This window comes from Enterococcus sp. 4E1_DIV0656 (assembly GCF_002140695.1).
In the GTDB taxonomy this organism is placed as follows: Bacteria; Bacillota; Bacilli; order Lactobacillales; family Enterococcaceae; genus Enterococcus_D; species Enterococcus_D entomosocium.
The window spans coordinates 2,070,218-2,127,888 of the sequence record NZ_NGLF01000001.1; the positions used below are offsets into that span (position 1 = coordinate 2,070,218).

52 protein-coding genes, 11 tRNA genes, 1 pseudogene and 1 riboswitch (1 of these 65 cut by a window edge) are annotated in these 57,671 nt (G+C 42.4%); of the genes and pseudogenes, 54 read left to right on the top strand and 10 right to left on the bottom strand.

Going from position 1 to position 57,671, the window contains the following annotated elements; all coding sequences use genetic code 11:
- Positions 1–19: 19 nt before the first annotated feature.
- From A5882_RS09705 to A5882_RS09760, 12 genes and pseudogenes are all read left to right on the top strand, one after another.
- Positions 20–108 (top strand) — tRNA-Ser (locus tag A5882_RS09705).
- 11 nt (positions 109–119) lie between these two features.
- A tRNA-Glu gene (locus A5882_RS09710) sits at positions 120–191 on the top strand.
- Positions 192–214: 23 nt separating this feature from the next.
- A tRNA-Val gene (locus A5882_RS09715) sits at positions 215–287 on the top strand.
- A gap of 4 nt (positions 288–291) precedes the next feature.
- A tRNA-Asp gene (locus tag A5882_RS09720) sits at positions 292–365 on the top strand.
- A 36-nt stretch (positions 366–401) separates the two neighbouring features.
- Positions 402–477, top strand: a tRNA-Phe gene (locus tag A5882_RS09725).
- 1 nt (position 478) lies between these two features.
- Positions 479–559: transfer RNA gene (locus A5882_RS09730), tRNA-Tyr, on the top strand.
- Positions 560–564: 5 nt separating this feature from the next.
- Positions 565–638 (top strand) — tRNA-Trp (locus A5882_RS09735).
- Positions 639–664: 26 nt separating this feature from the next.
- A tRNA-His gene (locus A5882_RS09740) sits at positions 665–737 on the top strand.
- Between the two features lie 10 nt (positions 738–747).
- A tRNA-Gln gene (locus tag A5882_RS09745) sits at positions 748–819 on the top strand.
- Positions 820–860: 41 nt separating this feature from the next.
- Positions 861–931: transfer RNA gene (locus A5882_RS09750), tRNA-Cys, on the top strand.
- Positions 932–958: 27 nt separating this feature from the next.
- Positions 959–1,043, top strand: a tRNA-Leu gene (locus A5882_RS09755).
- Positions 1,044–1,279: 236 nt separating this feature from the next.
- A pseudogene (locus A5882_RS09760) lies at positions 1,280–1,700 on the top strand (HIT family protein).
- Positions 1,701–1,763: 63 nt separating this feature from the next.
- Here A5882_RS09760 and A5882_RS09765 read toward each other — a convergent pair.
- A complete protein-coding gene (locus tag A5882_RS09765; protein WP_086372694.1) occupies positions 1,764–3,761 on the bottom strand; it encodes a beta-galactosidase in 1,998 nt (665 codons plus the stop codon).
- A gap of 431 nt (positions 3,762–4,192) precedes the next feature.
- On the opposite strand from A5882_RS09765, the gene arcA reads away from it, so the two are divergent.
- The 10 genes from arcA (at position 4,193) to A5882_RS09815 (ending at position 14,324) form a co-directional block, all read left to right on the top strand.
- Entirely contained in the window at positions 4,193–5,410 is a 1,218-nt protein-coding gene (gene arcA / locus A5882_RS09770) for an arginine deiminase (protein WP_008380978.1), read from the top strand.
- A 384-nt stretch (positions 5,411–5,794) separates the two neighbouring features.
- Positions 5,795–6,106: a hypothetical protein gene (locus A5882_RS09775; RefSeq protein WP_008380980.1), complete on the top strand. Its 312-nt coding sequence runs from the start codon at positions 5,795–5,797 to the stop codon at positions 6,104–6,106.
- Positions 6,107–8,098, top strand: coding sequence for a V-type ATP synthase subunit I (locus tag A5882_RS09780; RefSeq protein ID WP_086299642.1), 1,992 nt, complete (start codon positions 6,107–6,109; stop codon positions 8,096–8,098). It abuts the gene before it with no gap.
- The gene (locus A5882_RS09785; protein ID WP_005237160.1) at positions 8,082–8,555 is read left to right on the top strand and encodes a V-type ATP synthase subunit K; all 474 of its coding nucleotides are present in this window, start codon (positions 8,082–8,084) and stop codon (positions 8,553–8,555) included. Before A5882_RS09780 ends, A5882_RS09785 begins: the two co-directional genes overlap by 17 nt.
- 16 nt (positions 8,556–8,571) lie before the next feature.
- Positions 8,572–9,162 carry a V-type ATP synthase subunit E gene (locus tag A5882_RS09790; RefSeq protein ID WP_061053898.1) on the top strand — a complete coding sequence of 197 codons (591 nt, stop codon included), beginning with the start codon at positions 8,572–8,574 and terminating at the stop codon, positions 9,160–9,162.
- 14 nt (positions 9,163–9,176) lie between these two features.
- The gene (locus A5882_RS09795; RefSeq protein WP_005237156.1) at positions 9,177–10,178 is read left to right on the top strand and encodes a V-type ATP synthase subunit C; all 1,002 of its coding nucleotides are present in this window, start codon (positions 9,177–9,179) and stop codon (positions 10,176–10,178) included.
- A complete protein-coding gene (locus A5882_RS09800) occupies positions 10,171–10,485 on the top strand; it encodes a V-type ATP synthase subunit F (RefSeq protein ID WP_005229240.1) in 315 nt (104 codons plus the stop codon). The genes A5882_RS09795 and A5882_RS09800 overlap by 8 nt, the downstream gene beginning before the upstream one ends.
- Positions 10,486–10,516: 31 nt before the next feature.
- On the top strand, positions 10,517–12,292 hold the full coding sequence (locus A5882_RS09805) for a V-type ATP synthase subunit A (RefSeq protein ID WP_008380990.1): 1,776 nt from the start codon (positions 10,517–10,519) through the stop codon (positions 12,290–12,292).
- Positions 12,292–13,680: a V-type ATP synthase subunit B gene (locus A5882_RS09810; protein WP_005237151.1), complete on the top strand. Its 1,389-nt coding sequence runs from the start codon at positions 12,292–12,294 to the stop codon at positions 13,678–13,680. The genes A5882_RS09805 and A5882_RS09810 overlap by 1 nt, the downstream gene beginning before the upstream one ends.
- On the top strand, positions 13,680–14,324 hold the full coding sequence (locus A5882_RS09815; protein WP_005229243.1) for a V-type ATP synthase subunit D: 645 nt from the start codon (positions 13,680–13,682) through the stop codon (positions 14,322–14,324). The genes A5882_RS09810 and A5882_RS09815 overlap by 1 nt, the downstream gene beginning before the upstream one ends.
- A 75-nt stretch (positions 14,325–14,399) precedes the next feature.
- On the opposite strand, the gene A5882_RS09820 is transcribed toward A5882_RS09815, so the two are convergent.
- The 4 genes from A5882_RS09820 to A5882_RS09835 all read right to left on the bottom strand — a co-directional run bounded on the left by A5882_RS09820 (position 14,400) and on the right by A5882_RS09835 (position 18,794).
- Positions 14,400–15,206 carry an ABC transporter ATP-binding protein gene (locus tag A5882_RS09820; RefSeq protein WP_086372695.1) on the bottom strand — a complete coding sequence of 269 codons (807 nt, stop codon included), beginning with the start codon at positions 15,204–15,206 and terminating at the stop codon, positions 14,400–14,402.
- Positions 15,206–16,126 (bottom strand): ABC transporter permease, encoded by a 921-nt coding sequence (locus A5882_RS09825; RefSeq protein WP_005237148.1) that lies wholly within the window; start codon positions 16,124–16,126, stop codon positions 15,206–15,208. The genes A5882_RS09820 and A5882_RS09825 overlap by 1 nt, the downstream gene beginning before the upstream one ends.
- A 29-nt stretch (positions 16,127–16,155) precedes the next feature.
- On the bottom strand, positions 16,156–17,133 hold the full coding sequence (locus tag A5882_RS09830) for an ABC transporter substrate-binding protein (protein WP_086372696.1): 978 nt from the start codon (positions 17,131–17,133) through the stop codon (positions 16,156–16,158).
- Positions 17,134–17,633: 500 nt separating this feature from the next.
- Positions 17,634–18,794 carry a hydroxymethylglutaryl-CoA synthase gene (locus A5882_RS09835; RefSeq protein ID WP_086372697.1) on the bottom strand — a complete coding sequence of 387 codons (1,161 nt, stop codon included), beginning with the start codon at positions 18,792–18,794 and terminating at the stop codon, positions 17,634–17,636.
- Between the two features lie 192 nt (positions 18,795–18,986).
- On the opposite strand from A5882_RS09835, the gene A5882_RS09840 reads away from it, so the two are divergent.
- The 8 genes from A5882_RS09840 to A5882_RS09875 all read left to right on the top strand — a co-directional run bounded on the left by A5882_RS09840 (position 18,987) and on the right by A5882_RS09875 (position 28,274).
- On the top strand, positions 18,987–21,461 hold the full coding sequence (locus A5882_RS09840; RefSeq protein ID WP_086372698.1) for a hydroxymethylglutaryl-CoA reductase, degradative: 2,475 nt from the start codon (positions 18,987–18,989) through the stop codon (positions 21,459–21,461).
- Positions 21,462–21,759: 298 nt separating this feature from the next.
- Positions 21,760–23,808 (top strand): BglG family transcription antiterminator, encoded by a 2,049-nt coding sequence (locus tag A5882_RS09845; RefSeq protein ID WP_176462017.1) that lies wholly within the window; start codon positions 21,760–21,762, stop codon positions 23,806–23,808.
- A 10-nt stretch (positions 23,809–23,818) separates the two neighbouring features.
- Positions 23,819–24,436, top strand: coding sequence for a bifunctional 4-hydroxy-2-oxoglutarate aldolase/2-dehydro-3-deoxy-phosphogluconate aldolase (locus tag A5882_RS09850; protein ID WP_086299640.1), 618 nt, complete (start codon positions 23,819–23,821; stop codon positions 24,434–24,436).
- 12 nt (positions 24,437–24,448) lie between these two features.
- Entirely contained in the window at positions 24,449–24,907 is a 459-nt protein-coding gene (locus tag A5882_RS09855; protein ID WP_005229265.1) for a PTS sugar transporter subunit IIA, read from the top strand.
- A 19-nt stretch (positions 24,908–24,926) separates the two neighbouring features.
- Positions 24,927–25,205: a PTS sugar transporter subunit IIB gene (locus A5882_RS09860; protein ID WP_005229267.1), complete on the top strand. Its 279-nt coding sequence runs from the start codon at positions 24,927–24,929 to the stop codon at positions 25,203–25,205.
- Positions 25,206–25,226: 21 nt separating this feature from the next.
- Complete coding sequence (locus A5882_RS09865) at positions 25,227–26,582, top strand: PTS galactitol transporter subunit IIC (RefSeq protein ID WP_086299639.1); 1,356 nt, start codon at positions 25,227–25,229, stop codon at positions 26,580–26,582.
- Positions 26,583–26,612: 30 nt separating this feature from the next.
- Complete coding sequence (gene dgoD, locus A5882_RS09870) at positions 26,613–27,761, top strand: galactonate dehydratase (protein ID WP_086299638.1); 1,149 nt, start codon at positions 26,613–26,615, stop codon at positions 27,759–27,761.
- A gap of 33 nt (positions 27,762–27,794) precedes the next feature.
- Positions 27,795–28,274, top strand: a complete 480-nt coding sequence (locus tag A5882_RS09875) for a hypothetical protein (RefSeq protein ID WP_242693816.1) — start codon at positions 27,795–27,797, stop codon at positions 28,272–28,274.
- A gap of 166 nt (positions 28,275–28,440) precedes the next feature.
- On the opposite strand, the gene A5882_RS09880 is transcribed toward A5882_RS09875, so the two are convergent.
- From A5882_RS09880 to A5882_RS09890, 3 genes are all read right to left on the bottom strand, one after another.
- Positions 28,441–29,145, bottom strand: a complete 705-nt coding sequence (locus A5882_RS09880; RefSeq protein WP_086299636.1) for a hypothetical protein — start codon at positions 29,143–29,145, stop codon at positions 28,441–28,443.
- A 114-nt stretch (positions 29,146–29,259) separates the two neighbouring features.
- Positions 29,260–29,541 (bottom strand): hypothetical protein, encoded by a 282-nt coding sequence (locus A5882_RS09885; RefSeq protein WP_005237130.1) that lies wholly within the window; start codon positions 29,539–29,541, stop codon positions 29,260–29,262.
- Between the two features lie 25 nt (positions 29,542–29,566).
- Positions 29,567–30,406 carry an aldo/keto reductase gene (locus tag A5882_RS09890; RefSeq protein ID WP_042890321.1) on the bottom strand — a complete coding sequence of 280 codons (840 nt, stop codon included), beginning with the start codon at positions 30,404–30,406 and terminating at the stop codon, positions 29,567–29,569.
- A gap of 168 nt (positions 30,407–30,574) precedes the next feature.
- Between A5882_RS09890 and A5882_RS09895 the strand changes: the two genes are divergently transcribed.
- Complete coding sequence (locus tag A5882_RS09895) at positions 30,575–31,579, top strand: nucleoid-associated protein (protein ID WP_005237126.1); 1,005 nt, start codon at positions 30,575–30,577, stop codon at positions 31,577–31,579.
- A 128-nt stretch (positions 31,580–31,707) separates the two neighbouring features.
- On the opposite strand, the gene A5882_RS09900 is transcribed toward A5882_RS09895, so the two are convergent.
- On the bottom strand, positions 31,708–32,067 hold the full coding sequence (locus A5882_RS09900; RefSeq protein ID WP_034872187.1) for a YxeA family protein: 360 nt from the start codon (positions 32,065–32,067) through the stop codon (positions 31,708–31,710).
- A 244-nt stretch (positions 32,068–32,311) separates the two neighbouring features.
- Between A5882_RS09900 and tuf the strand changes: the two genes are divergently transcribed.
- From tuf to A5882_RS09970, 14 genes are all read left to right on the top strand, one after another.
- Positions 32,312–33,499 (top strand): elongation factor Tu, encoded by a 1,188-nt coding sequence (gene tuf, locus A5882_RS09905; RefSeq protein ID WP_005237121.1) that lies wholly within the window; start codon positions 32,312–32,314, stop codon positions 33,497–33,499.
- 215 nt (positions 33,500–33,714) lie between these two features.
- The gene (locus A5882_RS09910; RefSeq protein WP_016613074.1) at positions 33,715–34,344 is read left to right on the top strand and encodes a lysozyme family protein; all 630 of its coding nucleotides are present in this window, start codon (positions 33,715–33,717) and stop codon (positions 34,342–34,344) included.
- Between the two features lie 157 nt (positions 34,345–34,501).
- Positions 34,502–36,337 (top strand): DNA primase, encoded by a 1,836-nt coding sequence (dnaG, locus tag A5882_RS09915; RefSeq protein ID WP_008381016.1) that lies wholly within the window; start codon positions 34,502–34,504, stop codon positions 36,335–36,337.
- 23 nt (positions 36,338–36,360) lie between these two features.
- On the top strand, positions 36,361–37,467 hold the full coding sequence (gene rpoD / locus A5882_RS09920; RefSeq protein ID WP_005229298.1) for an RNA polymerase sigma factor RpoD: 1,107 nt from the start codon (positions 36,361–36,363) through the stop codon (positions 37,465–37,467).
- 309 nt (positions 37,468–37,776) lie between these two features.
- Complete coding sequence (locus A5882_RS09925; RefSeq protein WP_086372700.1) at positions 37,777–39,666, top strand: cell division site-positioning protein MapZ family protein; 1,890 nt, start codon at positions 37,777–37,779, stop codon at positions 39,664–39,666.
- Between the two features lie 118 nt (positions 39,667–39,784).
- The gene (locus tag A5882_RS09930; RefSeq protein WP_016613076.1) at positions 39,785–40,492 is read left to right on the top strand and encodes an AzlC family ABC transporter permease; all 708 of its coding nucleotides are present in this window, start codon (positions 39,785–39,787) and stop codon (positions 40,490–40,492) included.
- The gene (locus A5882_RS09935) at positions 40,485–40,802 is read left to right on the top strand and encodes an AzlD domain-containing protein (RefSeq protein WP_008381024.1); all 318 of its coding nucleotides are present in this window, start codon (positions 40,485–40,487) and stop codon (positions 40,800–40,802) included. Before A5882_RS09930 ends, A5882_RS09935 begins: the two co-directional genes overlap by 8 nt.
- A 34-nt stretch (positions 40,803–40,836) precedes the next feature.
- Positions 40,837–41,700: a S1 RNA-binding domain-containing protein gene (locus A5882_RS09940; protein WP_008381026.1), complete on the top strand. Its 864-nt coding sequence runs from the start codon at positions 40,837–40,839 to the stop codon at positions 41,698–41,700.
- A gap of 109 nt (positions 41,701–41,809) precedes the next feature.
- Positions 41,810–42,262 carry a Fur family transcriptional regulator gene (locus A5882_RS09945; protein ID WP_005237105.1) on the top strand — a complete coding sequence of 151 codons (453 nt, stop codon included), beginning with the start codon at positions 41,810–41,812 and terminating at the stop codon, positions 42,260–42,262.
- 232 nt (positions 42,263–42,494) lie between these two features.
- Positions 42,495–43,385: a site-specific tyrosine recombinase XerD gene (gene xerD / locus A5882_RS09950; protein WP_086372701.1), complete on the top strand. Its 891-nt coding sequence runs from the start codon at positions 42,495–42,497 to the stop codon at positions 43,383–43,385.
- 14 nt (positions 43,386–43,399) lie between these two features.
- Positions 43,400–44,149, top strand: a complete 750-nt coding sequence (locus A5882_RS09955) for a segregation/condensation protein A (protein ID WP_008381030.1) — start codon at positions 43,400–43,402, stop codon at positions 44,147–44,149.
- Positions 44,142–44,726: an SMC-Scp complex subunit ScpB gene (gene scpB, locus A5882_RS09960; RefSeq protein WP_016613078.1), complete on the top strand. Its 585-nt coding sequence runs from the start codon at positions 44,142–44,144 to the stop codon at positions 44,724–44,726. The genes A5882_RS09955 and scpB overlap by 8 nt, the downstream gene beginning before the upstream one ends.
- A gap of 2 nt (positions 44,727–44,728) precedes the next feature.
- A complete protein-coding gene (locus A5882_RS09965) occupies positions 44,729–45,445 on the top strand; it encodes a pseudouridine synthase (protein ID WP_034872188.1) in 717 nt (238 codons plus the stop codon).
- Positions 45,446–45,524: 79 nt separating this feature from the next.
- Positions 45,525–45,649: riboswitch (FMN riboswitch) on the top strand.
- A 150-nt stretch (positions 45,650–45,799) separates the two neighbouring features.
- On the top strand, positions 45,800–46,393 hold the full coding sequence (locus tag A5882_RS09970) for an ECF transporter S component (protein ID WP_016613081.1): 594 nt from the start codon (positions 45,800–45,802) through the stop codon (positions 46,391–46,393).
- A gap of 57 nt (positions 46,394–46,450) precedes the next feature.
- Here A5882_RS09970 and A5882_RS09975 read toward each other — a convergent pair whose 3' ends face one another.
- On the bottom strand, positions 46,451–46,666 hold the full coding sequence (locus tag A5882_RS09975; RefSeq protein ID WP_005237096.1) for a ferredoxin: 216 nt from the start codon (positions 46,664–46,666) through the stop codon (positions 46,451–46,453).
- A 26-nt stretch (positions 46,667–46,692) separates the two neighbouring features.
- On the opposite strand from A5882_RS09975, the gene A5882_RS09980 reads away from it, so the two are divergent.
- The 9 genes from A5882_RS09980 to ilvB all read left to right on the top strand — a co-directional run.
- Positions 46,693–47,688, top strand: coding sequence for a helix-turn-helix domain-containing protein (locus A5882_RS09980; RefSeq protein ID WP_005237094.1), 996 nt, complete (start codon positions 46,693–46,695; stop codon positions 47,686–47,688).
- The gene (locus tag A5882_RS09985) at positions 47,682–49,064 is read left to right on the top strand and encodes an ATP-dependent DNA helicase RecQ (RefSeq protein WP_016613083.1); all 1,383 of its coding nucleotides are present in this window, start codon (positions 47,682–47,684) and stop codon (positions 49,062–49,064) included. The genes A5882_RS09980 and A5882_RS09985 overlap by 7 nt, the downstream gene beginning before the upstream one ends.
- Before the next feature lie 72 nt (positions 49,065–49,136).
- Entirely contained in the window at positions 49,137–49,763 is a 627-nt protein-coding gene (locus A5882_RS09990; RefSeq protein ID WP_005237087.1) for an SAG1386/EF1546 family surface-associated protein, read from the top strand.
- Between the two features lie 104 nt (positions 49,764–49,867).
- Positions 49,868–50,539 (top strand): (d)CMP kinase, encoded by a 672-nt coding sequence (gene cmk / locus A5882_RS09995; protein WP_005237085.1) that lies wholly within the window; start codon positions 49,868–49,870, stop codon positions 50,537–50,539.
- 212 nt (positions 50,540–50,751) lie between these two features.
- Positions 50,752–51,966, top strand: a complete 1,215-nt coding sequence (gene rpsA, locus A5882_RS10000) for a 30S ribosomal protein S1 (protein WP_005229333.1) — start codon at positions 50,752–50,754, stop codon at positions 51,964–51,966.
- A gap of 163 nt (positions 51,967–52,129) precedes the next feature.
- On the top strand, positions 52,130–53,440 hold the full coding sequence (gene der, locus A5882_RS10005) for a ribosome biogenesis GTPase Der (RefSeq protein ID WP_005237082.1): 1,311 nt from the start codon (positions 52,130–52,132) through the stop codon (positions 53,438–53,440).
- Between the two features lie 234 nt (positions 53,441–53,674).
- Entirely contained in the window at positions 53,675–53,950 is a 276-nt protein-coding gene (locus A5882_RS10010; protein ID WP_003126821.1) for an HU family DNA-binding protein, read from the top strand.
- Positions 53,951–54,518: 568 nt separating this feature from the next.
- A complete protein-coding gene (gene ilvD / locus A5882_RS10015; protein WP_008381045.1) occupies positions 54,519–56,207 on the top strand; it encodes a dihydroxy-acid dehydratase in 1,689 nt (562 codons plus the stop codon).
- A 2-nt stretch (positions 56,208–56,209) separates the two neighbouring features.
- Positions 56,210–57,671 carry the 5' portion of a biosynthetic-type acetolactate synthase large subunit gene (gene ilvB, locus A5882_RS10020; protein ID WP_016613086.1) on the top strand. 239 nt of this gene lie beyond the right edge of the window, so 1,462 of the gene's 1,701 nt are visible here — the first part of the coding sequence; its start codon is at positions 56,210–56,212; its stop codon lies beyond the right edge, outside the window.

Here is a 57,671-nt window from a genome sequence, read left to right on the forward strand (position 1 = left end):
AATGAGCTTCTTTTAGGCTGGAGAGTTGTCCGAGTGGCCGAAGGAGCATGATTGGAAATCATGTAGATGGCTATCGCTGTCTCAAGGGTTCGAATCCCTTACTCTCCGTTTTAAACTTAGGTCCGTTGGTCAAGTGGTTAAGACACCGCCCTTTCACGGCGGTAACACGGGTTCGAATCCCGTACGGATCATTACAATTTAATGAACAACCTTCGGGGGTTTAGCTCAGCTGGGAGAGCATCTGCCTTACAAGCAGAGGGTCAGCGGTTCGATCCCGTTAACCCCCATTACGGTTTGGTAGTTCAGTTGGTTAGAATGCCTGCCTGTCACGCAGGAGGTCGCGGGTTCGAGTCCCGTCCAGACCGTTTCATTAATTTTGTAAAACTTATATTTTCTTATATGGCTCGGTAGCTCAGTTGGTAGAGCAATGGATTGAAGCTCCATGTGTCGGCAGTTCGATTCTGTCCCGCGCCACCATGGAGGAGTAGCGAAGTGGCTAAACGCGACGGACTGTAAATCCGTTCCTTAGGGTTCAGTGGTTCGAATCCACTCTCCTCCATTCATAGGGGCATAGTTTAAAGGTAGAACAGCGGTCTCCAAAACCGTTAGTGTGGGTTCAATTCCTGCTGCCCCTGCCATTATATATTTAACAGTTCTTATCACGGCGGGTGTGGCGAAGTGGTTAACGCACCGGATTGTGGCTCCGGCATTCGTGGGTTCGATTCCCATCACTCGCCCTTTCATTTTTGGGGTATAGCCAAGCGGTAAGGCAACGGACTTTGACTCCGTCATGCGTTGGTTCGAATCCAGCTACCCCAGTACAATCTTCACTTGATTGTAGATTGCAACAATAGTATAATGGCGGTATAGCCAAGTGGTAAGGCAGAGGTCTGCAAAACCTTCATCACCGGTTCAAATCCGGTTACCGCCTTAGTACTAAATACTAACCTTTCAACATGCCGGCGTGGCGGAATTGGCAGACGCGCTGGACTCAAAATCCAGTGCCCGTTGAGGGCGTGCCGGTTCGACCCCGGCCGCCGGTATCATTGATGTATCAGTCTTTTATAAGATTGATACATTTTTTTGTTTATAAAAGTCTACAAATACGATTTTGGAGGACAACTCATATAGCAAAGATTTTTTTGTTTTGTTACTATTGAAAGCCTTTCCTTAATCTTGTATAGTTTTTACATGAATAGCTGCAAGGAACAGGAGAGGGGGGATCAAATTGAAATGGTATGAGAATAGAATCAAATCAGCGATAGATGGGACAAATCCAATGGTGATCAAAGAATTGTCTGGCAGTTTTGCTGTTTATGGCGATGTCCAATTTCTTCCTGGATATTGTGTATTATTACCTAAAAGAGAGGTGGCTTCTTTAAAATGATCTAGATTTAAATGAGCGACAGGTTTTCTTAACTGATATGACTCTTTTAGGAGATGCTATAATACAGGCTTGTTCTCCATTGAGAATCAATTATGAACTATTGGGAAATACCGATAACTTTCTTCATGCACATCTTTTTCCCCGTTATGAATGGGAAACCGGCGAAGCGAAAAAAATGCCTGTTTGGTTGTATGACAAATCCCATTGGACTAATCCAGAGTATCACTATTCAGAAAAAAGTGATGGAGAGCTAAGACAAAAGATAGCCTCTTGTTTAGAAAATGCCTATCGTTTGTCTAATGAACCTTTCTAATCTAGTAACCTCAATAAAAGAACCTCCATGAAGCGATCGCTTCATGGAGGTTCTTTCCTTAGATTAATCAATATACTTAAGAACTGCGACTTCTTTTGGTTTCAGAACTGCCAACTGTTTGGTTTCTTTGGTTAGAAGGTCTACTCCAGCGGCTTTCAGCTTCACTTCTGTTGTCTGCTCGGTATGGTTTAAGAAAAAGACGAGTGTATAGCCAGCACCTTTGCGACAGGTAACGGAGATTTCAGTAGGAGCAGCCAAGAAGTGCTGGGCATGAGTCGTTAATTTGTGATTTTCCAGAATGGTCGCTAAAAATGTAGTTAGTCCTTCAAGAGACAATTCTGTTCCCACGTAATACGCATACCCATCGTCGATCCGGTTCATGGTAATGGCGGGCTTATCGGTCAAATAACCGGATTGGAAGGTTGCCAAAGCTTTCGCACCTTTTAGATGAATGACTTCCTCCCATAGAGAATTGTCGTTCCGATGACCTTGAAAGTCAATCTGATGCTGGGTAGCTGCTTTCATTGGGTAAAACTCTTCTACAATGATCCCTAATGTGTCTCTAAACAAGCCTGGATAGCCCCCAAGATAGACTTGGTCATTTTCATTGACGATCCCACTAAAGAAATTGGTCAAGAAGATACCGCCTTGTTGCACGTAATCATGGATCTTCTTACCGAATGCTTCGGGTGCTGAATAGAGATTTGGGGCGATCACTAAAGGATAGCCATCTAGGGATTCGGAAGGATGGACAAAGTCTACGCTCAAATTTAACGCCCTTAGCGCGGCATACAGGCTGCGTAACTGATGAATGTACTTTAAGGTTCTTGGTTTGGCATCCAATTCCAGCGCCCACCAATTTTCCCAGTCGAAGACAACCGCGACATCAGCCAAGAAGCGCGTCCCAACGATTTCGGATAGTTGCGAAAATTCGTTGCCTAATTGTGCACATTCACGAAAGATACGGCTTGACTGAGGATCTCCGTGAGGCACCATCGCACTATGAAATTTTTCCGCACCGCCACGAGACTGTCGCCATTGGAAGAACATGATACCATCAGCACCATGAGCTAGCGATTCATAACTCCAAAGACGCAACTGGTTGGGTGTCTTGGCCCCGTTGATTTGTCGCCAATTAACAGCGCTTGTGGCTTGCTCCATGATCAAGAATGGCTTTTTCTTCAAACTGCGGGTTAAATCGTTAGCAAGAAATTGCGGGTAAGGGATTTTTTCAAAGGGATTCGGGTACGAATTCCAGCTGACCACATCTATTTCAGGTGCCCATTTAAATCCATCTACGTATTTGTGTAAGCCCATAAGATTGGTCATATAAGGAATGTCATGGGAATATTTTGCGATCGCCGCCTTTTCAATTTGATAAAGTTCCAGATTCATGTCGGAAAGAAACCGACGGTAGTCTAATTGCTGTGCAGGATTTTTGAAGGTTGGCATTGACTCTGGTAAGAAAATTTCCTCCCAGCTGCCATAGGATTGACTCCAAAACTTCGTTGACCAAGCATCATTCAATCCAGCGATGGTCAGATATTTCTCTGCTAACCATGTCTGAAATCTTTTCCGACAATGATCGCAATAACACTCGTGGATGTGACAGGTATATTCATTATTGATATGCCACATGACCAGCCCTGGATGATTAGCATAACGGTTTGCGACTGCTTCAGACAAATCGGCGGCATATTGACGATAGATAGGGGAAGTCGGACAGTAGTGCTGGCGCGCACCATGAACCAGTCGATTGCCATGAATGGTCACAGGCAGCATCTCAGGGTGTTTTTGAACAAGCCAAGCGGGAGGAGAAGCTGTTCCATTGGCTAGGTCGATCATGATATTGTTTTCATATAAAAGATCCATCAGCCAATCCAGAAATTCAAAATCATAGGTGGATTCATCTGGCTGCAGATTGACCCAGCCAAAAATATTGATACTTACATAGTTCACACCTGCTTCTTTCATTAAGCGCATATCTTCAAGAATGACTTCTTTAGACCATTGTTCAGGATTGTAGTCGGCACCATAGTAAAGCTGACGTTGCGTTTTCATCAAATCGCTCCTTTATAGACGTTTCTTTAGTATCAAGATACTTGAATCATATCAAATATTCATCTGTTTGATAGCGGTATCATTTGAAAATCATGAAATGATCCAAAAAAACAAAGATAGTTCAATCTGGTTTCGCAACTAGGGCTATAGTCCGCCAGTTCTTTTGCCTTGCTGTTTTTTTTACAAAAATATACAATTGAAAAAGGCGGTAAATTAAAGTATCTAGAATTTATATTCTTTATTAGTTGTTTTTTTATCGGGGGTTTCTTTTTTTAAAATGCATGTTTATAACTATATGATCCGAAAAAACTTTGAATCACGAGTAGAAAAAACACGATGAGTCGAAGAAATGAATAATTATGTGATGTAGAATCAAAAAAAAGAATGACATAAGTTATTCTACAAAATTGCCAAGAAGGAGAGAAAAGTCCATGAACCAGCCAATACAGATCTTTTCTGAGATTGCACCCTTAAAGCGGGTGCTGTTGCATCGTCCAGGAGCAGAATTGGAAAACTTGATGCCGGATTATCTTGATCGCTTGTTGTTCGATGATATTCCTTTTCTAGACCAAGCACAAAAAGAGCATGATTTTTTTGCCGAGACTTTAAGAAACAGAGGGGTGGAAGTCCTTTATTTGGAAGATCTTGCTGCAGAGACATTGTCGACGACCGGTGCCAAAGAAGCTTTTTTAGAAGATTATTTAAATGAGACAACGATCCTTGATGAAGAGATTCGCAACGAAGTGCGCAATTTTTTCCTGTCGATCAAAGATAATCGCTCCTTTATCGATCATACGATGGCGGGCTTGAAAAAAAGTGAGGTAGAAATTCCAAGAGCTAGCAAGTTAACGGCGATCGTTGAAACGGAATATCCTTTTTTGATCGATCCAATGCCAAACTTGTATTTCACGAGAGATCCGTTTGCTACGATTGGTCATAGCGTTTCCTTGAATCGAATGTATTCTGCAACGAGAAGACGAGAAACCCTCTACGGAAAACAAATTTTTACGCACCACCCGATGTTTTCCCGCAATGAGACGAACTTTTTGTATCATCGGGACGAAACGACGCGGATGGAAGGTGGCGATCAGCTGATTTTATCTGATAAAATCGTGGCGATCGGTATCTCTCAACGAACCGAGGTTGCTTCTATCGAAAAAATTGCCGAAACGATTTTTGCTACAGAACCGAGTTTTGAACATATCTTGGCATTTAATATTGGTGAAGAACGAAAATTTATGCACTTAGATACGGTCTTTACGATGGTGGATCATGATAAGTTCACGATCCATCCAGAAATCGAGGGAGAACTTTCGCTGTATTCAATCACTAAACACAAGGACGGTGTGCGAGTATATGAGGAAAAAGATACGTTGGAAAACATTCTTTGCCGTTATTTAGATTTGCCTGAAGTACACTTGATTCGCTGTGGTGGTGACGACTTAGCGGCAGCAGCCAGAGAACAATGGAATGATGGTTCCAATACATTGGCGATCGCCCCAGGGGAAGTCGTGGTCTATGACCGCAATACCATCACCAACGGGTTGTTAAAAGAGGCAGGCGTCAAGTTGAATGAGATCTCAGGAAGTGAATTGGTTCGCGGACGTGGAGGTCCACGCTGTATGAGTATGCCATTTATTCGTGAGTAGGACGAATCTTTGTTATTTTAATTACGGATTTTTGCTTTGAAATTATGAAAGTTAAGAAATAGAAGAGAGAAAAATAAAAGAAAGATTTGAAACGGCATTCTGTTTCTAATCTTTCTTTTTTGTCATCATTTAACCCCCTATAAATTGAAAAGGATTTCTTTTTGTGAAAATGTGTAATTTTTGTGACTTTTATATGTAAAGACTATAAAAAAACGCTAGGAACCTTGTTCTATCGCTAAATTTATGGTACGGTTATATTAGAAAACGGAAATAGGTGAAGGTATTTGCCACTTATTGATTTTTGACACCCTACGATCAGCGAATGCCATATGCTTGATTTGTAGTGGTTTTTTTTGCGGAAAAAAAGGGAAAGCAGGTGAGAAAATGGCAGTAGATGCAATTCGATTATTACAAGAAGCAGAGCAATTTGCTGAAAATAAAAACCAAGAAGCGGAAGCAGAAAAAAAACAATTGGCACAAGAACGCGAAGAACGGTTGAAGGCGTTTAAAAAAGAGTTAGCAGAAAAAGAAGCCCAACAAAAAGAAGCAATCAATCAAAAAATCGCAGCTGAGTTAACACAGTCAAAAGAACCGCTCATGGCTAAAACGAAAGCAGAAGTGGAAACACTACGAACGATCCCTAATGAGTTAAAGGAAGAAGCATTGGCAATAATAATAAATAAGGTTGTGACATAAATGGCAATTGCAAAAATGCAAAAGTTCAGTCTGTTGACCTTTTACGATCAGAAAGAAGCTGTTTTAGAGCAGCTGCAAGACTTTCAGGGCGTAGAACTGCTTTCTTCGGAGAAATACTACGATTCTGAAGAAACGACGGGTGTTTTGACACCGGTTCGCGAGGAACAGTCTGAAGAAGAAATGGAGAACCAGTTTGGTCAAGTCAACTGGAGCTTAAATTTTTTAGAAGAATATGTACCCAAAAAAGGAATGCTGGCACAACTGCGGCAACCAATCAAAAAATATACCCTTCAAGAATTGGCTGAAACAGCCCACACCTATCCCTGGCAAGAATTATGCCAGACCCTTCGTAAACAAGACAAACGTCTTCGCTTGATCGATCAAGAAAAACGCGATGTATTAGCACAAGAAGCAGAGCTGTCGATTTGGAAGTATTTTAAAGAGCGTCCAGCGGTTTTAAAGGAATTAAAAAAATCAGGTGGCTTGCTAGGTTCGATTCCCACTTCTGAAATGGCTGACTTTACGACGAACAGTGAGAAGCTGCCGCTCGTCTATGTGGAAACTGTTTATCAATCACAAACAACCACTTATTTACTGGTCCTTTTCCACAAAGATGTAAAAGAAAAAGTAACTTCACTTCTTAAAAAAGTAGCCTTTGAGCAATACATCTACCCTTATGAGGGCATCCCAGAAGAAGATCTGCAAACGATGAAAGAAAAATCCCAACGTTTAATTGATGAAGAAAAAGAGATCAAATCCTCTCTTCGTGCAATGACAAACGAGCAAGAAACTTTGCGGATCGTTGCCGAGTATTTAGATGGAGCAATCACCCGCTTAAAAAGCAATAAGATGCTTTTACGTTCTACTCATGCGGTCTCGATTTCTGGCTGGGTTCCTGTTGATGGGACGGCCGAATTAGAAAAACGCATCAAAAAAGGAACCACGGATAACTATTACCTCGAATACCAAGAAGTGACGGAAAAAGAGATTAGTAATGTGCCGATTTTATTAGAAAACGCACGTTGGATCAAACCTTTTGAAGGACTTGTTCGGATGTACAGCTTGCCGCAATATGACGAGTTAGATCCGACACCATTTATGGCGCCTTTTTATATGGTGGCATTCGGGATGATGGTTGCCGATTTTGGCTATGGTTTGCTTTTGTTTCTGGCGACGTTTCTTGGGAAAAAGCTGTTCCACCTCAGCAAAGGGCTGGAACAAAACTTGACCCTCTTTCAGTTATGCTCGATCCCTACGATTATTTGGGGCTTGATCTATGGCAACTTCTTCGGATTTGAATTCTCATTCCAACTGTTGTCTGCCCAGGATGATGTCAACCAGATCTTAGTCTTATCCGTGATTTTTGGGTACATCCAGATCATGTTTGGTTTGGCACTGAAATTCTATATTCTATGGAAGAAAAAAGACCAGAAACTGGCCGCGATGTTCCAAGCCGGTTCATGGATCGTCTTTTTGATCAGTGTGGCTTTTGTTGCCGCAGGAATGCTGCTTTTCCCTGACACACCGTTACAAACGATTGGGATCGTAATGATCGCTGCCAGTCTATTAGCAGTGGCCATCGGAGGCAGTTTAGAAGGTAAAACCTTAGCCGGAAAAATCGGTTCTGGATTGTACGGATTGATGGATGTGACCAATTATGTTGGTGACTTGATCAGTTACACCCGTCTGATGGCGTTAGGGGTTGCCGGCGGAAGTATCGCCTCAGCCTTCAACTTGATCATCAGCTACCTGCCGCCAGCAGCCCGGTTTACGGTTGGTATCTTATTATTTGTGGCATTGCATGGCCTAAATATTTTCTTAAGTTACCTTAGTGCGTATGTTCATGGTATCCGTTTGCAGTATTTAGAGTATTTTGGAAAATTCTTTACGGGGGGCGGACGTGCCTTTGACCCGTTCAAATCAAATGAAAATTATGTAGAGATCATCTCAGAAGAAAAGTTACAGGAGGACAATAATGGAAAATTGGATTAGTTTCTTTTACGAAAATGGTGGAATTGTTTTTGCAGCTTTAGGTGTAGCGACCGCAACGATTTGCGGCGGTATCGGATCAACGATTGGTGTTGGGATGACCAGTGAAGCAGCGTCAGGCTTGATCTCAGAGCAGCCAGAGAAATTCGGACAAGCGTTGATCTTAGAGTTGCTGTCTAGTACTCAGGGGTTATACGGGTTCGTAATTTCCTTTATGATCTTTGGTCAAATCAGCGGTTCGCTCTCATTCGATCGCGGATTGTACTTGTTTATTGCTTCATTGCCAATCGCATTAACAGCGATCGTAGCCGGAAAATGGCAAGGACGTGCCGCAAGTGCTGCGATGCAGATTTTAGCCAAAAAACCAGAACATGTGACCAAAGGAATTATCTTGGTAGCGATGATGGAAACGTATTGTATTTTAGGGTTCGTTATTTCCTTCTTGCTTGTCTTGAATTAAGAGGAGGGAAAAGTGAATGTCTGATATTACACGTTTAACTGACAAAATAACCGCTGATGCGGAAAAGAAATACCAGCTGCAAATCAAAGAAGCGAAAAAAGAAAGTGAAAATCAAGAAAACTTGAAGCGAACGCAATTAGAAAAAGAGCTTAGTGAGCGGTTAGCTTTTTATGAAAAAGAAAAACGTGCGGCGATGTATTTGGAAATCTCAGATGTGCATATTCAATCAAGAAACAAGGTCTTGGCAGCAAAGCAGTCGGTCTTAGATGAGCTGTTTACTGAGGCTTTGACCCGTTTAAATACGATGGATCAAGCAGCATTTTATGCGTTTATCGCTAATGGCTTGGCGAATGCAAGGTTAACTGGTGAGGTTGAGTTGCTTTTAGGTGAGAAGACCCGCCATTTAGTGGATGAGGAGCTCCTCGCTAAATTGCAGGCATCTGCCCCAGATGTTCAGCTGAAACTGGTAAATAAAACGATCCCTCGTAAGGGTGGCTTTTTGTTGCGACAAGAAGCGATCGAGTTGAATTTTACTTTTGATGCGCTACTAGAAGCCAACAAAGAAGAGTTAAGCAATACGTTACTGCAATTGATTTTTGAACAGTAAGCAGGTGCAAACAGATGAATGACATCAAATACAATACCTTAAATACGAGAATTCGGACGTATGAATCGCAATTATTCGATCGCAGCCGCTATGAGCGGATGCTCTCGGCTGCTAGCGCAGAAGAAATCTACGGTATGTTGCAAGAAACGGTTTATGGTGACTTCATCAACGAGGATGATCGTGTACACGACTTTGAACATGTGTTGATGGCGGAGTTGAAACGGGTATACGACACGATGTATCAGCTGACACCGGAAAAAGCGATCGTTGATTTCTTTGCTTTGAAATATGACTATCAAAATCTGAAAGTCTTGGTAAAAGCGGCGTACATGCAAGAAGATTTTTCTGAATATCTTGTCCCAATTGGTACCCAGCCGCTTTCCGTCCTTAAGGATCTGGTCAAGACCAGAAAAAGCAATCTTGTTGCCAAAGAGATGGTTGATTGTGTGGAAGAAGTCTTCTCTTATATTGAGAACTACCATGAGGTCCAATCGATCGACATCATCTTTGATAACCACTATTGGGAACAATTGTGGACGATTGGCAAAGAATACGACGACGATCTGCTGCAAAGCTTGATTCGTCGACAAATCGATATTTTCAACATTTCAACAACGTTGCGCAGTTACGCGATGAAACGCAAGCGCGGCTTTATCAGCGCAGTTTTAGCCGATCATGGAAACCTACCTGCAAAAGAATTGTTAGCTGAGATCACGACTTCCCTTGAGGCATTTGTGGCATATTTGCAAGGGACTCCTTATAAAGAACTGATCAATCACAGCTATGAAGAGTTGGTAGAGAAGAAGACCTTGAATACCTTTGATATACGCAAAGACAATTTTCTAATGGCGAAGCTCAAAGAACATAAAATTGTTCCTTTTGGCCCTTCAGCATTGGCAGGGTACTTGTACGCCAAGGAAATTGAAAGCAAGAACTTGCGTATTCTCCTGATTGGGAAAATCAATAAGGTGCCGGAAGAGATTTTAAGAAGTCGGGTGCGTGATAGTTATGCATAAAAAAATAGCAATGATGGGTGGTAAGAACTCGATCTTGCCTTTCAAAGGGCTAGGGATCGACATCTTTCCAGTCAGCGATTTGGATGAAGCCGCCCAACAACTAGAAGAAATGGCTGAAGCCTATGGGGTAATCTTTTTGACTGAGCGATTGATCGAACAATTAGAACCGATCGTTCGCCGCTATGAAGAAGTACCGACACCAGCGATCATTCCGATTCCAAGTAGTACGGGTAGTTTAGGGATCGGCATGGCACGAATTCAGCAAAATGTGGAAAAAGCGGTAGGAATGAATATATTAGATTCATAACAGACAAGTCAGCCAGCTAGGAGGAATAAATGTGGCATTTGGCACAATTGAAAAAGTATCGGGACCACTGGTCACCGCCTCAGGATTAAGTGGCGCAAAAATCCACGAAATCTGCAAAGTCAGTGACAAGGGCCTTATCGGTGAGATCATTGAGATCAAAAAAGGGCTGGTTTCGATCCAAGTATACGAAGAAACAGCGGGAATCGGACCAGGCGAGCCCGTGGAAACGACAGGCGCACCATTGTCTGTCGAACTAGCACCAGGTTTGTTGACTCAGATGTTTGATGGGATCCAACGACCATTAGATACGTTTATGTCGCAAACAGAAAGTGATTTTTTGGAACGAGGGGTTACCATCGATCCACTGAATCGCCAAAAGAAATGGACCTTTGTCCCTCAAGTACAAGTCGGTGATACCGTACAAGGTGGCGACATTTTAGGTTCAGTACAAGAAACATCGGTGATCGAGCATAAGATCATGGTGCCACCAAACTATGAAGGAACCGTCAAAGAAATCATGGTAGGGAATTTTGCTATTACTGAAGTGATCTGTGTCTTAGAAACCATTGAGGGTGAAAAAAACTTGACGATGGTTCAGAAATGGCCGGTTCGTCAACCACGTCCCGTTACTGCTAAATTAAATCCAGGCGAACCACTGGTCACTGGACAGCGAGTCATCGACACCTATTTTCCAGTGGCAAAAGGCGGCTCAGCTGCCGTTCCCGGACCATTTGGTGCCGGAAAAACGGTTGTTCAGCACCAAATTGCTAAATGGTCGGATGTGGATATCGTGGTCTATGTCGGCTGTGGCGAGCGAGGCAATGAAATGCGGGATGTTATGAATGAATTTCCTGAACTGATCGATCCAAATACCGGCAAGTCAATCATGGAACGAACGGTCTTGATCGCCAATACGTCGAATATGCCAGTTGCTGCTCGGGAAGCCTCAATCTATACAGGAATCACGATTGCAGAATATTACCGTGACATGGGCTATAGTGTTGCTATCATGGCAGACTCAACATCACGTTGGGCAGAAGCGCTGCGGGAAATGAGTGGACGATTGCAAGAGATCCCAGGAGATGAAGGCTATCCGGCGTACCTTGGAAGTCGAATTGCGGAATACTATGAGCGAGCAGGGCGTTTCCATTCATTAGGCACACAACCTCGGGAAGGAAGCATTACCGCAATTGGTGCGGTTTCACCTGCTGGTGGAGACATCTCAGAACCGGTCACCCAAAATACCTTACGAATCGTGAAAGTCTTCTGGGCATTGGATAGTATGCTGGCGCAAAAACGGCATTTTCCTTCCATCAACTGGATGAATTCCTATTCCCTTTACGAAGATCAAATCAATTCTTATTTAGATCAATTATTAGGCGATCGCTGGTCGGAGCTAGTCAATGAATCAATGGCGATTCTCCAAGAAGAAAGCCGTTTAGAAGAAATCGTTCAATTGGTAGGGATGGATTCTCTTTCTCAAAGAGACCGTTTGACAATGATGACAGCCCGTTCTTTGAGACAAGATTACTTGCAGCAAAACGCCTTTGATGACGTTGACACGTATACATCTCGCAATAAGCAGTTCAAAATGTTGGAGAATATTCTTTACTTTAATGAACAAGCCCAACGTGCACTGCAGCTAGGTGCTTACTTAGATGAGATCACAAAAGGAACGGTTGATCTGCGTGAGCGCATCGCCCGCAGCAAATACATTCCTGAAGAAGAATTGACCCGCTTGGATACGATCAAGCATGACATCAAAGAAAAGTTACAACGAATCATTGAAACTGGAGGTGTTCATTGATGTTAAAAGAATATCGTACAGTTTCCGAAATTGCCGGCCCTTTAATGGTGGTCGAAAATGTTCGAGGCGTTAAATTCGACGAACTCGTTGAGGTCCGCATGGACACAGGCGAGATCCGTCAAGGACAAGTACTGGAAGTCAGTGATGACAATGCTGTTGTCCAAGTATTTGAAGGTACCAGTAATTTGAGTGCTGAAGAAAGCAAAGCAAGGTTTCTAGGAACTGGTTTAACTTTAGGGGTTTCTCTAGATATGATGGGTCGGGTTTTTGACGGTTTAGGAAAACCAAAAGATAATGGCCCGAGAATCTTGCCCGAAAAACGCATCGATGTAAATGGTGAAGCCATCAATCCGATGGCACGGGACTTCCCGGATGAATTTATCCAAACTGGGATTTCAACGATCGATCATTTAAATACATTAGTTCGTGGACAAAAATTACCAATCTTTTCTGCTTCTGGTTTGCCTCATAAAGAGATCGCTGCTCAAATTGCACGACAAGCAACAGTACCCAGCCAAGAAGGCAATTTTGCGATCGTCTTCGCAGCAATTGGGATTCCGTTTGAAGAAGCTGAATTTTTCGTGGATGAATTCCGCAAAACCGGTGCATTAGATCGATCTGTTTTGTTTATGAACCTTGCCAACGATCCAGCAATCGAACGGATCGCTACTCCTAAGATGGCATTGACTGCAGCAGAGTATTTGGCTTTTGAAAAAGGCATGCACGTCTTAGTGATCATGACCGATATGACGAACTACTGCGAAGCATTGCGAGAAATCTCCGCTGCCCGCCGAGAAGTTCCGGGACGTCGCGGCTACCCAGGGTATCTATACACCAACTTAGCTACACTGTATGAACGGGCAGGACGTTTGATGGGCAAAGAAGGATCGGTCACACAGATTCCGATCTTAACGATGCCAGATGGCGATAAAACCCACCCGATTCCTGATTTGACTGGCTATATCACAGAAGGACAAATCATTTTGTCGCGAGACCTTTACAAACGCAATATCAATCCGCCAGTGGATATTTTGCCAAGTCTTTCTCGGTTGAAGGACAAAGGAACGGGAGAAGGTAAGACCCGTGCAGATCATGCGGCAACGATGAATCAAATTTATGCCGCCTATTCCGATGGGAAAGCTGCCAAAGAGTTATCGATCGTTTTAGGAGAGTCTGCCTTGTCTGATCTTGATAAAAAGTACGCGCGTTTTGCAGATCTTTTCGAAAAAGAGTATGTCAACCAGGGATTTGAAACCAACCGGACGATTGAAGAAACGTTAGATTTAGGCTGGAAGCTATTAGCTACCTTGCCAAAACAAGAGTTGAGCCGTATCAAAGAAGAATTTATCGACGCCTATTACCCAACGGACGAGGATGTGAGTTCTTAATGGCGATCTTAAATGTCAATCCAACTCGGATGGAACTAAGTCGTTTGAAAAAACGGCTGACGACGGCAACCCGTGGTCACAAATTATTGAAAGACAAGCAAGATGAGCTGGTGCGCCAATTCATTCAGCTAGTAAAGAAAAACCAGGAGCTTCGTAAAAAAATGGAAACTGCGCTGCAAGCAGGGATGGAAGAGTATGTGCTGGCTTCTAGTAGTATTCCCGATGTCGTTTTGCAAGAAGCATTTATGATCCCTTTAAATAAAGTGACCCTAGATGTACAAAGTCGGACCATCATGAATATGGATGTGCCAGTGTTAAATCCTGTTTACGAAGAAGAGAGCTCCGATGATGACTTTTCCTACGGTTTTGTAAGTACCACCAGTGAGCTGGATCTCTCGTTGTCTCATCTTGATCAGATGCTGCCAGTGATGCTTCAGTTGGCCGAAATCGAGAAAACCTGTCAACTGATGGCCAATGAGATCGAGCGGACGAGGCGAAGAGTCAATGCGTTAGAGTATATGACGATTCCCAAGCTGACGGAAACCATTCAATACATCGAAAGCAATCTGGCAGAAGACGAACGAGCAACATTGACCCGCTTGATGAAGGTCACAGATATCATTGCGGAAAATGAAGCAAAGTAAGGATTTTGCCAATCATTTGGAAGAATCAAAAAAGGCACGTAGAAGGGGGTTCCTTTCTACGTGTCTTTTTGCTTGTTAAGAGCGTAAGAGCAGTTGGTCATCTTTTAATTCAGCACCACTATTTTGATGGAACATTTCCATCAATTCAGGGACTGTTAAATGTTGCTTTTGCTCACCGGCAATATCCACGACGATCTTGCCTTGATGAAACATGATCAGGCGATTGCCATAGCGAATGGCATCTTCCATATCATGAGTAACCATGAAGGCCGTCAACTGCTGTGAACGAATCAATTGATCGGTCAATGCCATGACAGTCAACGAGGTTTTTGGATCTAGGGCAGCGGTATGTTCATCTAATAAAATCAATTTAGGTTGTTGCAATGTTGCCATCAAGAGGGTAATCGCTTGACGCTGTCCGCCTGATAACAAACCGATCTCGGCAGAAAGACGATTTTCTAAGCCTAAGTTTAGACTGGCTAATTTTTCTTGGAAAAACGCGCGATTTTTTGCTTTGACGCCTGTCGCAAACCCTCGGACTTGGCCCCGTTTGTAAGCAAGTGCTAAGTTTTCTTCAACAGTCAAACGAACCGCTGTCCCCATACGTGGATCTTGAAAGACTCGGCTAATATCCTTTGAGCGTTTCGTAACGGATAAACGGGTGATGTCTTTCCCATCTAAGGTGATTTTTCCTTGTTCTGTTGGGATCGTTCCTGCAATACTGTTTAAAAGGGTCGATTTTCCGGCACCATTGCCACCGATGATCGTGATAAAATCTCCGGCATTCATCGTCAGGTCAATGCCTCGCAAGACATGGTTCTCATTGATCGTCCCTTTTTCAAAGGTTTGGTGTAGATTTTCGATTGTTAAGACTGAAGTCATTAGGATTGGCCTCCTTTGGTTTTTGGCAGCATCTTTTTAAGTCCTAGTTTTGAACGAAGCTGCGGTAACGAGAGGCAGATGACTAAGACGATTGCGGATGCCAGTTTGATATCATTGGCTTCGACATTGAACTCGAAAACGACGGCCAGGATAAAGCGATAAACGATCGCTCCAATCACGATGGTGATCAACCGCAAAAGCAAAGATTTATTGGCAAATAAAACTTCTGCAATAATGATCGATGCTAAGCCAATCACGATCGTACCGATTCCGGAGTTTAGGTCAGCAAAACCGTTGTTTTGGGCTAAAAGAGCACCTGAAAGGGCGATACAGCCATTAGAGATCATGTAACCGATGATCTTCATATTATCGGTGTTGATGCCGTTGGCTTCACTCATAGCTAAATTATCGCCTGTTGCGCGCAATGCTAAGCCGATCTCTGTACGGAAAAAGAGGAACAAGCACAAAATGACGATAGCTGCGAAGAGAAAGCCCGCAAGAATCACGGCATTGTTTTTGGTCAGACCCATTGCTTGAAATTGGGTGAAGACCGTGTCTTGTCCTAACAAGGCAATGTTGGGAGCACCCATCACACGATTTGTGATGGAATAAAGCCCAGTCATCGTGATGATCCCGGCCAACAAGGCTGGGATCTTTAGTTTTGTATGCAGTAGTCCGGATACCAAGCCGGCTAACATGCCACCGCCAAAGCCCATCAAACTGGCTAGTATGGGGGAGACGCCATTCGTAATACTGATTGCAGCGATCCCTGCACCTAATGGAAAACTTCCTTCTGCAGTTAAATCAGCGATATCCAGAATACGGAAGGTCAAAAATACTCCGATTGCCAGCAATGCCCAAAGGATCCCTTGAGAGGTGGCAGATTGTAGTAATAGTAAGAACGTGTCGACTAAATTCATATGATTTCCTCAAATCTAAAATAGTATGGTTATTCTGGGGCAGTGATGCTGGCAGGATCAATCCCTAAAGCTGCAGCCATTTCTTCATTGACGACTAACTCTAAATTCTCCGCTGTTTCAACGGGTGTGGTAGCTGGTTCTGCATCGCCATCCAAAATTTTTGCTGCTAGTTTTCCTGTTTGAATGCCTAGTGATTTATAGTCAATACCATAAGTTGCTAGAGCTCCATCATCGACTTGTTCCACGGAACCTGCGACGATCGGTGTTTTGGTTTCTTTCGCCACTTCACCGACGATTGCAGCAGCAGAGGCAAAGGTATTATCTGTTGGAATATAAATGCCATCGACATCTTTTGCCAGGCTAGAGGTCACTTGCTGCACATCATTGGTGGTATTGGCGGTCAATACTTTAACGTCGACTCCAGCAGCTTTTAAGGCTTCTTCTGCCAAGTCTGCTTGAATTTTCGAGTTAGCTTCACCTGCATTATACATAATGCCGATCGTCTTGGCGTCAGGGACGATGCTTAACAGCAAATTGATCTGCTGCTCAATGGGTACCATGTCTGACGTACCGGTGATGTTGCGACCGGGTTCTTCATTTGAGTCGGCTAATTTTGCCCCAACTAAGTCAGTAACTGCGGTAACCACGATTGGGGTATCAGTGGTTTCATTTGCTAACGAAACAGCAGCAGGAGTAGCGATGCCCAATAAAAGATCAGGGTTGGCATTCACTAGGCGTTCGCTCATGCTTTTTAAGTTGTCTTGACTGTTTTGCGCATTTTGGTATTCGATCGTCAGGTTTTCACCTTCTGTATAGCCCGCTTCTGCTAAGCCTTCTTTAAATCCTTCGTAGGCGGCATTCAAGGAGCCATGTTCCACGAGTTGCAAGACACCGACTGTTTTTGATCCGTCGTTTCCCTCAGAAGCATTGTTTGATTCCCCACAAGCTGCCAGTGCCAGTAGTGAAGCCGTTAATAATCCAGTTGTGATCCATTTTTTCATTTTCATTGTAACTCCTCCTATAAACGTTTCTTTTTTAATTGGGGTTTACCTGAACAAAAAAATCCATTCAGACAATCGTCTAAATGGATTCGATCCTATACCAAGCGTAAACGTATATTGGCAACCATTTAGAAGATTTTCTACATGGCTGCAAGTTCAAGTTAAAATGCTTTAGCCATCATAGATACAAACAAAACTCGTTTTGCGGTTTGCATCCATAATGTGTTATGAATACAAACTATCTAAAGTAGCTAAAGTAAAAGATATTCAGTTGTGGGGACACGGTCGTTTTTAACATAAAAAAGTTCCTCCATACTTGAATTGTTTTTAGTATAGACAAAAAAAAGCGGACTGTCAAATGTTTTTCCTGAATTATCTGAAAATTTTTGAATAACAATCAGAAAAAGTCTGAAAAAGATGCTTTGTTTCAACAAATTAAAAAGAAAGAAAAAAACTTTGTTTCATCAAGCTTTCTTGCTTGAAAATAAACAAAGTTTTTCTTAACATCACTCGTTTTCTTCTTTATAATAACGAATGGTATTTTTTATTTCACGAATACTGTAAAGCAGATCATCTTCAAAGGATTGATCTTGATCAATATCGATGGTCTCATTGAACATTGCTTCGTATTCAGCGATCGTTAGTTTTTGACGGGCATCAAGTAACGTTTGGTGAGCAGCTTGTGCTAACTGTTTTTCATAACCGGGTACCAATACGCCGCTGAAAAATTCAGCAACCGCTCCTGAGCCGTAACTAAACAGTCCTATCCGATCATTGGCTTGCAAGCTGGAGGAATTTTCCAATAAAGAGATCAAGCCTAGGTACAATGAACCCGTATACAAGTTGCCGGTACGACGACTGTAAACGATCGATTCTTCATAGCGAGCCATCAGGCGTTCTTGTTGCGTTTCTTCTTCTTCGGCAAAAACAGCCAATAAGGCTTTTTTTCCCATTTTTGTATAAGGAATATGGAAACTCAATGCAGCGTAATCTTTTGCTGTGCGTTGCGTTTTTTCGCAATGGGCTTGCCAAACTTGTTTAAAGGAATCGATATAGACGTCATTTGACAAGTGGCCATCTACCATTGGATATTGATGACCAACGGGACGCCAAAAATCATAAATGTCTTGCGTCAACATCAAATTATCGTTATCCAACTGCAAAATCGCTGGATCTGCAGAGATCAGCATAGCAACTGCACCTACGCCTTGAGTGGGCTCTCCACCGGAAGCTAAGCCATAACGGGCGATGTCTGAAGCCACCACCAAAACTTTGCTTTTTGGATTGGCTTGTACGTGGGCTTTAGCAAACTGTAAGCCTGCTGTTGCGCCATAACACGCTTCTTTGATTTCAAAGGAGCGGGCAAATGGTTGAATACCCAATAGGCGATGCAAAACCACTGCCGAAGCCTTTGATTCATCGATGCCGGATTCTGTGCCGACGATCACCATATCAATTGCTTGTAAATCTTCTTTTGTGAGGATATCTTTTGCCGCATGCATGGCAAAGGTGACGATATCTTGCGTTTTTTTATTGACCGCCATTTGATCTTGACCGATCCCGATCGTAAATTTATTTGGGTCGACCTCTCGGGCGTGAGCTAGATCAACCATATCTATAAAATAGGGGGGGACATAAAAATTTATTTTATCAATACCAACGTTCATTCCGTCGCTCCTTTATGTTCTACGTACTTAGTAGGCTACACGTTCTAAGGTATCATATTTTTTGAAAAAAATGAAAAAGAATTGATTAGAATTTAAACTTTATTAAAGAAAGTAGAAAAGGGCACAGCAAGCTGATGTGGGGTATTCTTTTTTGGAAGATTTAATGATATATTTCAAGAGGAGGTGACGTACGTGGAAGAAGTTGTCATTATCGACGCACTAAGAACGCCAATTGGCAAATACCATGGGTCATTAAAAGAATATTCAGCAGTAGAATTAGGAACAATTGCTGCGAAAGCCTTGTTGGCAAGAAACCAACAAGCAAAAGAACATATCGCACAAGTGATTATCGGAAATGTCCTGCAAGCAGGCAGTGGGCAAAATCCAAGTCGCCAAGTTTCCCTGCAAAGTGGGCTTTCTTCAGATATTCCAGCCTCAACGATCAACGAAGTTTGCGGTTCGGGAATGAAAGCGATTCTAATGGGCATGGAGCAAATTCAGTTAAACAAGGCATCAGTCGTCTTGACTGGTGGGATCGAAAGTATGACGAATGCGCCGCTATTCAGTTATTATAACAAGGCGGATGATCAGTATTCAAATCCAGTATCGACAATGATGCATGATGGCTTAACAGACGCTTTTAGCAGCAAACCGATGGGCTTAACGGCTGAAACTGTTGCAGAAAGATATGGCATCACTCGACAAGAACAAGATGAATTTGCCTACCACTCCCAAATGAAGGCTGCCAAAGCACAAGCGGAAAAGAAATTTGAGCAAGAGATCGTACCCGTGACCGAAAAGTCTGCTACCGTTTCCCAGGATGAAGGCATTCGCGCCGCTACGACAGTCGAAAAATTAGCTGAACTAAAAACGGTTTTCAAAAAGGACGGTACGGTGACTGCTGGGAATGCCTCAACCATCAATGATGGGGCTGCCATGGTCTTGATCGCCTCAAAAAGCTATTGTGAGGAGCATCAGATTCCTTATCTGGCAGTGATCAAAGAGATCGTTGAAGTTGGCTTTGCCCCAGAGATCATGGGAATCTCACCAATCAAAGCAATCGATACTTTGCTGAAAAAGCAAGCACTGTCGATTGAAGATATCGGTATTTTTGAAATCAATGAAGCCTTTGCAGCTTCCTCGATCGTAGTAGAACGTGAACTTGGTTTGGATCCCAAGAAAGTCAACCGTTACGGTGGGGGCATTTCCCTTGGCCATGCGATTGGAGCAACCGGTGCTCGGATCGCAACGACCGTCGCTTATCAGCTAAAAGACACACAAGAATGTTATGGGATCGCCTCTTTATGTGTCGGTGGCGGGTTAGGGCTAGCGATGCTGTTAGAAAACCCTTCGGCGGCAGCAAGTCAAACCGATTTTCATGAAGAGTCGGCATCAGAAAAAACAGAAAAAAAAAAGTTTTACGCCCTTACGCCTAACGAACGACTAACCTTTCTTGAAGCACAAGGGGCGATCACAGCAGCCGAATCCTTGGTTTTTCAAGAAATGGCATTAGACAAGGAAACTTCCAATCACTTGATCGAAAACCAGATCAGTGAAGTGGAGATTCCCTTAGGTGTGGGGTTGAATCTGCAAGTGAATGGCAAGAGATACAATGTCCCGTTAGCCACAGAAGAACCTTCTGTGATTGCAGCGATGAGCAATGGAGCAAAAATGGCTGGGCCCATTACAACGACCAGTCAAGAACGTTTGCTTCGAGGCCAGATCGTCTTTATGGATGTTCAGGATCCGGAAGCGATTTTGGCAAAAGTTGAATCCGAGCAAGCAACGATCTTTGCAATGGCGAATGAGACGTATCCTACCATCGTGAAACGCGGCGGTGGATTGCGAAGAGTGATCGGTCGGAACTTTGTGCCAGCAGAATCTGAATTAGCAACAGCCTATGTCTCAATCGATTTGTTGGTTGATGTCAAAGATGCCATGGGCGCCAACATCATCAATTCGATTTTAGAAGGAGTGGCCGACCTCTTTCGGAAGTGGTTCCCAGAAGAAGAAATTCTCTTTAGTATTTTAAGCAATCTCGCTACGGAATCGTTAGTAACAGCCACTTGCTCGGTGCCTTTTGACAAATTGAGCAAGACCGGAAATGGCAGACAAGTTGCCGAAAAAATTGTTCATGCAGCTGATTTTGCCAAGATCGATCCATATCGTGCCGCTACCCATAACAAAGGGATCATGAATGGGGTTGAAGCGCTGATTTTGGCTACCGGAAACGACACTCGCGCCGTTTCTGCCGCTTGTCATGGCTATGCTGTCCGTAATGGCCGCGTGCAAGGGTTGACTTCCTGGACCATCATAGAAGACCGTTTGATTGGTAGTATCACACTGCCGTTGGCGATCGCCACAGTCGGGGGTGCCACAAAAATATTGCCAAAAGCCCAAGCTGCGTTGGCATTGACTGGTGTTGAAACGGCGAGTGAGTTAGCTTCGCTGGCGGCAAGTGTCGGGTTGGTTCAGAATCTGGCCGCTTTGCGAGCATTGGTTTCAGAAGGTATCCAGCAAGGCCATATGAGCATGCAAGCCCGTTCATTAGCTATTTCAGTTGGAGCAAAAGGAACCGAGATTGAACAGCTGGCAGCTAAGCTGCGAGCTGCGACTCAAATGAACCAAGAGCAAGCCCGTAAATTTTTAACCGAAATACGTAATTAAAAAAGGTTCTCTAGTTTTTAAAACTTTTTATCCTAAACAATAAATGGAAAGGACGAATCCCCTTACTAAAGGGAGTTCGTCCTTTTTTTGTTTTGGAGATAATAATGCAATAGATAAAAAATCTCGCTGTACTTTTGCTGATAGAGGACTTTTTTTATTTGTCGGTTCCAAGCAGCGATTTATCAAAACTAGTTTTACTAGGACAAAAAGAAAAAACAACTATGACAAAAAACGCTTTCAATTATACATCTTTTTACGAAGAATCAAAGCTATAATGATTTCATCAGGAGGGAATCAAATGAATGAACGGATCCGAAGAATTCTCACACGATTGGTAAAAAAACCCGAGATAAAGATGGCAGAGTTAACCACATCACTTTCTTTAACAAGAAGACAGATTAACTATTCCATTAAGCAATTTAATGAGGAGTTACTTGAAAACGGTTTGCCTCAAATCAGGCGTAACCATATGGGAGATTTTATTATTCCTTTAGAAGTGTTACGAATGATTTCTCTTGAACAAAATAAAGAAGATTCTTCTGCCATGGTTACAATTTTCTCTGAATATGAGCGGATTGCCATCATGTTAAGTTTTTTATGTACTAATACCGATTACATTGGTATGGATCATTTTACACAGCTCTTATCGGTAAGTCGCAATACGATTCAAGAAGATTTAAAGAAAGCGAAGCAGTTTGTTAGCAAATACGCCCTGTCCATTCACTATGATCGTCAAAGCGGTTATCAACTGCAAGGATTGGAAAGGAGAATCTTACAACTGCTCTCTGATTTAATTAAGCAGCATTCATTATTTCGTCTTGATGATATTAAAGGAAAATTGGCACCGACTATTCCTGAAGAAGAGGTTGTTCATTTGATACACAACATGGAGCAATTGCTTCATTTAAGGTACTCAGATGAATCTATTGATTATCTGCAATCAGCTGTAAGAATGACCTTGCAACGTGCAACTTCACCGATTGCTTCAAAAGATGAAATGGTACAAATAGAGATTCGAAAAACTCCAGAATATAAAGTTCTGACTATTTTGCTTCAAGATACACCTTGGTCCAGCATGTCTCCTAACTATCTTTCTTGGCTAGCTCTGCTATTTTTAACATCTAATATTTTTGAACGTAAGACGACTCAAGTATTTGATTCAGATAGTGAATTAAGATGTTTGATCAGTGAAATGGTTACAAGTTTTCAAAACCAAACACTAATTATGATTGAAGATAGAGAGGCATTTGAACGTCGGATTTTGGGCCATCTGCGTCCAGCGTGTTTTCGTATAAAATACAATTTGAGCTTGGGCATGTACTCCCTTGATAGCTTAGTTCAAGATAGCAACCATGCAATTTTGAAGGATCTTATGAAGGAGCTGATTGTTCCCACAGAAAACTGGTTAGGCCGAGCGTTTCCAAATGATGAGTTGGCACTTCTATCTTATTACTTTGGTTTTCAATTAATGAGTCCTCGTCAAATAGCAGCGCAATTACCAAGGGCAGTAGTTGTCTGTGCCAATGGGGTTATGGTTTCAAAACTGATGCGAGAAAATTTAAAAAAACTATTTCCCGAGTTGCATTTTTTAGCTTCATTTTCAGTAAGAGATTTTTATAAATTTGGAACGGATTATGACTTGGTTTTTACAACTACTGCATTAAACAGTGAATTACCGCAATTTATTATTGATCCTATCATGACTTATAAGCAACAGATAAGTCTGCGATATCGTGTATTAAAAGAGTTAGGATTAAATGAAGTAGACCGCTCAGTTGATGAGTTGTTTTCGGTGATTCGCACATATGCTCAAGTAAATGATACGAAGCAACTAAGGGAAGAGTTAGAGTACTTTTTATTGAAGCAAAAGCAAGATTCACCTTTAGAAAATTTTAAAGCGTTACCATCATTGACTGATTATTTGAAACCCGATTTTATAAGAAGAACGTCAGAGAAGCTAACTTGGCAACAAGCAGTGAAATTTGCTTGCCATCCTTTGTTAGAAGATCAGATGATTACAGAGCTGTTTATTCAAGATTGTTTGGATCAAATCGAAGAACAAGGATACGCTGGGTATTTAGGGAGTCAAACGTGTATCCCGCATACAGCACCACAAAATGGCGTATTAAAAGACGGGATAAGTCTATTGATTGCTGCTGAGCCAATCGCTTTTCCAAACGATAAAAAAATCCATTTTATTTATCCATTATCGTTTTATGATTTGACGAAACATTTGAAAGCTGTGAATCAGTTAGCAGATATTAGTAATGATTCTACGTTTTTAAATCGTTTGAAGGAAAGCTCAGATACGAAAACAGCTTATCAGCTAATTAGACAAGTGACTTAGGAGGAATACGATGAAAGTAGAAGATTACCCACGCTTTACAATTATTATGAGGGGTTACACATATGAACAAGCTTATTCAGTTTTAACGGCAATGAGTGGGCTTGAGAAAGAGTTTGCAGTTGAAATCACATTAAATACTTTAGGGGCTCTAGAACATATCAACAAGTTAAGCAAATTATTTGGTGAAACTATTCTCATTGGGGCAGGAACAGTAAGAACGTTACCTGACGCCCAAAAAGCCGTCGCAGCTGGGGCTCGTTTTTTATTAGGTCCCCATCGTTTTACGAAGCAAATAATGGATTTTGCAAGGAAAGAGCAAGTGCTCTCAGTACCAGCGGCAATGAGCCCTTCTGAGATCAATGAGATGTTTACAGATGGAGCGGATATCGTTAAAGTTTTCCCCGCTGCAGTTGTGACACCACGCTTTTTCACAGATGTGCAAGCTCCATTGGGCAAGCTACCTTTGATGGGTGTTGGTGGAATTTCGATTTCTAACGCCAAGGAATATTTTGACCATGGAGCGAGTTATCTTGGTTTAGGTTCCAATCTTTTTCAATCGCAAGACTTGCAAGCTGCTGACCCAGCAAAACTAGCGCTATCACTACAGAAATTAGCAACAGAGATTTAAGGAGGAAAACAAATGGAATTGCAACTGAACGAAGAACTAGTATTTCGAAATATAAAAGCAGGCAGTGATAAAGAAGTCCTTGCTTTTTTAGCGAATGAACTATACCAACGAGGCTATGTCAAAGAAGATTATATCGAAGCAATACAGTTACGCGAGTCCGAATATCCAACCGGTTTACCTTCGACACAGCCCGGCGTAGCAATTCCTCATGCAAATTTTGATTTGGTCAATCAAACAACTTTGGCGATTGCAACCTTAGAAACAGCTGTAGGGTTTCGCAATATGGAAGATAATCAAGTCATTTTACCTACTAAAATCGTTATCATGATGGCCATCGGTGAACCGCACGGCCAAGTGGAGATGTTACAAAAGATTGTCAGTATTATTCAAGATGAGCCACTTCGTGAACAAATGACGGCGGCGAATTCGGATCTAAAATTGCTAACATTATTAAAAAAGGCGATAGCCTAAAAAATAGGAGGAAATGAAAATGAAAAGAATTTTAATTGCTTGTGGGAATGGGATTGCGACTTCAACCGTAGTAGCATCAAAAGTGAAGGATTATCTGAATGAACATGGAGTTGAGGCTTCCACAACCCAAACCAAACTGATGGAAGTACCTAGTAAAGTTCAAGACTATGACTTGTTAGTGACAACTGGTCAATTTGAAGGTCAGACTGGTGAAGTTCCTGTGGTAAAGGGAATGCCTATTTTAACGGGAATTGGTTCTGAACAAACTATGGAAGAAATTTTGAATTATTTAAAATAAAAAATTTAAGGAGAAAAAAGAATGAATTATGTAATGAATGTATTCAATTTCTTTATTGACGCTGGTCCTACAGTGATGCTTCCTGTCATTATTACAATTATCGGCATGATTTTCGGTTTGAAAATCTCAAGAGCATTTAAGTCTGGGCTAACACTAGGAATCGGATTTGCAGGGATTCGTCTGATTCTGGATTTTATGACAACCAATGTCGGACCAGCAGCCCGTGCTATGGTAGAGCGGACCGGCGTACAGCTGGATGCCTTGGACGTAGGATGGGGCTCAATCGCGGCGGTTACTTGGGCATCTCCAATTATTGCACTGCTTATATTTGCTATATTGATCGTTAATATCATCTTGTTGGTTCTCAAAAGAACTCAAACGTTGGATGTTGATATTTGGAATTATCATCATATGGCTATTGTTGGTGTAATGGTTTATTTTGTGACTAAGAACGTAGCGTTAGGTGTGGGCGCATCAGTTGTAATGGCAATTGTCACATTTAAAATGTCTGATTGGTCACAGCCTTTGGTTGAAGATTTTTTTGGAATTCCAGGGGTTTCATTACCCACGGTTTCAGCCTTATCTTCTTTAGTAATTGCATGGCCGTTAAACTGGCTTTTAGACCGCATTCCTCTTTTTCGAAATTCCAAGTTTACCATTAAGGATGCACAAAAATATTTGGGCTTCTTTGGGGACTCTATGATTATGGGCGGTGTCATAGGTATCGCAATCGGCTTTTTAGCTGGCTATGATATCACTCAGATTCTTCAATTAGGGGTTAGTATGTCTGCTGTCCTTGTTCTGATACCAAAAATGACCTCTCTTTTTATGGAAGGATTAATGCCTATTTCAGACGCAGCGCAAAAATGGTCTCAGAAGAAATTTAAAGGTCGCCGTTTATTTATTGGACTAGATGCAGCGGTTGTTGTGGGCAATCCAGATGTTATAACAACTGCACTGATTATTATTCCTTTAACAATTGCTATGGCTTTGGTTTTACCAGGAAATCGTGTGTTGCCATTTGCCGATCTAGCTGTAGTTCCATTTCGAGTAGCGATGGTTGTTGCATTGACTAGAGGAAACTTGCTGAAAAACATTATTATCGGTTTAGTTGTGACCGCCTCTTTACTTTGGTGTGGAACAGTTACTTCACCTATTCTAACCGAAATAGCCAAACAGGTAGGGATTGATCTTGGATCAAGTTCCATGCTTATTTCATCTTTTGCAGCAACTTCAATGATTCAAAGTTACCTGGTTTTCATTGCATTCACCTATGAACCGATGATTGGTATTCCAGTTCTTCTTCTAGGATTTGGCGGTGTATGGTATTTCTTTGAAGGAATCAAAAAAATTATTCGTGAAGCAGCAATTGAATAAAATATTGTCGAAAAAGAGGAGTAGATTGTTTTGAAAATTTCTAAAATTACAGTGTATAAAGTAAAGCCCCGCTGGATTTTTGTAAAATTATCAACAGATGAAGGAATCGATGGCTGGGGAGAGATGATTTCTGGAACAAAAACCGAAACAGTTGTTGCAGGAGCTTATGAGGTAGGGGAAAGATTTTTGTTAGGACAGAACCCGTTTGAGATTGAGCGCTTGTTCCAAGAAATGCACCGCTCTTTCTTTCGTGGCGGTCCCATACATGGAACAATAGTGTCTGGTCTAGAGATGGCTTTGTGGGATATTAAAGGAAAAGCATTGAGTGTTCCTATCTACGAACTATTAGGCGGCGCTGCTCGTGACAGAATCAAAGTATATTCTTGGATCGGTGGTGATCGTCCGGATGATGTCGCAGAGCAAGCACAAGATCGTGTTGACCGCGGGTTTACTGCAGTTAAAATGAACGCAACAGAGGAACTGCACTATATTGACTCCTATGTAAAGATAGAGGAAGTGGTGAAACGTGTCGCCTCGATTAGGGAACGCTTTGGTAGTAAATTGGATATTGGAATTGATTTTCATGGGAGAGTCCACAAGCCGATGGCAAAAGTTTTAGCGAAGGCATTAGAACCTTATCATCCAATGTTTTTAGAAGAAGTTGTTCTTCCTGAAAATGAGGAACATTTTAAAGAAGTTGCTCAGCTTGTGGCAACGCCTTTAGCCACTGGGGAGAGACTGTATACTCGCTGGCAGTTTAAAACACTTTTTCAGCAAGGAGCAATAGATGTGATCCAGCCTGATGTGGCATTATGTGGAGGGATCATGGAAATGCGAAAAATAGCTGCCATGGCTGAAGCTTATGACGTGGCTGTTGCCCCACACGCACCATATGGTCCCGTTGCTTTGGCAGCAACACTGCAAGTTGATTCTTGTACCCCAAATGTTTTTATTCAAGAGCAAAGTTTAGGAATCCATTACAATAAAGGCTTTGATCTGTTAGATTTTGTGAAAAACAAAGAAGTATTTCAGTATAGGGATGGCTATGTAGAATTACCAAGTAAGCCTGGTTTAGGGTTGGAGATGGATGAGGATAGAGTTAGAGATATTTCGCAAGAAGGGTTGATTTGGACCAACCCTAAATGGAAGAACTATGATGGCACTATTGCAGAATGGTAGTATGAAAGGAAGTTACTCATGGCGGAAGCAATTATGATCAACTTATTTTTACTCGTTCTGTTAGTGATGCAACTCAAAGAGCAGCGCAAAATTCTTTTGCAGGCAAAAGCGAACTCTATAAAAAAGGCAACTGCTTTAATTCTGTCTGCGCTTCTTTTCGTCATTTTTTGGCCAGATCAGTTGAGTGACCAATTGAAATTGTTTGCACTGATCGGCTTAGTCTGTTTAGTTGGTTTTTCAAAAGAAGGCTTAGGAGCAGATCAGCTGATCAAACTGGGTGTTTTAAAAGGTGAATATGATCAATATACGGCAATAGAGATTGAACAAACAGTAAATAATCAAACTTTTGTAACCTTTTATAAAAACAAAAATAGCCGCTTCTCGCTTTTATTTTCAGAGTCACCGCAAATTTTGGCAGAGTACTTCCGTTTATTGAAAAAGGAAGAGAAGCTAGTGTTTAAGGAAGAGGGATTGACGCAAAGGAAGCAAAAGAATACTAAAGTATCCCTTTAATTTTGTTTATGGAGAAGGATTGATTTTATAAATTTCTGAAAAGAAAGCTAACAAGCGTGGTAATTCTTACTGATTTTTAGCAAAGAGTAAAATTAGTCAGCTGTATTTTTATTCACTATCGTCGGGTTATAAAAAACTGGGAGAATGGTTCATTCTCCCAGTTTTTTTATCGTTTAGAAATCGCCGTGTGGGCATACGCCTCGATCAATGGAATGACTTCTAGTTTTACTTTGTATTTGCGTTCTAGAGCGGTTTCGATGGTAAAAGTATCACTTTCTGTTTCAGAAATTGTTGCTAGAACACGATCTTCTTTCGGGGAAGCTTCGATCACGGTCGTTTCTCCTGAAGATTGTTTTGCAGAAAATTTAGGGAATGCTGCGATTTTTTCGGCAAATGCTGAAAAAGTCATGGATTCGTCAGAATCATCAGCCGTTGATTTTTCCACTTCTTTAGTTTTAGTTGATGCAGGTATAGTTGGTGCCGTTTCTTCCTTCACTTCTGCTGGTTCTTTCACAGGAGCGGAGGTAGGTGCCGCACTTTCTTGCGGATTGGTCGGTAACCAGTAAGCAGCGATCTCATCGACTAAGTTATCGCTGAAACGATCAAGTAAGCCAGCTTCTAAGCGTTGAATTCGTTTCACGACGATTTTGAAGTTCTCATCTAAAGGAACAGCGATTTTTTGTTCTTTGGGTGTTTCCTTCAACAATTCAATCAATAATTCCTCTTGATTTTTAGGATTGATATAAACAGTTGTCGGAAGGTCGAACTTATCTGCTGTTTTGCGCTCGATCGCTGTAAACAACTGTTGTCGAGCTGTTTCATAAGACGGGCGGAATTGTTGTTTCAATTTTGCTAATTGTTTCTTTTTCATAATCTTCTCCTCTCGATCACTATCGATTATAAGGAAAATTTGCAGAAAAGAACAGTCATTCTCATGAAAAAATACAAAAAAAATTATATATTTCCTGAAAAAACGCCAGCGCTGCTAAAGAAGCGGCGTTGGCGTTTCTACTAGATCATTGATTTGATGGTACTTAGGCATTAGGATCAAAAGCTCCTTGTCTCCAGTGGCGACTAAGTAGTTTTCCCAAAGAAAAAAGCGTACTTCCCCAGTGAGTTTCTCAGCCAGCATCTGCTGATAGTCGCTAGACGACCATTGACGCGCCGGGAAATGTTGGACTTTGCCTGGCCATACAAGAAAAACAAAATCAGCATGTAAGGCTTTTTGAACAGCAGGGGAGAGGTGAATCAAATCAGTTGTCTTCATAGGCTTCTCCTTATAGAGAGTAAAATTAAAACCCTGTCGTATCTGGATTGGTCGCTTTCCCAACGACGCCATCTAATTGATCGATCGTATTCATGTCTTCTTCAGATAGCTCAAAATCAAAGACATGGATGTTTTCTTCGATCCGACTTGGTGTGACTGATTTTGGTAATGGCAAGAAACCATGTTGTAAAGACCAGCGTAATGCAACTTGAGCGATTGATTTTTGATGCTTTTCAGCTAATGCTTTCATTTCTGGTACATCAAATATCTTCCCGGTACCTAATGGGCTGTATGCTTCAAGCAATACATCGTGTTCTTGGCAATAAGTCACCACTTCTTCTTGTAACTCGCCAGGTGCAAGGAAAATCTGATTGACCATTGGGAAGATGGTCGCTGTTTTTTTCAATTCTTCAAAATGATGAGGCAAGAAGTTGCTGACCCCGATCGCTTTGATTTTGCCTGCTTGATACAATTCTTCAAAAGCGCGCCATGTTTCTGCATTCGCTGTTTGCCAGTTGTCACGAAAGGCTACTGGGTTTGGCCAATGGATTAAGAAAAGATCGATATAGTCTGTTTGTAGTTTCTCTAAGGACTCTTCAAAAGAAGACATCACAAGATCATAGGAATGGTTCGCATTCCACAATTTTGTAGTCAAAAAGAGTTCTTCGCGGGGAATGCCGCTTTCTTTGATCGCTTGACCAACACTGGCTTCATTTTTATAGCCTTGGGCTGTATCAATATGGCGGTAACCTACTTCCAGTGCTTTTTTGACTGATGCTACGGCAACGTCGCCGTCTGGTGTTTGCCATGTGCCAAAACCTAACTCAGGGATGGTTACATTGTTTGATAACGTATAGCTGTTCATGTTCATTCCTCCGTTTTCTGTGATACCTTTAGTTTAGCAGACGAGGACGGATTTTCCAATGAATGCATCTTTCAAAAAGGAAGTGGCCAATAAGAAAAATGACGTTTGGCTCTTGTCAGTTCGCCTATTTTTTTTGTACACTAGACAAATGGATAAGGAGCGTAACTAATGGATATTTATTTGAAACATGCGATATTACACATTATTGACCGTCAAACTGGTGATCCGGTTTTTTCTCAAGTTGAACTCGATTTGACCACGGAATACATCCGCGATTATTTGACGAAAAAAATACAGAAACTTGCAACACCGCAAACCAAAACAGGGCGTTTACTCGAAACATCAATGATCGCTCAACTGGTCAAACAAGCACCCGAAGACTTTGTCGCAGCCAGTGAAGCGATCGTCCAACGGTGGTATGAAGCGTACAAGGAAAGTGAAGATGCACCAAGTGCGGATGCCTTTGTGGTCTTGTATGAATTTGATACAAGAATGCAGTTGGCATTTTTGAAGGTCAACTATCAAGACGGCTATACGCACTTTATTGATAATGGGGAAGCTGGGATCGAAAACAATTTGATTTTGCATCGTGCCTTACTAGCAGGTAAAACTCAAAAGGCCGATGAAGGGATCACAATTGATGTGGAGAGCTTAGACTTTGAACTGATTGAAAAGAAATATAGCTTTTCAGGTGAAAAATATGCCTACTTTTCAACGAAAGTCATTGATGCCGAACCGATTCCCTCGTTAGAAGAAAACGTCAAAGTCATCAAAAAAGTAGCGGAAAAAATTGGTCAGAAATTTGAAACACCTACCTATAACGTTGTTGCCGATTTAAAAGAAGCGGTTTACGACACGATCGAAGAGTCAGGACACATTGATGTCAGTGAAGTGGCGCAAAAAGTCTTTAAAGACAATATTACCGCTCAGCTTTCTTTTCAAGAAGAAGTGGCTGAAAAAGGATTTGTCAATCAGGCACCAATGATGCGGGATGTCCGTGAGATCTCAGAGAAAAAATTCGGGAAACAAAAACTAAAATTATCTAACGGGATCGAATTGATCGTTCCTTTGGATGTTTACCGAGATCCAAATTTGATCGAATTTATCAATAATCCAGACGGAACGATTTCCGTAACGATCAAAAATGTAGAAGAAGTAATTAATCGGATGTAGGACAAAGGTCTTATGTGTGGATGATGCGGATCTAACAACATAGAACGAGCACAAAAAAGCAGAGATTCCTCTTTAAGTAATGAGGAGTCTCTGCTTTTTTTCTGGATATCTTTGATCAATATCAGCAATTATTGATCGGTCAGTTTCTCAAGGGCGGCTTTGGGAACGTCTTCTTCAGAAACTTCTTCCCAGTTCAGAACACCTTTATTAGGATTGACCAATAATTTCAAATAGGCACCTTCTCTTAAAGGCGCGGAACGGTGCTCATTCATTTTGACCGTTTTGACTTCTCCAGAGGAACTGTAAGCGTCTTGTGTGTAACGGTAGACATCTTCGGCAACTCCGTTATCACTAATTTCCGTGTCGTGCTCGCCGGCATCCCTGATGACTGTATAGTAGTCACTTCCACCATAGTAATAATGATAAGTAGCAAAACAGCCACCAAGGAAAATTGCTGCAAAAACCAGCGTTGCAATGATTTTTTTCACATTTCTCACCTCATCTTCTATTATTCATAAAAATTGTCCTACGTCCAATAGATCGAAAAAAGCAAAGAAATTCTTAGGGATTAGCAGACGAGACATCTCACTTGACTTTGACTAATTTTGACCTATAATAAGAGTAGATTTAAACTTACAAAAAATAAGTTGATACTTATGAATTTGGAAGCGTAAATCGCAAAATATGATTCGAGTCAAAGAACGACTCAACTTTCTCTAGGAGGGAAACAATATGGCAAAACAACATTATGATCGTAGCAAACCCCATGTTAATATCGGAACGATAGGACACGTCGACCATGGGAAAACAACCTTGACTGCTGCTATTACCACAGTTCTTGGGAAAAAAGGACTTGCCAATCCGCAAGATTACGCAAGTATCGACGCGGCTCCTGAGGAACGCGAACGTGGTATCACCATCAATACTGCCCATGTAGAATACGAAACAGAAAAACGGCACTATGCCCATATCGATGCACCAGGACACGCGGATTACGTGAAAAATATGATTACAGGGGCTGCCCAAATGGACGGCGCAATCTTGGTCGTATCAGCGACAGATGGCCCAATGCCGCAAACCCGTGAACATATTTTGCTTTCTCGTCAAGTGGGTGTGAAACATTTGATCGTCTTTTTAAATAAAACTGACCTTGTCGATGATGATGAGTTGATCGATTTAGTTGAAATGGAAGTCAGAGAATTGCTGACTGAATATGATTTTCCAGGTGATGACATTCCTGTGATCAAAGGCTCTGCCTTAAAAGCCTTGGAAGGTGACCCAGAGGCTGAAGCAGCGATCTTAACGCTGATGGATACGGTAGATGAATATATCCCAACACCTGAACGAGACACTGATAAACCATTATTATTACCAATCGAAGATGTCTTTTCAATTACTGGACGGGGAACCGTTGCTTCTGGTCGGATCGATCGCGGAACAGTAAAAGTCGGTGATGAAGTAGAAATCGTCGGAATCAAACCTGAAACACAAAAAGCAGTCGTGACAGGAGTAGAAATGTTCCGTAAGACGATGGACTTTGGGGAAGCTGGTGATAACGTAGGAGTATTATTACGGGGAATCACCCGGGATGAAATTGAACGGGGCCAAGTGTTAGCAAAACCAGGTTCCATCACACCACATACGAAATTCCAAGCAGAAGTCTATGTGTTGACAAAGGAAGAAGGCGGTCGCCATACCCCATTCTTTAATAACTATCGCCCACAATTTTACTTCCGTACAACGGACGTAACTGGGAATATCGTTTTACCAGAAGGAACGGAAATGGTTATGCCTGGTGACAACGTAACGATCGATGTGGAATTGATCCATCCAATCGCTGTGGAAAATGGAACGACTTTCTCCATTCGTGAAGGTGGACGAACAGTTGGTTCTGGTATCGTGACCACGATCGAAAAATAAAAATCAGTGAAACAGTGCTTCCATTATCTGAAGGAGCACTGTTTCCTTTTTCATGTCAGACCATCAACAATCCCTCCATCAGCTTAGGATTGCTTGTTTTTTTCTAAATAATCTTGTGATTTTATTAAGGATTTTTTAGGAGAGAAAAAATTCTAGTCAGCCTGTTCATTTCATAGTACGATAGATTCTGACTTAGAAAAGATGGGATGTATTTGATGAGAAAAATTCGACGTTTCCTAGGATTTGTACTGAAGCTTGCGCTCTTGCTGCTGCTGATTGGAGCAGGGGTTTGGGGCTATCGAAACTACACGGCATTGAAAGCTGTCTATGCGTATGAAGCGGAAATCGCACAGCAGACACAAGCCCACGACATCTCTGAATATCAGTCTTTAGCAATGAGTATCATGCTGACGGAGTCAAAAGGACAAGGCAATGATCCGATGCAAAGTTCTGAAAGTGTATATGGAAAACAAAACCAATTTGATACGCCAGAACAAAGCATCGAACAAGGGGTTTCTTATTTAGCCGAGTTGATCGAAAAAGCAGAGCAAATGAACTGTGATCTTTGGACCGCAGTCCAGGCTTATAATTTTGGTACAGATTATATTGATTATGTCGCTGAACGGGGTGGCGTGAACACCTTAGAATTAGCAGAAACATATTCCAGAGAGGTTTTATCCCCGTTATTAGGCAATGATACAGAACAAACCTATCGTTATTGGGGCATCCAATCGGTCTTTTATAATGGCGGTCATTTGTATCACAATGGCGGCAATATGTTCTATGCGGATCTAATAAAATTGAACCGATGGAAAATCGATGTTACGGCAGGGTTCTTTTCCTGATTGTCACAAAATAACTGAAGTAAAAAAGCTTGAAATACAAATAGAATATGGTAAAATCATTATGAGTGATTCCGTCTAATTATTCTTCGCACTGATACCTATTAGTGCGTTTTTTTACCTAATAAACGATGAATACTTACCAAATGGAGGTGAGTGGATGGCACGAATTCCTCAAACGATCATTGACGATATTCGCGAACGCAGCAATATTGTTGATATCGTGGGACAGTATGTCCAGTTAAAGAAATCTGGAAAGAATTATTTTGGTTTGTGTCCCTTCCATAATGAGAAATCACCTTCTTTTTCCGTTGCAGAAGACAAACAAATTTTTCATTGTTTTGGTTGCGGTCGTGGGGGCAATGTTTACGGTTTTTTGCAAGAGCTTGAAGGCATCAGTTTTCCTGAAGCAGTCGTCAAAGTAGCAGAAATGAACGATATTCCTCTTGATCCGCAATACCAGCAATCAGAAGGCATCAATGAAGCGACCTCACAAACGAGTCAATTGATTGCGCTGCATGAAAAAGCCGCCGAGGTCTATCATCACATGTTGGTGAATACGGCTGCTGGCCAAGAAGCGCTTGATTATTTATTGGATCGCGGATTGACGATGGCATTGATCGAAGAATTCAATATTGGTTTTGCGCCGAATGAACGCTCGTTTTTGGAGAAAGTCTTTTTGAATGAACAAGCCAAAGCTGAATTTTTTCCTGATACAGGGCTCTTTGTTCAACGAAACGATGGCTCATTGGCAGACCGCTTTTACCAACGAATCATGTTTCCGATCCGTAATCCTCAAGGAAAAACAATTGGTTTTTCTGGTCGTTGGCTAGCAAGCGAAAAAGTTGGTGATCAAGACCAGCCGAAATATTTAAATAGTCCAGAAACGATCCTTTTCAACAAGCGCGAGGTTCTGTTCAACTTTGACAAAGCACGCCGTGCGATGCGCAAAGATGGCCAAGTGTATTTATTTGAAGGATTTATGGACGTGATCGCCGCTTGGCAGGCAGGAATCGAAAATGGGATCGCCTCAATGGGGACCAGCTTGACCAATCAGCAGATCGCCCATATCGAGCGAGTGGCACAAGAAGTGATTCTTTGTTACGATGGAGATAGTGCAGGGGTTGAAGCGACAAACCGCGGGATCGAGCTTCTGCAAAACAATAGCCGTTTGAAATTATCTGTGGTGCGAGTGCCGGAACGGATGGACCCAGATGAGTATTTGCGCAAATATGGGACAGAAGCTTTTTATAAACTAGCTGTCCACGGCAAAGAAACCGTTTTTGCCTTCAAGATGGATTATCATCGGATGAATCGCAATTTAGCCAATGAGAAGGAGCAACTGGACTATGTCCAAGTTGTTTTAAATGAATTGCAGCGTGTGGATTCTTTGTTGGAGCAAGACCGCTATTTGACTCAGTTGTCTACAGAGTTCAATTTGAGTCGTGAGACCTTGCAGCAGCAGCTTAAGCAAAACCGGCAAGAGCAACGGACGATGCAAGATGTAGCGCCACCGCCGCCAACAGACACCCCTGTGGTCTTTACGCCGCCTACACGGCAGCAGCCCAAAACACAGGTGGAAAAAGCGCAAGAATTATTATTGTACCGTTTGTTTCATGACAGTACGTTAAACCATCGCTTCCGAGCGAGTGGTATATCCTTTATCCATGATCGTTATCAACAACTGTATCTGCTGTTTGATGCGTATATGGAAACAGAAGAACACTTTGTTTTAGCAAAGTTCTTAGATTTTTTAAAAGAAGATTCAATGAAAAAAATGGTGATCGATATTGCAGATCTTAAAGCTTCTGAGGAAGGGACTGAACAAGAATTTCAGGACATTCTGCAGGTCTTTCAAAAGTCGGGCATTGCTGAAGAAATCAATCAAAAACGAATCCAGCAGCAAGAAGCAAGACAAATAGGAAACCAGCAATTAGAACTTGAACTTGCAATCGAAATCATTGATTTGACCAAACGGTTGAAACAAGCTAAATAGCGAACTGAAAGGGGCTTTCTTTCATGGCAGAAGAAACAAAAAAAACGTATGACAAAGCAGTTGCCGAATACATCCGAGAAAACAAAACAAAGGGGCAAGTTGTTTACGATGACATTACCAATCGTTTAGCAACGCCTTATACTTTGGATGCTGATGCAATGGACAAACTAATTCAAAAACTGGAGGATTCCGGCATCAGTGTCGTGGATGAAAATGGAGAGCCTTCAGTCCATAGTTTAAAGAGTAATGAAAAACGACAAGAAACCCAACCTCAAGAAGATTTGTCTGCACCGACTGGTGTGAAAATCAATGACCCTGTGCGGATGTACTTGAAAGAGATCGGTCGGGTACCGCTTTTGACCGCAGAAGAAGAAGTGGCTCTCGCTCTGAAAATCGAAGAAGGCGACCAAGAAGCGAAACAGCGTTTGGCAGAAGCCAACTTACGTTTGGTAGTCAGCATCGCCAAACGTTATGTGGGTCGGGGAATGCAATTTCTTGATTTGATCCAAGAAGGAAACATGGGCTTGATGAAAGCCGTTGAGAAATTTGATTATCGCAAAGGGTTTAAATTCTCGACCTATGCGACCTGGTGGATCCGTCAAGCGATCACTCGTGCCATCGCTGACCAAGCTCGAACCATTCGGATCCCAGTGCATATGGTGGAAACCATCAACAAATTGATTCGTATCCAACGGCAATTATTGCAAGACTTAGGACGCGAACCGACACCAGAAGAAATCGGCGCAGAAATGGATTTGCCAACGGAAAAAGTTCGTGAAATCTTGAAGATCGCTCAAGAGCCCGTTTCATTAGAAACACCAATCGGTGAAGAAGATGATTCTCATCTAGGTGATTTTATTGAGGACCAAGATGCTACAAGTCCGGCAGAGCATGCGGCTTATGAGCTTTTGAAAGAGCAATTAGAAGATGTATTGGATACGTTAACTGACCGTGAAGAAAATGTGCTACGCTTGCGTTTCGGAATCGATGATGGCCGTACTCGGACCTTAGAAGAAGTCGGCAAAGTCTTTGGGGTAACCAGAGAACGGATTCGTCAGATTGAAGCAAAAGCGTTACGGAAACTACGCCACCCATCTCGTTCAAAACAATTGAAAGATTTCTTAGAATAATTAAGGTTTATTGACTTTCCAAAGGTCCCCTTTGGAAAGTCTTTTTTGTTCAGGTTTTGTCATCTCTCCATAGGATAAGTAAAGAACTTAATAAAAACGTAACCAAGCAAGTGTTGGCTAATTGCCTAGAATGTGATAAATTTAATTTTGTGCATCTGCACAATTGAGTAATAAAAAAGAAATGCGAAAAAAGACCCATTATTTGTCGGTCTTTGAAATAGGAAGCAGTGGGCGCGTCAAGCGTTTGATCTGGTAGGGTACTGCTTCATAGAAGGAAATGCAAAAAACAAAAGGAGTCAGTTTGAATCAATGAAGAAGACATGTCCTGAATGTGGATTTCAAGCAATAGAAGAAACACCCGTTTGTCCCAATTGCGGGTTTCAATGGAACCAAGCAAAGGAGAATGAACAGGAACCATCATCTGACTCTTCCGTTACGCCAGAAGAGCTACAAAACAAAAACGATGATATTCGCTGGTCTGACTTTAAAAATGTTCCGATTGGAAAAATGGAGGAGCACTTAGGCGATCGACCATCCTCGAATGAAGAAACGATCGACCTTGCACAGCAAGAGGCTTTTTCTGATGAGCAAAAAAAACCACTTGAATCAGAGTCTAAACAAGAACCAAAAACAGTGGAAAACTCTGAGTCTACAGAAGAACACACAATTTCAGCCAGTGAAGAAGTTAATGAGACCGATGCACTGAGTACGGATGAACAGCATGACTCTGAGATTTTGGCCGCTTATATCCGACAGCACAAACTTGATGAAGAAGCAAAGGCAGCAGCTGCTCTAGAAGCAGAAGAAACCGCCATTGATCTTTCCTCTGCTGAAGAGGAAAGTCAGATGCAAGCCAGCGAGGAACCTCTGCCGTCAAGCGAGGAGGAAGTGGTGACGGAGCCAGTTATTGAAGAAGCTGAGAAGCAGCCAGAACCAGTCATCGATCCAATTCCTGAACCAATCACCGCAGCGGATGAAACGCCACAAAAGGCGACTGCTGAAGAAGAAACGTCTTCTTCCAGTGAAAGCAAGAAGAGCCCTCGCAAAGCACTCTATATTACAGCGGCTTGTTTGTTAGTGGCAGCGGGTGGTGGTTGGGCTTATTACCATCAACAGCAGCAACAAGAAACTGCCCTACAAACGCAACAGGCGCAAGAGAACCGTACGTTAGATCAGATCGAAAATGAGTTGAATGATTTTTATACAAATGATGAGCGAGTGTTCATTAAAAGCGACAAAACAGCAGAACAGCTGACGGCTGTGACGAATCAGTTGGCAGATTTTCAAGACCACGAACGATATGATATCTTGTCACAAGAAGCAGAGACAATTGCTGATAAATTAGCAGCTTTGACAGAGATCAATAGCTATTTCAGCAGTCCTGCAATTGTGGAGGATCAGTTGGAAGAAGTCTCGTTGAAAGAAGCTGCTGCTGTCACAATGGCGAAGCGTGAGAACGGGGATGCCTTTGATGAGTTGATCAATCAAGCCATCGACATGGGACAAAAAGAGTTCAGCGCGATCGAGGAAGTTCAAAATGCAGTGAAGAGTATGGTGGCTTTAAGTGGTGACGGTGAAGCACCGGCGAGTGTCACTCGTGAGAACTACAATGCCTTGATGAAAAAAATCCAAGCTTTGCCAATCGATTCACTGGTTGAAAGTCTTACGACGGAACTACGTAAAGTCGATACTGCCTTGACGAAGCGTGAAACAGCTACCCAACAAGCAGCGGCGCAACAACAAGCTGCCCAAGAAGCAGCACAAGCGGCGGCTTCCGAGAACAACGCTTCCGCTTCGAGCAGCGGATCTACAAGCGCTGCGACGCCCGCGCAAAGTACTTCTGAAGAAGAGTATGTGCTTTCGCCGAATACACCAACAAATACCAACAATCAGCCAATTATTCCAGCCCGCCAAAGTGATTTGAATGATGTAAACAATAGCGCCTGGGTGTGGGCAGATGGTGTCCAAGAAAAAATCATCGCCACAGCGATTGCTCGCGGTTATGTGGTAGAAGGCGGCTATACTTTTGAACGTGTACGAATCGTCAATGGTGAAGGCTATTACAATTTTTATGCGACAAATGCCCAAGGCAGCTTGCTTAAAGGAACGGATGATTCAGCGTTCCCGCTATACTTATTTACGGTAAACGCCAAAACTGGCTATTTCAGAGGCAATGGGAACGATCACACCGTTCGCTAAGTCTCCTGAGTCACTAGAAAATTTTCAGAGTTATTACATGCACATGTGAAAAATACTTGTTTCCCCTCCTTGTTTTCGATATGATGAGAGATAATCGTTCAAACAAGGAGGGGTTTTTGTGCAGAAAATTGAGAGATATGATCGGTTTGAAGACGGGGTCATTGCTTGTGTACCAACGATTCTTGGGTACCTGGGCATTGGTTTTGCAATGGGGGTTGTGGGAAAAGGCGTTGGGTTGTCTATTCTAGAAATTATTTTAATGTCTATTATTGTCTATGCTGGCAGTGCTCAATTTATCATTTGCGCCTTACTAGCGATTCAAGCACCTTTCATGACAATCGTCGCAACAGTTTTTTTAGTGAATTTACGACACTTTTTAATGAGTTTGTCAGTAGCTTCCTATTTTAAAAAGACACCGTTGCTTTCTGCCATTGGTATCGGGACACTTTTGACTGATGAATCCTATGGCGTTTTGACGACGGCACTTCAACAAGACAAACCAGTCACAGCGAAATGGACCCACGGGTTGAACGTAATGGCTTATTTGAGTTGGATTTTTGCGACGTTTTTGGGTGGTTTATTGGGTTCATTTATTCCAGATCCAGAAGCGTTAGGCTTAGATTTTGCCTTAGTAGCTATGTTTGTTGGTCTTTTTTTATTTCAAGTAGAGCGACCGCTTAAGAAGAAAACCCAGCAAACGCTCTTGATACTAGGGACAGTTGTGGTGAACTTGATTTTATTTATGCGTTTTTCGACCGCAGAGATTGCGGTAATTGCGGCGACACTGGCAGGATGTTTGGTTGGGACGGTGACACACCATGACTAATTTTGTTATACTGATGCTAGTATGTGGATTGGTTACTTGGCTTCCGCGGATCGTTCCTTTTTTATTTTCGAAAAAGCTCATATTTCCGGAACCTTTCACCATCTTTTTGAGTTACTTACCGTTGTGTATTTTGGCGGCATTATTGGTGCAAAATTTGCTGATCTTTCGAGAAGGCCAATTCCCCATTTTGAAAGTTAAAGAAACCATTGCCTGTATCCCGGCATTATTGGTGGGGTATTATACCAAAGATTTGATGAAAATCGTTATCACAGGCGTTATTGCTATGGCGCTGTTGCGTTTCTTTTTATAGGAACGAGCAGTTTTAAAGAAAAAGGAGAGAATAGATGAAAGACTTATTAGCATCCGTATTCAGCGGATTGATCATTGATGAAAACGAACAGAATTATTTTGTTCAAAAAGGCGGGGTTACCTTCCGACTAGCCAAGGAAGAAGGCGAACATCATTTAGGTGAAGCCGTCGAAGGGTTTGGCTATCAAAATCAAAAGCAAGAAAATGTGCTCACTACGAATATTCCGAAAAGCCGCAAAGGGCATTATGCCTTTGGTACAGTCACAGGAAGCCGTCGCGACTTAGGCGTTTTCGTCGATATCGGTTTGAAAGACAAAGATATGGTGGTTTCATTAGATGAATTGCCAACAATGCGGGAACTTTGGCCCAAAAAAGGCGACCGTTTGATGGTCAGCTTGCGGGTCGATGACAAAGAGCGTATTTGGGCTTCATTAGCAGATGAGAAAATTTTTAAGGCATTGAGCAAAAATGGTACGGAGCAAATGAAGAATCAAGATGTTACAGGTAGCGTGTACCGTTTGAAGTTAGCGGGTACTTACTTGCTGACGGATGATTTTTATATTGGCTTCGTCCATCCATCAGAACGGTATCAAGAGCCGCGCCTTGGGGAAGTGGTCAAAGGGCGAGTGATTGGGATTCGTCCAGATGGTGTCTTGAACCTTTCATTGAAACCAAGAGCCCACGAGGCGATCTCAAATGATGCCGCCATGGTTCTAACCTTTTTAGAACGAGCGCCTGAGAACAAAATTCCTTTCACGGACAAATCAGCCCCAGAAGAGATTTTGCAAACATTTGGTATTAGTAAAGGCCAATTTAAACGGGCATTAGGAACCTTGATGAAACAGCGTTTGATTGAGCAAAAAGACGGCTTTACGATTCTTATCAAAAAACCTAATTGAGAATACTTGTTTCTTTTATCGTTCTAATTTATAATGATTACAATGTTTGTCTTGAGTGATTTTCACTCAGATTAGAATCGTTATAAATTAACGGCATACGGAGGCAACTATGAACACAACAGCAGCGTTAAAAAAGACCAAGAAACAATTGCACGAGTCGGGGTTTAAATTAACTCCTCAGCGAGAAGCGACGTTGTTGGTCTTATTAGAAAATGAGAAAGACCATTTATCCGCAGAAGAGATTTTCTTTTTTGTGCGAAAAAAAAATTCTGAGATTGGCTTGGCAACCGTCTATCGAACATTGGAGATCTTAACGGATCTGAAAATTGTCGATAAAGTCAGCTTTAATGACGGTGTCGCTCGCTATGATCTACGTAAAGAAGGTGCCAAACACTTTCATCATCACTTGTTGTGTTTGGAATGCGGCAATATTGAAGAAGTCGAAGAGGATCTGCTGGGCAGTGTCGAAGAGATCGTTGAACAAAAGTACCATTTTTTAGTAAAGGATCATCGGTTGACCTTTCATGGTGTCTGTCAAAAGTGCCAAAGCAAAGCCGAGTGATTGTACTTTGGCGATCTTAAATAAACGTTTGTTATCACCCGAATGATAGTCAGATGGTTTCCAATAGGAAGAGTGCTCTTTTTTCCGATTTGAAAGAAACCGAAAAATCTGCTATGATTCGGGTGTTTCCTTGGGCAAAAGATACGGGTAGATGCCTCTTTTTTATTGGCAAGCTACTATCTTAACGAGCCAGAATTTGATATGATAAAAAAGCTGAAAGTAGAGGAAGCCCATGAACGAACAAATCATTGATTATCTTCATTATTTGACCATTGAGCGCGGGCTATCCCAAAATACCCGTGCCAGCTACCAGCGAGATCTGCAACAGTATCTTGCGTTTTTACAAAAAAAACAAGTCAGTCAGTGGCAGCAGATCGACCGAGTGATCGTTTTGTCTTTTTTGCAAAGTCTGCAAGAAGCGGGAAAATCCTCGGCAACCGTGATTCGGATGGTTTCCAGTTTGCGAAGGTTCCATCAATTTTTGCGTCAAGAACGGTTTACCGATCATGATCCAATGCAGCATATTGATTCACCAAAAAAACAGCAGAAGCTGCCTGATACCTTGAGTTTACAAGAAGTGGAGCGGTTGATCGAAACACCGGATACGCGAGCAGTTTTGGGCATCCGTGACCGAGCGATTTTGGAAGTGATGTATGCGACGGGCTTGCGCGTCAGTGAGTTGATCGGGTTAAAATTAAACGATCTGCATTTAAGTATGGGATTGTTGCAAACAACCGGAAAAGGCGACAAAGAACGGATCGTTCCATTAGGGGACTTAGCGATTCAATGGATCGAAACCTATCTCAGCGATGCGCGTCCGTATTTGACGAGAAAAACGCCGGATGAAAGCCATCTGTTTGTAAACAACCATGGTACGCAACTGTCTCGTCAAGGGATCTGGAAAAATTTAAAAGCCTTGGTTCGACAAGCTGGGATCACCAAGAATGTGACTCCCCATACGCTGCGCCATAGTTTTGCGACCCATCTATTAGAAAACGGGGCAGATCTACGAACGGTTCAAGAGTTGCTAGGGCACGCAGACATCTCGACCACTCAGATTTACACGCATATAACGAAGAAACGGATGACGGAAGTGTACAAGCAGCACTTTCCGCGCGCCTAGAAATCGAGGATGGAATGGAAGAAATCAAAATAAAATTAGCTGTCTTTGAAGGACCGTTGGATTTGCTGCTTCATTTGATCAAAAAACTGGAGATCGATGTTTATGATATTCCAGTTGCTACCATCACCGAACAATACATGCAGTACATCCATGCCATGAAAATTTTAGAATTAGAAGTCGCTGGAGAGTATTTAGTCATGGCGGCGACTTTGATGGCGATCAAAAGCCAGATGCTGTTGCCTAAACAAGAGTTGATTGCTGAAGTCGAAGAGTACGAAGAAGATCCGCGGGATATGCTGGTGGCACAACTGCTAGAATACCGAAAATTTAAGTACGCAGCCGAACAGCTTTCAGAAAAAGCGGAAGAGCGCAGTTTGTATTACACGAAAGATCCGATGGATGTCGATGAATACAAAGAGGAAGAAGATCAATTAAGAGCCAATCAATTCAACACGATCGATCTCTTTTTGGCTTTTCAAAAAATGATCGAGAAAAAGAAAAATCGCCAAGTACTAGAAACCAAGATTTCTCCTGATGAAAGCACCATCGATGAAAAGATGGCGGCGATTCAGTTGGAGATGCAACATGTGAGTGCTAAAAAAGGCCGCAGCTTTGATTCGTTTTTTACTTCTTACAATAAAACAGAAGTTGTGGTAACCTTTATGGCACTGTTAGAATTAATGAAAAAAGGAACGATTCGAGTAGAGCAATCAGACAATTATGCGTCGATTCTGCTCTATCCAACAGGTAAAGAAGATGAGTAAATATAGTGAATTAGAAGCGATCTTATTCGTCGTCGGTGATGAGGGGATCGGACTTGAAGAACTGAGTTATTTAGTCAAAAGTAATACTGCCAGTGTCTATCAGCATTTGCAGGAACTAAATCAGCAATATGAAGAAAATGAACATACCGCGTTGCATATTCTAGAAGTTGGCAATCATTTTATTTTAACCACTAAAAAGCAATTTGCCCCTTTATTGAAGAAATACGCCGAATCACCGATGGGGAGTTCATTGTCGCAAGCCGCTTTGGAAACTTTGTCGATCATTGCTTATAAGCAACCGATCACTCGGATGGAAGTAGAAGAGATTCGCGGCGTTCAATCCAGCGGTTCGGTCCAAAAACTGGTGGCAAAGCGGCTGATTGAAGAAAAGGGACGCGTGGACGGACCAGGACGAGCGATCCTATACGGTACGACGGAATACTTTATGGATTATTTTGGCTTAAAAAGTTTGGCTGAATTGCCTGACATCCAATCAATGGAAGATGAACTTGAAGAAGATACACCGTTTGATCTTTTTTACGACCGCTACAAACAAGCAGAAACAGAAGGAGAATGAAGATGGAACGTTTGCAAAAAGTGATTGCCCATGCCGGCATCACCTCAAGAAGAAAAGCTGAAGGACTGATAACCGAAGGCCGTGTGCGAGTCAATGGACAAGTAATCAAAGAATTAGGGGTCCAAGTCGGTTCAAAAGATGTCGTTGAAGTGGACGGCGTTCCGATCGAACAAGAACAACATGTCTATTATCTGTTCTATAAACCTCGTGGCGTGATCTCAGCTGTAACAGATGATAAAAAACGCAAAGTCGTTTTGGATTATTTTGCTGAAGTCCCTGAACGGGTGTATCCAGTCGGCCGCTTGGACTATGATACCTCCGGTTTGCTGCTACTGACAAATGATGGGGAATTGTCACAGACACTGATGCATCCAAAACACGAAGTCGAAAAAGTGTATGTTGCCAAGGTCAAAGGCATTGCGGATAAAAAGCAACTGCTCCCATTGACAAAAGGAATTCGGATCGAAGGGCGTAAGACCGCGCCTGCTCGCTTTGAAATCTTATCGACAGACCAAACGGCACAATCTAGTATTGTGCAATTGACGATCCACGAAGGTCGCAATCATCAAGTCAAAAACATGCTAAAAGCAGTTGGTTTGCCTGTGCAAAAACTAAAACGGGAAAACTATGGTCCGTTAGATTTAAAAGGTCTTCGTCCAGGGGAATACCGAGAGTTGTCGAAGAAAGAAGTCAGCCAGCTGAAAAACAGTGCAAAATAGTTGAAAAGTATCTGAAAACGTAACTATTGTTAATTTTTAGATTTTGTGTATAATAGAACATGTAATAAATAGAATAAAGGTTCGTCTTCAGGGGCAGGGTGCAATTCCCGACCGGTGGTTATAGTCCACGACCTATTTCTTCGGAAATAGCTGAATCGGTGAAATTCCGATACCGACAGTACAGTCTGGATAAAGAAGATAGAGCGTATTTGATTTGCTTATGGCTATTTCGAATGCCCTCTTTTTTCCCTGTGGAAAAAAGAGGGCATTTTTTGTCTGGCGCCGACAAGAAAGCCGAGGAAATTTAATAGGTTCGTTTGAAGAGGAATCCTGAACTTAGGAGGATTTATACTGATGAACAACAAAACAAGAAAAATGGTGACGATCGCCATGTGTGCTGCTATGGGAACAATTTTGCAATTTATCGCTTTTCCAATTTTTCCGGCATTCAGCTTTTTAAAGATCGATTTTAGTGATATTCCCGTGATGATCATGATGTTTTTATTTGGTCCTTGGAGTGGGGTAGTGACTGCCTTCATTCGTTCGGTCCTGCATTTGTTCTTATCTGGTTTTTCACCTGCTGATATGGTGGGAGATACGGCAAGCTTTTTAGCATCATGTGCCTTTACTTTGCCAATGTACTACTTTTTCCGCAAAGGTATCCACACCAAAAACAAAATGGTTGGTGTCATCAGCGGTATCTTGTCGGTAACGATTTTTATGAGTGTGGCGAACCTATTTGTGATCACACCGCTTTATCTACGCTTTTTCGGGGTCACAGCCGATCAATTTTTAGGGATGTCTTTGCCGCAATATGTGGCGATCGGGATTTTACCCTTCAATTTGGTTAAAGGAGCGATCGTCAGTGCCGTCTTTTTAGCACTACATGCCAAACTGCTCCCATGGTTGGCTCGTAAGCAGCCCCATCATTCTGCTATAGGAAAATAAAAAATGAGCCGACTTGCTGTGGCAGACGAAAGGTCTGTTAATGGCAGGTCGACTTTTTTATTTTTCTATAAGGATCGCTCTGGTGGGGCATTTGCGATAAGCAGTTTTGACTTTTTCTTGTTGTTCTTCTATGATAAACTGTTGCCGTGCACTCGGTTCTTGGGCAAATAAAACGATCCCATCTTCATCATAATCGAAGATCTCGGGAGCATAGATCGCACATAGTCCACAAGCAATGCAGCGCTCAGGAACAATTTTACAGCGTTGTGACATTTTTTAGTCCTTTCTGGGAGGAAGATATGGATTCTTTTATTTTAGCGCTGTTTTCTGATACTGACAAGTTGCGTCCATCGACACTTTATCAAATTCTCATTGGTAAGCGCACTAGCTCTGTCTTGAGTTATGCCTTTTTTTATGATCGATTAGGTCTTTTTCAAGCGTTGCCACAGTTGAATGAGAGGGAGTATCAACAGACGATCGCTGACTTGATCCAACAAGGGATGCTAAGTCGAGATTCAGATGGTCTGCTGCTCAAAAGGACCGCTGCAAATTATGAACAGTCAAGAGAAATGTTGTTGCATCATACGGATTATTTTCGGTATGGACGAACGACGGAGGAGGCGTGGCGTTTTGTCCGACTGCTGGTTCAAGCAGCTGCATATCAAGAGGTGACGAATCAGTATATTCCTGTTGAGAACACGCCTTTATATACAGAACCTGTGCGTCGACTGATCCATCAATACCCTGAAATCAAAAAGATCACTCATCGAGAACTTTCGGCAGTTTTTGCCCAACTTCCCGCAGAAGTCGCAGATTTTTTAGCGGGTACCTTATCTGGTCCTGATCTTCTGGGGCAGGCGTTTTTCCAACTTTTGCCAGAATCTGTACAAGGTAAGCCTTGGGACAATCTTTATGTAGGAGCTGCGATCCATCAATTTTTAGCCCTGGTTGAAAAAGAGTCTCAGATGGTTCTGTTTCAAGGATTGTCACCTTTTCTAAATAGGAATCTGAATCAAAGTATGCTGGAAAGTCGTGCATTGTTCTTGCAAGGAGCTTCTGTTGAGCAGATCATGGAAAAAAGAAGGATCAAACGAGGAACCGTTAATGATCATTTGATTGAGTGGGCACTGCTTGATCCGACATTTCCGTATCAGCGCTTTGATACATCATTGCTGAATAAGCTGCCAGAAACTTCTTGGAAAAACAGCTATCAAGAATTACAGGAGCTTCTTACGACTGATTTTTTGACGATCCGTTTGTTACAGATTGCTCAGAAACGGGGGATTCGATGTTAGAAAACGCACTGAATCAGTACTTTGGCTTCAAAACATTTCGTCAAGGACAAAAAGAAGTCATCGAAAGTGTTTTAGCGCAGCAAGATACGTTGGCGATTTTGCCTACCGGGAATGGCAAAAGTCTCTGTTATCAGCTGCCAGGGTACCTCATAGATGGCATCGTAATCATTATCTCACCGCTTGTTTCTTTAATGGAAGATCAAGTCTATGGCCTACAAAAGCAAGGGGAAAAACGCGCGATTGCGTTTAATAGTCAACTGGACCTTGCCGATCGTCACTATGTGATGCAGCATTTATCGCAGTACAAATTTTTGTTTTTAAGTCCAGAAATGATCGTGCAAGAAGCCATTTTGCAACAACTCGAACGAGCTAAGATCGCTATGCTCGTGGTGGATGAAGCTCATTGTGTTTCCCAATGGGGCATTGATTTTCGACCAGAGTACTTGCAGCTTGGTGAAGTAAAAAAACGGTTGAAGGCACCCGTCACATTAGCATTGACGGCTACTGCCACGGCGCAAGTCGAAGCAGATATTCGGCAAGTGTTGTTAGCAAAGAACGCCAATGTCTACCGTTATTCGATGAACCGCAGCAATATCGGCTTGTTCGTAGAGAAAACGTCAGACAAAGATGCGGCATTGGCAGACTATCTCAGCCGCTTAGGCGGGGCTGGGATCATCTATTGTTCCACAAGAAGCAAAGTCGAAGAAGTCTATAACAAACTGCGTCAGCGCTATTCGGTAGGCTATTATCATGGTGGTCTAGCGAGCGATCAAAGAAAAACGTTGCAGCAGCAGTTTTCTCAGAATAAACTAAAATTGCTCGTCGCAACCAATGCGTTTGGGATGGGGATCAATAAAGAAGATATTCGTTTTGTGATCCATTATGACTTGCCTGATTCGCTGGAAAACTACAGTCAGGAAATCGGTCGAGCAGGCCGCGATGGCAAACAAAGCAGTGCGATCTTGCTTTATCAGGAACACGATGAGCAGATTCACTACTTCTTTCAGCGAGAAAACAAAGAAGAACGCCGTGCTTTAGAACGAATGGATCAGGAAAAGATGAAAGGACCTTTGACACCGCTGCAAGAAAAATGGCAGCTGAAGATGAAGGAGTTGGGGGCTGCGTTTTGGCTGGAAACGCTAAAACAAAACGAACAGCAAAAGCAAGAACAATTACAAAAAATGTTGGCTTATATTCATTTTACCGGCTGTCGTCGCCAGTTTTTATTGGCGCACTTTGGGGAAGACGCACCAGCAAATCCTTATTGTTGCGACAATGACGGGATCGAATTGGCAGCGGAAGAAGAGCTTTTAGAAAAAAAAGTCATCCTTCATTGGCAAGAACGTTTAATAAAAATTTTTAAAGATATAAATTGAATCGTATTTTGCAGGACAGTTTTTATTTACCTATGGTATAATACATCGGAAGGAAACTAGGAGGGAATACGAGTGAGCAAGAAAGACAATGACTACAATTCAGAAAATCAAGAACCGTGGGAACAACCAATCTATGATACAGAATACGATGATTCTGCATCAAGATCCCAACAAAGAAAACAAAAGCGTGGGAATTCACTCTTTTTGACGATCGTTTTAGTTTTGCTTTTCTTGATCGTGGCAATTCCGGTTGGTGCCGGTATTTGGGTGTTGAATCATAACAGTGATGCCCCGACCGCAGCAAGTTCGAGCAGTACAGTAGAAAGTACGACAGAATCTTCGACAACTGAGTCATCAACAACGGAATCATCAACTGCTGAATCGACAAGTGAAACGAGTTCGTCAACAAGTGAATCAAGTTCTTCATCAAGCAGTAGCAGTTCTGCACCAGCTTCAACAACGCCATCAAGTAGTAGTGAGCCGGCTCAACAGGAAAACAATGCAGGGCAAGACACTACGCAAAATAATCAAGGGCAAGGAGCGACTGGTACCGAGGAATACACGACGGTGCAAGCAGGTGAAGGTCCTGAACAAGTGGCAGCCCGTACAGGCATCTCAGTTGAAACCCTATATCAATTAAATGGGATTGATCCAAACAACTACATGCTATACCCTGGCGACACATTACGAATTAAATAAAAAACCGCTTTGGCGGTTTTTTTTCTTGGTAGGAAGAAGCCAAGGTGAACGATAAGCAGAAACGATGAAGAATACACATCGTTGGGAAACGAGGAGTAAGAAAAATGAAAAAAATCAACATCGCTATTGATGGTCCGGCGTCATCTGGGAAAAGTACCGTGGCAAAAATCATCGCCAATGATTTAGGGTTTATTTATACAGATACCGGGGCCATGTACCGCAGCATCACGTATTTGGCCTTAAAAAGCGGCTGTTCATTAGAGGATGAAGCGGCGATCGCTGCTTTGATCGATCAATACCCCATCACTTTTGAACCGACTGAACACGGTCAAGAGGTCTTTGCAGGAGGAGAGCAAGTCACAGAAGCGATCCGTCAGCCAGAAGTAACCAACGCAGTTTCGAAGGTATCGGCATACCCTGCGATCCGCGAAAAACTAGTCCAACAACAGCAGATGATCGCTAAAGATGGCGGTGTCGTGATGGATGGCCGCGATATTGGTACGGCGGTTTTACCACAAGCAGAAGTCAAGATTTTTCTGGTAGCAAGTGTGGAAGAACGGGCGCAGCGCCGTTTCAAAGAAAATCAGCAAAAAGGGATCGGTACCGATTATGAAACTTTAAAAGAAGAGATTCAGCAAAGAGATTACTTGGATTCTCATCGGGAAGTCTCCCCTTTGAAACAAGCAACAGATGCCGTTCGAATTGACACCTCCGGTTTAACAATCGAGCAAGTCGTAGAAGCGATCAAAAAAACGATCCAAGAAAAGATCGACTAGCGAAAACAATGGGTGTTCCCCATTGTTTTTTTATTTTTCCTACGAAAAAGATGAAAGCAAGCAAGAAAACAGACGTGAAAAGACTTTTTCAACGAAAAAACCGTAGTTTTTTAGGAAAATAAGAGAAATCGCTTTATTTTTTTTTCATTCTATTTTAAACTAAAAGATGTAGTGCAATTATTGCAGAATTGTTGGTTAGGAGGACATGAGAGATGACAGAATTTGAAAATAATCAGGTTGAGAGTGGAAATGAATCAATGGAAGCCGCTTTAGACAATTTCCAAGAAGTAAAAGTTGGAGATATCGTTAAAGGCGAGGTATTGGCCATTGAGGATAAACAAGCGATCGTAGGGATCGAAGGCGCCGGTGTCGAAGGCGTTGTTCCTGCAAAAGAATTATCGACTTTACCTGTTGAAGACATCAACGAAGCAGTCAAAGTAGGGGATGTCTTAGAATTAGTTGTGATTTCAGCAATTGGGAAAGACAAAGAAAATGGCAGCTATCTCCTTTCTAAACGTCGCTTAGATGCGAAAAAAGTTTGGGAAGATATCGAAAAAGATTTCCAAGAAGGAAAAATCATCGAAGCACCAGTCACCAACGTCGTTAAAGGCGGATTAGTGGTTGACGTAGGGGTTCGTGGGTTTGTTCCAGCATCAATGGTCGAAGATCATTTTGTTGCGGATTTTGAAGATTACAAAGGGAAAACATTGACCTTTAAAATCGTTGAGATCGAGCCTTCTGAAAACCGCTTGATCCTTTCTCATAAAGCTGTTGTTGAAGCAGAAAAAGCAAAACAAAAAGAAGCTTTACTAGCTGATTTATATGAAGGACAAGAAGTAGAAGGAAAAGTAGCTCGTTTGACTGACTTTGGTGCCTTCGTGGACCTAGGAGGCATCGATGGACTTGTCCATGTCTCTGAAATTTCACATGGGCATGTTGGCAAACCGAGTGACGTTTTGTCTGTTGGAGATACCGTCAACGTCCGTATCTTATCTGTTGATGCAGACAAAGAACGTGTGTCTCTTTCAATCAAAGACACATTGCCTGGACCTTGGACCAATATTGAAGAGCAAGCGGCTGTTGGCAGTGTCTTAACTGGGACTGTTAAACGTTTGACAAGCTTCGGTGCGTTTGTGGAAGTCTTCCCAGGTGTTGAAGGGCTGATCCATATTTCACAAATCTCCCATAAACACATTGCGACACCACATGAAGTCTTACAAGAAGGCGATGAAGTGCAAGTGAAAGTGCTCGAAGTGAACCCTTCAGAACACCGAATCGCATTAAGTATCAAAGCATTAGAAAAAGCAGAAAATACCAATGAAACACAAGAAGTTTCAGAGGATGATTATCAATTGCCAGAAGAATCAACTGGGTTTACCATGGGTGATATCTTAGGTGATGCCTTAAAAGACAGCGACGAAGAGTAATTGTATGCCATCAGCTTATAACGATTCGATGTTTGAATTTGTTATAAGCTGATTTTTTGTTTGCCGAGAAAGCTTGCAACTTTCCATGGCTTTAGGTAAACTAAGTAAGATTGAATACAAGAAGCAGCGTACAAGGACTGCTTTTTTAAATGGAGGGTAAAAAATGTCAAATCCAACAATAGCGATCGTTGGACGTCCGAATGTGGGGAAATCGACCATTTTCAACCGGATAGCTGGAGAACGAATTTCGATCGTTGAGGATACTCCAGGAGTGACCAGAGATCGTATTTATGCCACTGGTGAATGGCTAGGCCGTGAGTTTAGTGTAATCGATACTGGTGGGATCGATTTAAGTGATGAGCCGTTTATGGATCAAATCAAGCATCAAGCAGAAATCGCCATCGATGAAGCAGATGTCATTGTTTTTATTACGAGTGCTCGTGAAGGAGTAACAGATGCTGACGAGCTTGTGGCTCGTTTGTTATACAAAAGCAACAAACCCGTGATTTTAGCGGTCAACAAAGTTGATAATCCCGAGATGCGCAACGATATCTATGAATTTTATGGTTTAGGTCTGGGCGATCCATACCCAATCTCAGGAAGTCATGGATTAGGGATCGGTGATGTCCTAGATGAAGCAGTCAAACACTTTACCAATGAAGCGGAAGAAGAAGACGATTCCATCATCAAGTTTAGTTTGATCGGTCGACCAAACGTCGGGAAATCCTCTTTGATCAATGCGATTCTTGGAGAAGAGCGAGTAATTGTTTCAGATATCGAAGGAACGACTCGTGATGCGATCGATACCCATTTTACCAGCGAAAGCGGTCAAGAATTTACCATGATCGATACCGCCGGCATGCGTAAAAAAGGGAAGGTCTACGAATCTACTGAAAAATACAGTGTCATGCGAGCAATGCGGGCCATTGAACGCTCAGACGTCGTCTTGATGGTCTTGAACGCCGAAGAAGGAATTCGCGAGCAAGACAAACGGATCGCTGGCTATGCCCATGAAGCAGGCCGTGGAATCATTATCGTTGTCAATAAATGGGATACATTGAAAAAAGAAACGAATACGATGCGTGATTTTGAAGAAGAAATCAGAGATGAATTCCAATATTTGGATTATGCACCAATCATTTTCGTTTCCGCAGTGACGAAACAGCGCTTGAATAAGTTGCCGCAGTTGATCGAAGAAGTCAGCATGAATCAAAACATGCGTATTCCATCTGCGTTGTTGAATGACGTCATTATGGATGCGGTGGCGATCAACCCAACACCAACAGACAAAGGCAAACGTTTGAAGATTTTTTATGCGACGCAAGTGGCTGTCAAACCGCCAACTTTTGTTATTTTTGTCAACGAAGAAGAACTGATGCATTTCTCTTATGCGCGTTTCTTAGAAAATCAAATCCGCAAGGCATTCACTTTTGAAGGAACGCCGATTCGGATCATTCCACGCAGAAGAAAATAGAGATTTTATCATACTTTGTTTCTTTTTACAAAGAAATCTGTCCTTTTCTAGAAAAATGGGAAAAAACCAAAAAAAAACCCCCTAAAAACGTTAAAATCCTTGATATTACAAGGTTCTTATGATAACGTTATATCAGAATATTGATGGTAATCAATATTTGACAAAAACCTTGGACCACTCAAGATTTTTGTTGATGCATGACATCAAAAAAAATATCAGGAGGTGAAACCATCCATGGCAAATAAAGCAGAATTAATCGAAAAAGTTGCAGCAGCTACTGACTTAACTAAGAAAGACGCAACTGCAGCAGTAGACGCTGTATTCTCAACAATTCAAGACGCTTTAGCTAACGGTGAAAAAGTTCAATTGATCGGCTTTGGTAACTTTGAAGTTCGTTCTCGTGCAGAACGCAAAGGACGCAACCCACAAACTGGTGAAGAAATCAAGATCCCTGCTAGCAAAGTACCTGCATTCAAACCAGGTAAAGCTCTTAAAGACGCAGTGAAATAATTGAGTCTTGTAGAAACCCTTGAGTAATCAAGGGTTTTTTCTTTTGTCTAACTAGGAACTGCCACTATGCAGGCGGATCGAATGGGAAAAGAAACGGTTATTATTGTCAGAAAATTCAAAAATATTTTTTGTTTTTCTTTTGGTCTAAAAAAAACAAGGGTTGCTGGCACACTTTAATTCTCAAGCAAGAATAAAGGTGATTTAAAAGTCATTCTTATCAAAAGAAGCAAGCGATTAAATGACATCTGATGTGAGAAAGGGTTCCTTGGAATTGTCATTATTGAAAAAAAATTCAGAAAATTCGTTGACAAGTGATTTTGCAAAGGGTATATTGGTAAACAATTACAAGAACGTTACTATTTCTAATGAAGGAGCCATTTTCTATGCGTAATTTTAATCAATATTTATTAGTCATTATTATTGATACCAGGACTTAGAACACGGAAGCAAAAATTATCCGTTTGTTTGAGTCCTATTTGCGTAAGTAAAATGGGATTCTGGCAAAGCATCCCAGTTTTTTTATAACCGGGATGCTTTTTTTTATTCCAAAATGCAGGAGATGATGAGTGTGAGAAGTGATCAAATTAAAAAAGGGATCGATGCAGCGCCAGCTAGGAGTCTGCTCTATGCCACAGGACAAGTTAAAAATATCCATGATATGAACAAGCCATTTATTGCGATATGTAATTCCTATATCGATATCGTGCCTGGGCATGTGCATTTACGGGAGTTAGCAGATATCGCAAAAGAAGCGATTCGTGAAGCTGGCGGCATCCCTTTCGAGTTCAATACAATCGGCGTAGATGATGGCATTGCGATGGGACATATCGGTATGCGATATTCGCTACCTAGCCGAGAATTGATCGCTGATTCTGCAGAAACCGTCATCAATGCCCACTGGTTTGACGGCGTATTTTATATCCCAAATTGTGACAAGATCACTCCTGGCATGATCTTAGCAGCCATGCGGACCAACGTACCAGGAATTTTTTGTTCCGGCGGTCCTATGAAAGCCGGCATTGATCCTCGGGGACATCAAATAACCTTATCTTCCATGTTTGAAGCCGTTGGGACGTACAAGACGGGTAATATGACAAAAGAAGATTTTGAGTTTATGGAACAAAATGCCTGTCCGACTTGCGGCTCCTGCGCAGGGATGTTTACTGCCAATTCGATGAATTGCCTCTTAGAAATCTTAGGATTGGCAATGCCAGGCAATGGTACGATCCTCGCCGTGTCTGAAGAACGACGAGAACTAGTTAGACAAGCCGCCTTTAAGTTGATGGATCTTGTTGAAAAACAAGTGAAACCTCGAGACATCGTGACCAAAGAAGCTATCGATGATGCCTTCGCTTTAGACATGGCGATGGGGGGTTCCACCAACACAGTGCTGCATACCTTAGCGATCGCCAATGAAGCAGAGATCGATTATGACTTAAGACGGGTCAATGAAATCGCTAAAAGAGTGCCTTATCTCTCAAAAATCGCGCCATCATCAGCCTATTCGATGCATGATGTCCATGAAGCCGGTGGGGTTTCAGCAATCATTCGGGAGCTATGTGATATCGAAGGAGCGATTCATCCCGATCGACCGACTGTTACCGGTAAGACGTTACGAGAAAATGTCGCTGAAGCGAAGATCCACAACGAAGAAGTCATCCATCCGAAAGAAAACCCGTATAGTCCAGTTGGCGGTCTATCGATCTTGTACGGAAACATCGCCCCAGAAGGCAGTGTCATCAAAGTTGGCGGGGTCGATCCAAGTGTCCAAGTGTTCAAAGGGAAAGCGATCTGTTTTGATTCTCATGATGAAGCAGTCGCAGCAATCGACAATCATACCGTACAAAAAGGACATGTTGTAGTGATCCGCTATGAAGGCCCGAAAGGGGGGCCGGGAATGCCGGAAATGCTGGCGCCTACCTCAAGTATCGTTGGTCGTGGGTTAGGCAAAGATGTCGCCTTGATTACAGACGGCCGCTTTTCAGGAGCGACGCGGGGGATCGCAGTTGGACATATTTCTCCGGAAGCTGCAGCCGGTGGTCCATTAGGACTAGTCAACGATGGCGATGAGATCATTATTGATTTGCCAAATCGAACGCTAAATCTGCAAGTTTCAGAAGAAGAGCTTGCCAAGCGTGCGCAAGAACGACCGAAGTTTCGTTCAAAAGTAAAAAAAGGATGGCTTGCACGTTATACCGCTTTAGTGACCTCTGCGAATACGGGCGGGATTATGCGAGTACCTGATGAGGAGGAGTAGCAATGGAAAACATCGACTATCAAGCATCGCATCTAAGGACTGGCGCGCAAGTGTTAGTGGACAGCTTGCAAGAGCAAGGCGTCGAAATGATCTTTGGCTACCCGGGTGGCGCCGTCTTACCGTTATATGACCAATTATATGATGCAGCGATTCCGAATATTTTGACGCGTCACGAGCAAGGCGCGATCCACGCCGCTGAAGGCTATGCCAAAGCTACTGGCAATGTTGGGGTCGTTTTAGTGACAAGTGGTCCAGGTGCTACGAATGTCGTCACGGGCATTGCCGATGCTATGAGCGATTCCGTACCGTTGGTGGTTATCACGGGGCAAGTGGCCGTACCAGGAATTGGCAAAGACGCTTTTCAAGAAGCGGATATTCTAGGTATCACGTTGCCGATCACGAAACACAATTACCAAGTCCGTTGTGTGGATGACTTACCGAAAGTGATCGCTGAAGCCTTTCACATCGCTTCAACTGGGCGTAAGGGACCTGTTGTGATCGACCTTCCGAAAGATATTACATTGCAAGAAACCGCTGAAACCTGCTCATTGCCGATCACAAGGAAAAGTTATCAACCGAATGCAGAGCCTTCCCGTCTGCAAATTGAAAAATTGATGCACGTTTTAGAAAAAGCACAGCGACCAGTGGTACTGGCTGGTGCAGGCGTGATCGCGGCTGAAGCTGCGGCTGAATTAAATGCATTTATTGCCAAGTACAAGTTGCCGACAGTCACAACGTTGCTCGGCTTAGGCTTACTGCCAAATGATCATCAATTTTTCTTGGGCATGGGCGGTATGCATGGAACGTATGCGGCGAACATGGCTTTATCAGAAGCCGATTTGATTATCAATATCGGCTCTCGCTTCGATGATCGCTTAGCGACTGCCGGCAGTCAGTTCGGCAAGCAGGCCATCGTTGCTCATATCGACATCGACCCGGTGGAGATCGGCAAGATTGTAGAGACAAAGATCCCAATCGTCGGCGATGCCAAGGCTGCTTTGCAACAGATGCTACGGTATCCGCCAACTAGAGGAACGTGGTCTGCCTGGTCGGATCTATGCCAAAAACGGAAGATGGAAAAACCTTATCGCTATGATCGCACTCAAGCACAAGAAATCAAACCGCAAAAAGTCATCGAAGAAGTAGGGTGTTTGACCAAAGGAGAGGCTTACGTCATCACCGATGTTGGGCAGCATCAAATGTGGGTCGCGCAGTATTATCCGTTTCGCTTTCCTAAGCAGTTGATCACCAGTGGCGGACTAGGCACGATGGGCTATGGTATCCCTGCGGGAATTGGCGTCCAATTTGCTCATCCAGAAAAAATGGTCGTGGTGTTTGTTGGCGATGGCGGGTTCCAAATGACAAACCAGGAATTTGCTATTTTGAATGAGTATGGCTTGAATGTCAAATTTGTTTTGTTGAATAATCGTTCGTTAGGAATGGTCCGCCAATGGCAAGAAACAT

Bases quoted from the DNA above. Each gene is read 5' to 3' on its own strand.
- A5882_RS09765 (WP_086372694.1), bottom strand. From the start codon at position 3,761: ATGAAAACGCAACGTCAGCTTTACTATGGTGCCGACTACAATCCTGAA.
- arcA (WP_008380978.1), top strand. From the start codon at position 4,193: ATGAACCAGCCAATACAGATCTTTTCTGAGATTGCACCCTTAAAGCGG.
- A5882_RS09775 (WP_008380980.1), top strand. From the start codon at position 5,795: ATGGCAGTAGATGCAATTCGATTATTACAAGAAGCAGAGCAATTTGCT.
- A5882_RS09780 (WP_086299642.1), top strand. From the start codon at position 6,107: ATGGCAATTGCAAAAATGCAAAAGTTCAGTCTGTTGACCTTTTACGAT.
- A5882_RS09785 (WP_005237160.1), top strand. From the start codon at position 8,082: ATGGAAAATTGGATTAGTTTCTTTTACGAAAATGGTGGAATTGTTTTT.
- A5882_RS09790 (WP_061053898.1), top strand. From the start codon at position 8,572: ATGTCTGATATTACACGTTTAACTGACAAAATAACCGCTGATGCGGAA.
- A5882_RS09795 (WP_005237156.1), top strand. From the start codon at position 9,177: ATGAATGACATCAAATACAATACCTTAAATACGAGAATTCGGACGTAT.
- A5882_RS09800 (WP_005229240.1), top strand. From the start codon at position 10,171: ATGCATAAAAAAATAGCAATGATGGGTGGTAAGAACTCGATCTTGCCT.
- A5882_RS09810 (WP_005237151.1), top strand. From the start codon at position 12,292: ATGTTAAAAGAATATCGTACAGTTTCCGAAATTGCCGGCCCTTTAATG.
- A5882_RS09815 (WP_005229243.1), top strand. From the start codon at position 13,680: ATGGCGATCTTAAATGTCAATCCAACTCGGATGGAACTAAGTCGTTTG.
- A5882_RS09820 (WP_086372695.1), bottom strand. From the start codon at position 15,206: ATGACTTCAGTCTTAACAATCGAAAATCTACACCAAACCTTTGAAAAA.
- A5882_RS09825 (WP_005237148.1), bottom strand. From the start codon at position 16,126: ATGAATTTAGTCGACACGTTCTTACTATTACTACAATCTGCCACCTCT.
- A5882_RS09830 (WP_086372696.1), bottom strand. From the start codon at position 17,133: ATGAAAATGAAAAAATGGATCACAACTGGATTATTAACGGCTTCACTA.
- A5882_RS09835 (WP_086372697.1), bottom strand. From the start codon at position 18,794: ATGAACGTTGGTATTGATAAAATAAATTTTTATGTCCCCCCCTATTTT.
- A5882_RS09845 (WP_176462017.1), top strand. From the start codon at position 21,760: ATGAATGAACGGATCCGAAGAATTCTCACACGATTGGTAAAAAAACCC.
- A5882_RS09850 (WP_086299640.1), top strand. From the start codon at position 23,819: ATGAAAGTAGAAGATTACCCACGCTTTACAATTATTATGAGGGGTTAC.
- A5882_RS09855 (WP_005229265.1), top strand. From the start codon at position 24,449: ATGGAATTGCAACTGAACGAAGAACTAGTATTTCGAAATATAAAAGCA.
- A5882_RS09860 (WP_005229267.1), top strand. From the start codon at position 24,927: ATGAAAAGAATTTTAATTGCTTGTGGGAATGGGATTGCGACTTCAACC.
- A5882_RS09865 (WP_086299639.1), top strand. From the start codon at position 25,227: ATGAATTATGTAATGAATGTATTCAATTTCTTTATTGACGCTGGTCCT.
- A5882_RS09875 (WP_242693816.1), top strand. From the start codon at position 27,795: ATGATCAACTTATTTTTACTCGTTCTGTTAGTGATGCAACTCAAAGAG.
- A5882_RS09880 (WP_086299636.1), bottom strand. From the start codon at position 29,145: ATGAAAAAGAAACAATTAGCAAAATTGAAACAACAATTCCGCCCGTCT.
- A5882_RS09885 (WP_005237130.1), bottom strand. From the start codon at position 29,541: ATGAAGACAACTGATTTGATTCACCTCTCCCCTGCTGTTCAAAAAGCC.
- A5882_RS09890 (WP_042890321.1), bottom strand. From the start codon at position 30,406: ATGAACAGCTATACGTTATCAAACAATGTAACCATCCCTGAGTTAGGT.
- A5882_RS09895 (WP_005237126.1), top strand. From the start codon at position 30,575: ATGGATATTTATTTGAAACATGCGATATTACACATTATTGACCGTCAA.
- tuf (WP_005237121.1), top strand. From the start codon at position 32,312: ATGGCAAAACAACATTATGATCGTAGCAAACCCCATGTTAATATCGGA.
- A5882_RS09910 (WP_016613074.1), top strand. From the start codon at position 33,715: ATGAGAAAAATTCGACGTTTCCTAGGATTTGTACTGAAGCTTGCGCTC.
- dnaG (WP_008381016.1), top strand. From the start codon at position 34,502: ATGGCACGAATTCCTCAAACGATCATTGACGATATTCGCGAACGCAGC.
- rpoD (WP_005229298.1), top strand. From the start codon at position 36,361: ATGGCAGAAGAAACAAAAAAAACGTATGACAAAGCAGTTGCCGAATAC.
- A5882_RS09925 (WP_086372700.1), top strand. From the start codon at position 37,777: ATGAAGAAGACATGTCCTGAATGTGGATTTCAAGCAATAGAAGAAACA.
- A5882_RS09935 (WP_008381024.1), top strand. From the start codon at position 40,485: ATGACTAATTTTGTTATACTGATGCTAGTATGTGGATTGGTTACTTGG.
- A5882_RS09940 (WP_008381026.1), top strand. From the start codon at position 40,837: ATGAAAGACTTATTAGCATCCGTATTCAGCGGATTGATCATTGATGAA.
- A5882_RS09945 (WP_005237105.1), top strand. From the start codon at position 41,810: ATGAACACAACAGCAGCGTTAAAAAAGACCAAGAAACAATTGCACGAG.
- xerD (WP_086372701.1), top strand. From the start codon at position 42,495: ATGAACGAACAAATCATTGATTATCTTCATTATTTGACCATTGAGCGC.
- A5882_RS09955 (WP_008381030.1), top strand. From the start codon at position 43,400: ATGGAAGAAATCAAAATAAAATTAGCTGTCTTTGAAGGACCGTTGGAT.
- scpB (WP_016613078.1), top strand. From the start codon at position 44,142: ATGAGTAAATATAGTGAATTAGAAGCGATCTTATTCGTCGTCGGTGAT.
- A5882_RS09965 (WP_034872188.1), top strand. From the start codon at position 44,729: ATGGAACGTTTGCAAAAAGTGATTGCCCATGCCGGCATCACCTCAAGA.
- A5882_RS09970 (WP_016613081.1), top strand. From the start codon at position 45,800: ATGAACAACAAAACAAGAAAAATGGTGACGATCGCCATGTGTGCTGCT.
- A5882_RS09975 (WP_005237096.1), bottom strand. From the start codon at position 46,666: ATGTCACAACGCTGTAAAATTGTTCCTGAGCGCTGCATTGCTTGTGGA.
- A5882_RS09980 (WP_005237094.1), top strand. From the start codon at position 46,693: ATGGATTCTTTTATTTTAGCGCTGTTTTCTGATACTGACAAGTTGCGT.
- A5882_RS09985 (WP_016613083.1), top strand. From the start codon at position 47,682: ATGTTAGAAAACGCACTGAATCAGTACTTTGGCTTCAAAACATTTCGT.
- cmk (WP_005237085.1), top strand. From the start codon at position 49,868: ATGAAAAAAATCAACATCGCTATTGATGGTCCGGCGTCATCTGGGAAA.
- rpsA (WP_005229333.1), top strand. From the start codon at position 50,752: ATGACAGAATTTGAAAATAATCAGGTTGAGAGTGGAAATGAATCAATG.
- der (WP_005237082.1), top strand. From the start codon at position 52,130: ATGTCAAATCCAACAATAGCGATCGTTGGACGTCCGAATGTGGGGAAA.
- A5882_RS10010 (WP_003126821.1), top strand. From the start codon at position 53,675: ATGGCAAATAAAGCAGAATTAATCGAAAAAGTTGCAGCAGCTACTGAC.